Origin of the sequence: Microcoleus sp. MON1_C5, assembly GCF_036701875.1 — a bacterium.
Lineage (GTDB): Bacteria > Cyanobacteriota > Cyanobacteriia > Cyanobacteriales > Microcoleaceae > Microcoleus.
The window spans coordinates 1-50,255 of the sequence record NZ_JAUBRN010000055.1 but is presented as its reverse complement, the minus strand read 5'-3'; the positions used below and the strand labels follow the sequence as shown (position 1 = coordinate 50,255).

The window sequence follows — 50,255 nt, the reverse complement described above, 5'->3', positions numbered from 1 at the left end:
GACATTTTCGGGTTCTATATTTTTTACTTCGTTCAAGTCAGTTACATGATACCTCATCTTTCTGATAAAGGCTATATGACGCTGCCAATTTTATTAAGTTTCGCAGTTGGGCTGCCCAAAGTAAGTGCGTAGGCTTTGCAATCTACTACTGTTTTGTTTAGCTATTAAACTGGTTTCACCCAGCCCGCGTCAAGGTGCGATCGATCGGCTTTACGTCATCCTATCGGTTGCCGATCGATAATAAACAAAATTTATCGTCTCGCGCGGTTGAAAAAAATCCGAGCGAGTTCGTGGCCGCAACGAAATTTCAAGCCTTAGTCCGCCTTCTTCACCACGTTGACAGGGCACACTGGTTTCACCCCAACTAATAAAGCGAGTTCCCGCCACTTCCAATAACAGTCTGCATCGGTAAAACCAATTTCTCTAAACCAGCGCAATTGCGTTTCGACATCCAGCAATTTATTAGACGGATCGTCTGGGGAATCGCTAATACCGATCGCCTCTCGAAATTTCTCGTGTAAAGCGGGAGTTGCGGACGCTACGTGTTCCAAATTGCAAAAGATGCCTCCGGGTTCCAAAAGCTCGAAAATCTCCCCGTAAAGCGAACGTTTGCGATCGTCTGCTACATGATGAATCGCAAAACTAGAAACAACCGCATCAAACTTGCCCAAATCCGGCAGCGATTCGTCAAAATTGTGCTCGATTACCGTGACATTCTGGTCATCCGCAAAGCGAATTCTGGCTTTTTCCAGCATTGTCGGCGAAAAGTCGATCGCCACACATTCAACATTTGGTCGAGCGCACTTCAGCAAACCCAGCAACCGCCCGTCTCCCGTGCCCACATCCAGAATTCGCTTAACATTTTTCGGCACTTCCTCCAACAAAACCGCTTCACCTTCAGTGCGGTGAGGAATTCCATCAGCTTTAGCAAGATACCACAAAGCGTGTTCCGCCGAAGTCCAAAGATTCACTTGACTCATAAATTTTCAACTCTCATAAACCTCGCCATTTTTGCGAGTAAAAATCCAACTATTTCCGTTACCTTTCGCCATTAGATCGTCATCGGGATATTCGGCACTATCTCCCAGAGTGCGATCGCCAATTTCCAAATAAACAACATCTCCCTTCGAGCGGTTGACTAAATGGTGTCCGTCTGCATCCCCCGCCGGAAAACCCGCCGCCATACCCGGTTTCAGCACTTGCTCTCCCGAATTTGTAATCAGAGTAACTTCCCCTTCCAGAACATAGATTAACTCATCTTGCCGGGTGTGCCAATGCCTGAGAGCAGAACAACTTCCCGGCGCAAGTCTCACCAAATTTACCCCAAAATTCTGCAATCCGGCAGCATCGCCCAAGCGTTTTTTAACTCTCCCCGCAACAGCCGATTGGAATTGCTGAGGGTACTTGGAACCCGTAATTTCCGGCACATTTTTAGGATCGATAATCATAAAACATTCCTTTCACCAATTGCCCACTCTTATCCAAAAAATTTCAGCTATTCTAACGGTTTCAAAGTAGTAGGATTTTCCCGAATCGGTTTAATAAAACTGCTATTAGCCCGCACAAAACAATTACCCTTATCCGTTGAAATCGGCAGCCAAGGTTTGCCCTGAGAGTCAGCAATCATAATTTGATTGGCATTATTTCCTGTCACCGCTTGCAAGCGTTCCCCCCGTCTAAACGTAGCCACGACAGGCCACTGCGAAACATTGTGTTTATTTCTTTCAAACAACTCAGCAGGCGCATCCAAACCGTCTACAGAAATTGAGCGAAATCTCTGAGCCATCCGGCAATTCAACCCTTTAGAATCCGAGTCCACAACCAACCAATTTACCTGCCTGTTGCCCCGCTGTCCCGCAGGTGGCACCGGATAATCACCTTGCTTGTTAGCAACAGGTATTGCTGAGGCTAAATTAGCCCCCATTCCTAAAATCCAAGCCGCTGCGAGAAAGACAACTATAATTTCTGCTTTCATTGCTACCAAAAATCCTTTAATTCGAGCTCATCATAATTTTATATTACCTGCCACTTTCCCGTCACTTTCGCATCCCACCTGCGACAGTTCCCGGAACTCATTAAGAATGTGTTATAAATATTGAGATTCATTAAGAAATATTGCTCAAATGCTCGTTTCCCCCTCCGGCGTAAGCAAACTCAAAGAATCTTTAAAAGAAAAAGTATTCTTTGGGAATGAGCCAACCCCCGAACTCATAGCCATCTTAGTGATTTACTTCGTCCAAGGCATTCTCGGACTATCCCGCTTAGCCGTCAGCTTCTTCCTGAAAGACGAACTCGGCATGAGTCCGGCAGAAGTCTCGGCAATGCTGGGCGTCGTCGCCCTGCCTTGGATTATCAAACCCGTGTTCGGCTTCCTGTCGGACGGCTTGCCGATATTCGGCTACCGCAGACGCCCTTACATCGTCCTCTCCGGGCTGCTGGGCACCTTAGCATGGGTGAGCCTCGCAACAATTGTACACACACCGCTTGCAGCTACAGGCGCGATCGCCCTGAGTTCTCTCTCCCTCGCCGTCAGCGACGTAATCGCCGACTCCCTGGTAGTCGAAAGGGCCAGAAAAGAATCCGTTACCGACGCCGGTTCCCTGCAATCCTTGTCTTGGGGCGCTGCAGCCCTGGGCGGACTAATTACCGCCTACCTCAGCGGTTCCCTGCTGCAACACTTCAGCACCCACACAATATTTTTAATCACCGCATCTTTCCCGCTAATTGTATCAGCAACAGCTTGGTTAATTGCCGAAGAAAAAACCGACAAAAGAAGCGACTTTGAAACGGTCAAAGACCAAGTAAAACAACTGCGGCAAGCTGTTACCCAAAAAACAATTTGGCTGCCCACCGCCTTTCTCTTCCTCTTGCAAGCCACCCCAAGCTCTGACTCCGCCTTCTTCTTTTTCACCACCAACGAATTAGGCTTTCCACCAGAATTTCTCGGCCGAGTGCGCTTCGTTACCAGCATTGCCGCCCTCGCCGGCGTCTGGGTGTTTCAGCGCTTCCTCAAAACAGTTCCATTTCGAGTAATTTTTGGCTGGTCAACCGTCCTTGCGACTGCTTTGGGCATGACTACTTTATTATTAGTAACTCATGCGAACCGAGCTTTAGGAATTGACGATCAATGGTTCAGCATCGGAGACAGCCTGATCCTGACAGTAATCGGACAAATTGCTTATATGCCGGTGCTGGTACTCTCCGCCCGCTTGTGTCCCCCAGGCGTCGAAGCAACTTTATTTGCACTGTTGATGTCAATCACCAATTTAGCAGGACTTTTGTCCCACGAAGGCGGTGCACTTTTAACCCACTTGCTAGGAATTACCGATCGCAATTTCGATAACCTCTGGCTGCTAGTGATAATCACAAACCTCTCCACACTTCTGCCCCTACCGTTCTTAAATTGGCTGCCCGCCGAGAGTACAGAAAGCGGCGATCCAAACTATCAAAAGTCTCTTCCCGTATTAGAACCCGAACTGGGCAGTTCCAAACCAGGCGGACAGCATTTCATGCCCGAATACTTTCCCGACTTAGTACCGACAGTAAGGTCACAAAGCCGCACGGCAGATAGCAAATAAAGGAAGTTCGGCAACGGATTTTGTAACGGAGGTAAGGGAGTGAAAGAAGGAAGAAGGAAGACAGCAGAAAGATATTGAACTTGTAGATATTAGAACTACAATTCACTGCGAAAATCTCCCTAGTTTTATTTCCTCTTCTTTCGCCTCCTTTCTTTCTCTCTGCGCCCTCTGCGCCCTCTGCGGTTAAATCAATAAAAGCTTATTCTACACAATGCAAAACATAGAAACTCCTCCAGCCAAAACAGCCGCCCAAAACCTATCATACGATCGCACAGACTGGCAGCGCGGCTACGAATCCCAACCCAACGAATCAGACTACTGGATTGACGACATAGAAGGCGAAATCCCCCCCGGCTTGCAAGGCACATTCTTTCGCAACGGGCCCGGATTATTGGATGTCAACGGCCAGCGCATCCACCACCCGTTTGACGGCGACGGGATGGTTTGTGCGATCGCAATATCCGAAGGCCGCGCCCATTTCCGCAACCGATTCATACACACAGAAGGCTATCTCGCCGAACAAAAAGCCGGAAAAATCCTCCACCGAGGCGTTTTCGGCACACAGAAGCCAGGGGGCTGGCTAGCCAACATCTTTGATGTCAAAATCAAAAACATTGCCAACACCAACATCATTTATTGGGGCGACAAACTCCTAGCACTTTGGGAAGCCGCACAGCCCTACAGACTCGACCCCCGCACCCTAGAAACACTCGGTTTAGATACTCTAGACGGCATCTTGGAACCCGGTGAAGCCTTCGCCGCCCACCCCAGAATTGAAAAAGGGAAAAATGGCAAAGGAGACAGATTAGTAAACTTTTCGGTCAAGCCGGGTTTGTCGAGTACCATCACGATTTACGAACTCGACGAAAGCGGTAAACTTTTGCAGCGCCACGCCCATGCAATACCGGGTTTTGCCTTCCTGCACGACATGGTAATTACCCCGAATTACTGCATATTCTTCCAAAATCCCGTCAGCTTCAATCCGCTGCTTTTCGTGTTAGGATTTCGGAGTGCCTCCCAGTGCATTAATTTTTCGCCAAACAAGCCAACGCAAGCAATTTTAATTCCCCGCAACGGCACTGACGAGGTGAAGATATTAGAAACTGAACCTTGTTTTGTCTTCCACCACTGCAACGCATGGGAAGAAGGAGACGAAGTTTTTGTTGACTCAGTTTGTTACGAATCATTTCCCACTGTAGAGGCGGACGGCGATTTTCGCGAGATTGATTTTGACAGCGTTCCAGCGGGCGAATTGTGGCGGTTTAAGTTAAATTTGCAAGACAAAACTGTGCAGCATCAAGTTGTTGAAACTAGGTGCTGCGAGTTTCCAACTTTGCATCCGAATAATGTCGGACAACCTTACCGATATCTTTACATCGGTGCTGCTGATGCTCCCACGGGAAATGCTCCTTTGCAAGCTATCCTCAAAATGGATTTCGTGACTGGTGAAAGGCAAATTTGGAGTGCGGCACCACGCGGTTTTGCGGGGGAACCGGTGTTTGTTCTCCGTCCCGATGCTGTTGCTGAGGATGACGGCTGGCTGCTGCTTTTAATGTATGATGCAGCTCATCATCGATCGACCTTAGTGATTTTAGATGCTCGCGACATCACCAAAGGGCCCCTAGCGCGCTTGCATTTAAAACAGCACATTCCCTACGGTTTGCACGGAAGTTTCACACCAAATGTACTGCTTCCTATCGGTTCGTAGTTGCCCGTTGATTCGCCTGGTTCTTGCGCCGATGAGCGCCACAGCCCGCCGGGGGTTGAAAACCCCCGGCTCACAGCGAAAGCCTCTAAAAGAGGACTAAAACCAACATTTATGATCGATCGAGTTTCTTTAGTCGGTTTCAACCGACTTTAGCTATGAGCCAGGGGTTTAAACCCCTGGCGGACTGCGGGGAGTGCTAACAACTATTCAAGATGAAAAATATCATAATAGATGCAAACTATCAACACATTTAATTTCAAAAAAATACTTATTTTAATTGGCACTTTCCTCGCAATTTTCGCAATTATCTTATCTATTTACTCTCACAATGCTAACGCCCAAGAGCCTTACAATCCCTCTCCAGAAAGCGCTGTAGCGTCCAAAGGCTTGGTTGAGGTCAAAATGACAGTAATTGGAGTTGATCCTATTAAGAACGAATTAGAAACCCGCTTGCAGTTTGAACTCAAAGGTATCTATAAAAAAGGGCCAACTTACCCGGCTCAAGACTTGTTAATGACAGTTAACGGCGCAAATGTACAGGATTCGGAAATTACCTTTAAAGAAGGCAAACCGATGATTGTTCCTGCATTGAAGTTTAACTTAGTCAAAGGAAAAATTAACAATTACCCGTTTGATAGGCACATTGCTAAAGTTGCTATTTCGCTCGACCCGCTGCCTTCAATTGGTAAAAAGTTTGCTCCATTTGAACTGAATCCCGTGCCACTTAAATTTAATTTTAATGCCGACGTTCCCGGTTTCGACATTAGTTATAAGCCGATGGAGGAGAATTCCTCTATCTTTATTTATATTGATGTTTCTGCAACTCGATCGCTCCCGGTCAAATTCTTTGCCTTAGTGATTATTGTGATCATGTGGGTGTTGTCAATTATGGCATTTTTGCTAGCATTAAAAGTGATGAAATCGGGCAAGTTGCCGGAAGTGGGAATGCTGAGCTGGACTGCTGTGATGCTGTTTGCTTTTCCCGCGATTCGCAACGCTCAACCGGGAGTGCCGCCGGTGGGAACTGCAAGTGATTTTATGTCGTTTTTTTGGACGGAAATTATTGTTGTGGTGGCGTTGGTGATTATCGGTAGTTGTTGGTTGAAGCGGTATCATCCGCCAATTGAATGATTTGAGATTTGAGATTTGAGATTTGAAGAATTTAGCCCCGAGATAAATCTGGGGGGTTTTACCCTGGAGACTTTCAATTAACAGTCAACAGTCAACCGTCAACCGTCAACTAAATTCAAAGATTCAATTTTTGACTTCCAAATTCTCAATATCCTTTGCGGGTACGCCCAAACCGCGCAAGATAGTAAAAGCAATAATTCGATATCCCGACGGATTGGGATGAACTCCATCTGCGGCTAACAAATTCAGAGTCTTGCCCGCGTGCTTTTGATACGTGCCGATAACTTCCCGAAAAGGCGCATTCAAATCAATAAACAAGCACTGATTCTCAGACGCAATTTCTCGCATCGCGGCAACATACTGTTGCAACCTGCGATTTTTTGGGCCGTCGATACTTTCCCCTATCAGAGTAGGAGAAAGCAGTACAACTCGAATTCCTGCGGCTTTTGCTGCCAGCACCATTTGAGTTATTTTCTCCCGATATTCTGCCACTTGCACTCCCGCGGACCAGTTGCCTTCCGGATAAAACTGATTGTTTGGGAAGTCGAAGAAAGCGTTCCAAACGTCGTTGACTCCGACATTAATCATCACTAAACCTGGCTTTTGGTCGATCGCATCTTTCTGGAAGCGCGCTTGCATATCAGTCGATTTGTTACCGCCGATCCCCGCGTTGACGATTTCGATTTGGCGATCGGGATAAAGGGCATCCAGATAGCGTTGCAGCAGCCAAACGTAACCTCCGGGGTATTTCCCTGCCTCGGTGATGCTGTCGCCCACTGTGACAATTTTGCGCTTGCCGGCGAGCACGTTTTGGATTTCTGGTGGTGGCGTTGCTTCGGATACGGATTCTTTAAACACGGGAATTAAGGAGTGAGGAATGTTGAAGGCGATAATAGCAGCAATTACGGCGATGGCAAGTCTAATTAAAGCTTGCCTCAGCCGGGGTTTGGGACGGGGCGATCGCGCATTTGCAGACATTATGCGGTTTTTTACTCAAAGTCTAACTATTTATGGCTTCAATAATATTATCGATTTTTGTTTTTTTTGTCACTTATTTCAATAACTCAGTCCTAAGACTAACAAAAACCTGGTTTGGACGCCAAATCCGCAGTTATAAGCGTTAAGCCATAAACCTAGCTGTTGACCCCGCCTGCGTAAATTGTACACGTGAAATTACTGAGGTTTTTGTCTTCCTCATCTGTCGGTGTAATTGCCATCACAAAAAAATTCGCCCAATGTCACATGATTTCTGCTACTTACAGCACAACTTTAGCAGGTGATCGCGGTTTATAATATTATTGATTAGTTCAGGAAACAAGTTTTCATGCGAGGTTAAAGCAATGGTAGCAAATTCAAATTTTTTATATCCTCAAAATCGCTATTACGGTGAAGTAAAGCCAGAGAATTTGGTATTTAATGCGAATTTACAAGAGTTTTCTCAGCGAGTGGGTTACATAAGTTCCTTGACATCTAACGGTAAAATCTCTGTGGAACAGGCATTTACTCAGATCCAAACACTGTGGGAACAGGTAGAAAAGTCAAAAAAGCAGTTGGGAATTGGCGAAAATCCATTTTCCGCTTGAATAATTAGCGGTTGGCTTTGACGTTGATTTAGGCACCATTGGTGGCGATCGATTAATCCACAGCTTAAGATGAAAAATGAAAAAGTAGCTAGTGGCGATCGACCTTTTTGCCTATGAGTTCCGACCTAGTTCCTCTCCTTCCCAAAGTATCCGTCGGCCGCCGCGCCGCGGCCCTCTGCATCGACGGAATAGCAGTTTGGCTGCCCAGTTTGCTTCTGGGCACTAATGCCATCGTCCAAACCATATTTTTTGTTTTGCTGTGGCTGATCCTGCGCGTACCTATCGTCAGGAAAAACCAAGGTCAAAGTCTCGGGCGCTGGGCCTTGGACATGAAAATTGCCGATACCAGATTCCAACGGACTCCTGGAGTACAAGAACTGTGCAAGCGCGAGGCATTGCTGGGCCTGTGCGTGGCTTTAGCCTTCGCAGGTATAGCTGGGATCACATCTACCAACGCCGCCGTCTTGCTGCTGATCCTGCCCCTGGCGATCGACTGTAGCGTTGCCCTCACCTCCGCCGAAAGGTTTCCCCAAGCTTTCCACGATCGCATCGGCGGGACGATCGTCGTCGGAGCCCGCCGTGGCTACTCGCTCGACATCAAAGTTAGAAGATTGCTTGACCAAGTGCAGAGCAATGTGAGAAGATAATAAATTGTGTTTAAATTAGTCGAAATTTATTTAGAATTATGGCTAAAGGCGTCCGCATCATAATTACTCTAGAGTGTACTGAGTGCCGTACAAACGTAAGCAAACGCTCGAAAGGCGTGTCTCGGTACACCACGACCAAGAACCGTCGCAACACGACGGCGCGGCTGGAACTCAAGAAGTTCTGCCCCCATTGCAACAGCCACACTGCCCACAAAGAGATCAAGTAGTGATTAGTCATTAGTCCTTAGTCATCAGTCATCAGTTGTTGGCAATTGATATTGACGCGCGAAAAGCAGATAACTAACCAATGCTTTCCTGACGGCTAGCAACTAACGGCTAATAACTAAAAACTAACAGTCAACAGTCCAAGAACAACAGTAAACAAACAACAAACCATGACTTACTTTCGCCGGCGCGTTTCGCCAATCAAACCAGGAGACCCGATCGACTACAAAGATGTTGATTTGCTCAAAAAATACGTCACAGAACGCGGTAAGATTTTGCCCCGCCGGATTACCGGTTTGACGGCAAAACAGCAGCGAGACCTGACCAGAAGCATCAAAAGAGCAAGAATTGTAGCTTTGATGCCCTTCGTAAACCAAGAAGGTTAACAGGATTTGGGATTTTGGGTTTTAGATTTTGGACTGGGAATAAGACTTGCGCGAAAAGAACGTCTTTCTGTCATTAAGAGTGCAGCAAGAATGCAGCGAAATAATCGCGAAATAGGGTTAAGAGTCGTTGCAGCGCAAGTCTTAATCACAAGTCAAAAGTTAAAAAAAAGCAAGAAGAAAGAACAACTTTTTAGATTTTAACTTTCACAATTGACCAGAAAAATTGCCAATATCCAAAATCTAAAATCGCAAGCTCGAAACTCGATAAGTGGCCACGGTAAAAATCCAAAATCTCAAATATAAAGCTGGCAAGTGGAGAAGGGAACGTTAGTAGAATTTAGAGTGCACGGCGACCGCCGTCTGGCAGTTGCCGATCGCCCCGACGGCAAGAAAAACTGGGTTGTGGTAGACGAAAACGGTCAACCGCACAGCATACCGCCCAAACAAATCACCTACGAAGTAGTCGGAGAAACTTACAAACCCTCCGATATTCCCAAATTTCTCAAAGAAGTAGAAGCATACTCAGATCCGTCGAGTTTAGAAGTCGCTTGGGAACTTTTAGTCGGTGACGCAGAAACAGCAGATCCCGAATCCCTGGCAATGCTGCTATTTTCCGAGCGCAGTCCGGCCCAGTGTTACGCGGCTTACTGTTTGCTATCAACAGACAAACTGTATTTCAAACAAAAGGGCGATCGCTACGAACCGCGACCGGTCGCCCAAGTAGCCGAAATCAAACACCAGCAAGAAGTAGAACAGCAGCGACACCAAGAATCCCAAGGATTTTGGGATAGAGTCAAACAGCGGCTGGCAGGGGAAAATGTAGATTGGGAACACAGCGATCGAACTCGCCTCGACGCCTTAGAACGCTTTGCCACCCTCGGAGAAGAAGCAACGCACCGCACCCCGGCCTTAGAAACTTTAGCCAGCTTAGAACGGTCCGAAAACCCCGAAGCAGCATTTCAACTCCTAGTCGATCTCGGCCTGTGGAGTAGCCACGAAAACCTGTTTTTGCGGCGCAGCCAAATTCCCCTACAATTCTCCGCAAAGGTATTAGAAGTGGCCCAACGCTGCCTAGAAAATCCCCCAGCCGACTCCGACACAAATCGTCTCGATTTAACTCACCTCAAGGTTTACACGATCGACGACGAAAGCACCACCGAAATCGACGACGGCCTCAGCTTAGAATTCCTCGAAAACGGTCAGCAGCGCCTGTGGATACACATCGCAGATCCTACCCGCTTGCTTTCCCCTGGAGACGAACTCGACCTCGAAGCCAGAAAGCGCACCACTACGGTTTACCTGCCAACGGGAATGATCCCCATGTTTCCCCCAGCTTTGGCAACCGGGCCGATGAGTTTAATTCAAGGCAAAGAGTGCAGCGCGCTCAGCTTCAGTGTCACCTTAGACGAAATCGGCGCGGCTCAAGATTACAGCATCCACATCAGCACCATAAAACCCACCTACCGCTTGACCTACGATGACGTAGACGAAATGCTGGAGTTGGGAATCGAAGCAGAACCGGAAATAGCAGCGATCGCGTCTGCAGCCAAACTGCGGCAAAAATGGCGGGAAGCCCAAGGCGCAATCAGCATTTTCATGCCCGAATCAGTCATCAAAGTCAACGGCGACGACATCAAAATCCACGTCATCGACGACTCCACAGCCCGGATGCTAGTAGCCGAAATGATGATTTTAGCCGGCGAACTAGCCGCCCGCTACGGTCAAGCTCACAGCCTGCCAATACCCTACCGCTATCAGCCGCAGCCCGAACTCCCTCCCGATGAAGAACTGCTGGCCGTACCTGCAGGCCCCGCCCGCGCTTGCGCCGTGCGTCGGTGTATGCCCCGCAGCGAAATGGGCCTCACCCCCGGACGCCACGCCGGCTTGGGTTTGGAATTATACACTCAAGTTACTTCCCCGATCCGCCGCTATACCGACTTGCTGACTCACTTCCAAATCAAAGCCCACCTGCGGGGCGAACCACTGCCTTTTTCCGCTGAAGAAATACAGGACATTGTGATGTGTCTCGGCACCGCAGTTAAAGAAGCATCCACAGTCGAACGCCAAACTAACCGCTATTGGGGATTGGAATATTTGCGGCGCAACCCAGACGAAGTTTGGGAAGCTTTAATGCTGCGCTGGCTGAGAGAAGACAGCAATCTCGGATTGATTTTATTGGAAGAGTTGGGTTTAGAATTGGCAATGCGATTTGGTCGATCGGTCGCAATAGGCGATCGGCTAGAAGTCAAAGTCACCCACTGCGATCCGCGATCGGATGTCATTAACTTCCAGGAAATGATATTTGAAGCCGCACAATAGGATTTTAGATTTTAGACTTTAGATTTTGGATTGCAAAAATCTGTGTTGAAGGCTCAAACTGAGGAGAAATCTCGTTTTTAGTCGAGTTTCTGACCCCCTCGCATCCCCCTTGTCAAGGGCAGGGGGGTAAAAAAGATGATGGGTTCATATCTAGTCCTGTAAAATAATCGTAATTCTTGTCAGGGCTAGTTCACCCCCGATCTGTAATATCAGCCAAAAATCCCGTAAACCTGCCCCGACCAAAATATTGGGGTCGATCGACTGGACATGATATTCAATCCAAGACGGGTAATACTTTTGACATTAAATTGACACGCTTTGCTATCTCCTCTCTTCCTCCGTGTCCTCTGTGTCCTCTGCGGTTAATAAAAAAAACTTCAGCATCATAAAAATTGGAAAATTTTACCGCAGCCTAGTAATCTAAAATCTAAAATCTAAAATTTAAAATCGCAAAATGCCCAATTCAATTAGCCAAGTTCAGCCGCCGCTGGAATTCATACCCCCAGCCTACAACCCTCTAGTGATGCAAGGTTGTAAGCAAATATTCCCCTGGTGGCTGCGATTTCGGACGAGTATCAGCCAGGTTCAAGCCGAAAACGTCGAAACCCTCGCCGAACTATTCCACCAATTTCAAAATCAGAAAGTTCGCTTCTTGCTAGCCTTCCGCCACCCCAACTCAGACGATCCCTACTGTTTGGGACAACTAATTTGGAAACTCGTTCCCCAGGCAGCGCGCGCCAAAGGCATTCCCCTGCAATTCCCGGTACATTCCCACTTTATCTACGATCGCGGTATTCCCCTGTGGGCCGGTGCGGGAGTCGGCTGGTTGTATTCCCAACTCGGTGGCACTCCGATTGTTCGCGGTAAAATCGATCGCGCCGGATTGCGATCGGCCCGCGATTTATTTGCCAACAGCCAATTCCCGATCGCCGCCGCCCCAGAGGGCGCTACCAACGGTCACAATGAAATAGTCAGTCCCCTCGAACCGGGAATTGCTCAAATGGGTTTCTGGTGCGTTGAAGATTTGCTGAAAGCCGGACGCACTGAAAAAGTGTTAATTGTGCCGATCGGCATTCAATACCGCTATGTCAACCCACCCTGGCAACCCCTAGAAAAACTTTTAACTCAATTAGAAATTGATTGCGGACTGCCACCCTTAGAACGCACCGAGATGCCTAATTTAGAGACGGCAAATCCCGATTCCGAAAACCACAATCACAAATTCCAATATCTGCGCCTGATTCGACTGGGCAGCCATTTACTAGCCGTAATGGAAGAGTTTTACAGCCGTTTTTATCATAAAAATTTACAGCCTGAAACATCTATTTTAACATCATTATCGCTCCCAGGAAAAACTGGAAATGATTCGGGAAATGAAGTAATGATGGCTCGACTGAAAGCCCTGTTAGACGTGGGTTTGCAAGTAGCAGAAGAATATTTTAACTTAAAGCCCAAAGGCAGTTTAATAGACCGCTGCCGCCGTGTGGAACAAGCAGGATGGGAGTATATTTATCGAGAAGATATCAAAGATATTGCAGCACTTTCTCCCTTAGAAAGAGGATTAGCCGATCGCCTCGCTGAAGAAGCAAGTCTTCGGATGTGGCACATGAGACTTGTAGAAAGTTTCGTGTCCGTCACGGGCAGGTACGTCGCAGAACAACTGACAGCAGAACGTTTGGCAGAAACAACTTTACTGCTGTGGGACGTACTGGCTCGCATCAAAGGGGGAAATCCTTTCGGCAGACCGAAGTTGGGCAAACAGCAGGTACAAATGACCGTGGGCGAACCCATATCAGTGAGCGATCGTTGGGAGCGATATCAAACCAGCCGCAGGTTAGCAGTTGCCGAACTCACTCAAGACTTGCAATCAGCTTTAGAAGCAATGATTAAATCTTAATTAGTCAGATAAGGAAGAGCTTCTAGGGAAGAAGGAATATATATTTTTCTTCACTACGTTTTTTTCTGGTGAATTATAAACAGATTGTTATAGACTTTTGGAATAGGTCTAATGAACCGCAAACGCTCGCTCGACAATGAACCAATAAAAATTAGCGATGACTAACAAACCTATCGATTTGTCTACTAACTCAATTAAAATAAAACTGCTAAATAATTTAGCGCAGGAATTGCTCACACCGCTCACTTCTGTCCTCGGCATGGCAAGCGTGTTGAAACAAGAAATTTATGGCCCCTTAACGAGCAAGCAAAAAGAATATATTGACGTGATCCAAGACAGCAGCCGCTCTTTGCGATCGCTAGTTGAAGAAATTTTGGAACTGGCAGAACTAGATGATTCCGCTTTCACCTTGAAGCGAACCGCAGTCGATATAGAAACTTTGTGCCAGCAGGTTGTGACAATCCTGTCGTCGGCGGCAAGTAGACGAGAGCAAGAAATTAATTTGTCGATGGGGCCCGGGTCGCGCATCTGGCTGGTAGATAAAGATAAGGTTCAGCAAATGCTGCACCACTTAATTTTTAGCATTATTCAATCTGCTGGGGCAGGCAGCGTGATTCGAGTCCACGTTTCTCGGAAAGAAGACGGTATCAACATCGGAGTTTGGGTTTTTCATCCTTGGTTAGGGGAAAGTTTGCCCCATGCTAAACTCTACACCGACTACTTGTTGAAGGCCGGATCTGGTAGCGGTTCGCCATCGCACTCCGAAACCGACTCCCTCGGACTCGAAGCGCAACTCCCGACACAGGGTTCGCAGCGATTAACGCTGGCGTTTTCTGAGTTGGCGGCTTTGGTGGCCCAGAATGCCGAGGATACCGCACCGGTGTTAGCTGGTTACGGGGCGCGGGAACGCTTGGGGCTGCTGCTTTGCTGCCAGTTGGTGGAAATTCAAGGCGGTCAACTCTCAATTCAAGGAACCCCGGAATCTGGATATCGCTACGTGCTCTGGCTGCCCTGCACAAATGCTACGGAATTGTTGGAAGGGTAAAGAAGGAAGAAGGAAGAAGGAAGAGGGAAGAAGGAAGAGGGAAGAAGCAGTGTACAGGACGTAACTGCTGAAAGAAAAAAGAAAAATAACTCAACTTTTTTCAATTATCAATTCCCAATTACCAATTCCCGATTAGCGATTAGCGATTCCCAATTCCCAATTACCAATTACCGATTACAAAGTACAAATCTAAAATAGCAATGAATTCAGTTTGGCAACAGTTAACTCTGGCAAATTTGCCGCTATCTCAGTGGCAAAGTAGAAGTTATTTATTCAATTTGGCGATCGGCTCTTTACGCAGTTGGCGACAAAGTAGCTGGCTGATGCAGTGGGCAGAACCCTTGGGTTTTGTTTTGCTGGCCTTGACTTTCGGTTTTGCGCCGTTTGTAAACAATGCCTTGGTGGGGGTATTGATGGCGGCTAGCGCTGCATTTTGGGTGCTGCTGACTGTTTCGGACGATCGCGACATCCCCTTCACACCGATTCATTTGCTGGTTCTGCTGTACTGGGGCATTGCCACCGTAGCAACCGCCATGTCGCCGGTGAAAGTCGCCGCTGCTACTGGTTGGAGCAAGCTAACGCTGTATTTGCTGTTTTTTGCGCTGATGGCTCGGATATTGCGATCGCCCCGTTGGCGATCGTGGTTAATTGCCGTATTTTTGAACGTCTCTTTAATTGTCAGTTTCTACGGCGTGCGGCAGTGGATTGATAAAGTGCCACCACTAGCTACTTGGAACGATCCGACTTCTACTCAAGCCAATGTCACGCGAGTTTATAGTTTTCTGGGAAATCCTAACTTGCTTGGTTCCTATTTACTGCCGGCCATTGCATTGAGCGCCGCCGCACTTTTTGTGTGGAAAGGATGGGGAACAAAAATTTTAGCGCTGACGATGCTGGTGGTGAATTGCGCGTGTTTGCGCTACACGGACAGCCGGGGTGCTTGGATCGGTTTTGTGGCTCTACTGGTGGTATTTTTAGTGCTGCTGTGGTACTGGTACAGCCCTTTGATGCCTCGGTTCTGGCGAACTTGGGCGCTGCCGTTAGGGTTAGGAGGTTTGGCGGGAGCCTTAATTTTGGGAGTGGCTTTAGTGGACCCTCTGCGCGATCGAGTTTCGAGTATGTTTATCGGCAGAGGTGACAGCAGCAACAATTTTCGGATTAATGTTTGGACGGCGGTGGTTGACATGATTCGCGATCGACCAATTCTCGGAATTGGGCCGGGAAACACTGCTTTTAATAAAGTTTATCCGCTTTATATGAAGCCGAAATTCACTGCTTTGAGCGCTTATTCCGTGCTGCTGGAAATTGCGGTGGAAACCGGTTTTATCGGTTTAATGTGTTTCCTTTGGCTGATGACTGTCACCGTCAATCAAGGTTTGTTGCAGATAAAACATCTGCGGGATTCACAATTTAAGGTCTCTAGTTTAGAGGAAGAATCCCAAAATCCCCAATCTCAAATCCAAAATCTCAAATCGAATCAGGGGTTTTGGTTGATTGGGGCGATCGCAACTTTAGCCGGCATGATGGCCCACGGTTTTGTCGATACAGTTTGGTACCGCCCGGAAGTTAATATGCTTTGGTGGTTGATGGTGGCGATTATTGCTAGTTTTTACAGCAACTCGCATCAGCAGCAGCAAGATTCAGCTTTGACGGAGGGCGAGTAGAGAGAATTGCTGGCGGGGCTTTTCTCCCCGCCCGGTGCGGATTCCAGCAATAGCCGATACAGCAATGATTAAGAGTTATATCAGTGCAAAAAAAGAATGCAGCTTTATGCAAGCTGCAAACCATTATAGCCATAAGTTATTTCCAATTCTTCAATTCTTAATCTCAAATCTCAAATGGTATAAGGTGCGGACGGCGCACCCTGCATACTACTACTACATACTACATACCTGTTGCTGTAAAGTGGTGATGGTACACTCTACAAAATTTATTGAAAATAAGCCTTATTCTTCGCTCTCCGGAGGCATGATGAATCTCGGACACGCATATTTTCCACCATTTTTATCTTTGCACTGTCGCATCGACTGACTCGAGTTGAACAGCATCTCGACTGATTCATTAACGGTAGATTTAACAGTCCGAGGAGTTGGCACTGCTTTTGAGGCTTGACTTAGCTCCAGTACCGTTATAATTGCCAGTATGGTTGATGAAAGCAAAACTGTGCGTTTCATTTATTTGTTTTTTCCTCGTTTAATCGTTGACGTGCCATCCCTATCCATATATCCTCATCGAATTCTTGAGAATCCGCATACTTTAGACAAATTTTCCACTGCGGTAGCGCTTCCTTAGTATTTTTCATCTTTTCTAGGACTTGCGCTTTTAAGCAGTAAGTTGCTGGTCCTTCACTATCAAGTTTAATCGCTGCATCCAGATGTTGCAATGCCTCTGAATATCGACCCTGTTCCAGCCGAGCCCATCCCAAGTTTTTGAGTAAAGAATATTTTACTCGATCGTCCTCCGCTAATTTCAAACCTTGCCACAGGAAGTGAACGGCAGCCGGATAGTTTTTTTGGTCGACGATATATAATCGAGCCAGATTGCTGTAAGCAGCAGGCAGACCGAGTTTTGCAGCTTGCAGATATTTTCCTCGGGCGCATTGTAAATCTTGCACCTCTTCGCAAAGCCATCCTAAATTGTAAAGAGCTGTTCGGCTTTTTGGATCTACCCAGAGGGCTAACTCATATGCTTTTTGAGTATCCGCCAATCGATTGGCTTTGTAGTTTTCAAACGCAATATTATTAAAAAAAGATGCCAGTTCCGGCAACCCAATTTGCCAGCCGCCAAAGCCTACTGCTAGCATCAGAAAGAAGGCTCCCCACTTGGAGTTCTGATGCTTTTTTGCTGGCTCTTTCATGGCATTGAAAATGTTAGCTAATGGTGTCATTTTTAGCATTTTTTAACTTGAGAGTTGGGCGATATTTTGTTTGCCAGATTTAATTGCCACCCTAAGGGCATCAGAATCTTACGAAATGACTCAGGTTTGAGCTTATTTCTCATAAGAGTTTGTCAGTCCACAGCCAAATGCTTGGGTAATGCCCCACTACCCAGATGTATTCGAGCATAGGTTAATCATTCATGACGCTCCACAAGCTATCCGGATATTTTCAGAAAAAAGGAAGCGGGAAGCAGGAAGAAGGTAGAACTGTTGCCTTGCCTAAGTAATAATACTTAGTCAGCGGTCAGTCGATCGACAGTATGCGACTCTATAAGGAGATACAGCGTATTCCAGGTTTATGAAGTGTAGGGACTTACCCTAGGCCGTTTCCCTACGGGGATGGAACGAGCTGGGGTTTAGTTAATCAACATAGAATCTGCTGTAAGATGGGCTCCGGTGAAATAACTCTAACTAAGTTTGTAGTGACGATAGAAGTCCTCAAAATCCTCCAGGGAGGATTTTGAAAAATATTATGATGAGTAATTAACCGAACTCGATTTAAAATAGCCAATCATTAATGAGCAATCACCAATCATGAATCATTAAGGACTCCTGACTAATAAACATCTCCATAACTTAACTTTCAACCTTCGAGTAGCAAAGGTTGTAGTTTCTTTTTCGGAGATGTTTAATGACTAATGACTAATGACTAATATTGCTTCATCGCTCTTTCCATATCCCGCTTGTCTTCGCGTTTCTTCAAATCTTCGCGCTTGTCGTACAGTTTTTTCCCTTTACCCAAACCGATATCGAGTTTTACCCAGCCGCCTTTCAAATACATTTTTAACGGCACTAAAGTCAAACCTTTTTCTTCGACTTTGCCGATTAATTTGCGAATTTCCTGCTTGTGCATCAGCAATTTCCGAGTGCGGCGGGGTTCGTGATTAAAATAGTCGCTAGCACTTCTCCAGGGCGAAATGTGAACGTTGATAAGCCACAATTCCCCGTTCCGAACTAAACCATATCCGTCCCGCAAATTGGCTTTTCCTTCCCGAATTGATTTGACTTCGGTTCCCTTCAACTCGATGCCCACTTGGTATGTCTCTATAATTTCATAGAGATGGCGCGCTTGTCGGTTATCGCTAACAATTTTGTATCCTGGGCTTTTTTCGCTCATTTTTACCTCCGCTAAAATTAATTATTATAACGCTAGCTTCTCTGTAGAGAAAATCGAAGCTTGACAAAACTTAAATAATCGGTCTAGACATTACCAATTTGGCTGAGCTAAGATGTCACCAACGTGAATGTCAAGCAGTATCATGCAGCGCACCAATATCACTGATTCTGCAATTCCAGATTCTGTTACTCCTCATCCTGCGGTTAATTGGGTTTGGCTGGCTCCTTTTTTACTGGCGCTTGCTTGGTTTTGGGCTAATATCTCGGCTGTTAAGTGGCTGTTATCCTCATTTGTTGAGATACCCACACTGTACAAGATAGTAATTGGCTTTCTGATTGTAGCATTAGTAGTGCGATCGATTGGGAACTCCGTTAGCGTAGCCCTCGAAGAGGATCGCCCGCCGGGATTTTCGCCAAATTTCGTTTTGAGGCGATATCCGCTGCTGTTGATGTTGGGTGCGGGTATTTGCTCGATCGCCCTTCAGTACATAATTGATATCAAACAAGTTACTGTCCTGCTATTTATCCTCGGAACTTACGGGCTGTGCGGCTTATTCGTGGAGCAGAACTTTTGGCAAAAAAACTTGCCTGTGGCGGGCTTGCTGGCTTGTATTTTACCATTCAACAGTCAGTTTAATAGCGGCTTAGGTTTGCCGGCGCGAGTGCTGACTGCTCAGGTAGTAGAACAGTTGCTCTCAATGCTGCACGTGGGCGCTATTTCTTCTTACGATATTATCGTTTTGGAAAACGGCATCGCTCACGTTGACGTGCCTTGTAGTGGCATTAAAACCCTCTTAGTCGGAACGCTATTTTTCCTATCTGCTACCTGGCTGGAAGGGCGTAAATTGAGGTTAAAATGGCTAGCAGTCGGCGCTGCTAATCTCTTAATGTTGGTGTCTGCTAACGCTGCGCGGGTTGCCGTGTTAGTCCTGGTTTCAGAAGTGTTTAAGCAGCCAAACATAGCAGAAATTATTCACGTTCCTCTGGGAATTGTCGGTTTAGTATGTGCTTCTTTTGTGACCTGGTTAATGCTGCAACGAGTACCGAAATTTCAGCCAGAAAAAACCCGCGGTATTTCTGCAAAACCCAAATCAGAAATTCTCGAAAATCACCCTTTAGCCAAACCAGGAATAATTGCAGCAGTCACAGTTTTGGCAGTCATGGCTCAACTGTCTCATGTAGAAACGTCAAAAATGGCGATCGCACCTTTAAGATTGCCTGAATATATTAAATCAGAGTCAATTCCCCTGAATGCTAGCGAACAAAAATTCTTTGGCAACTATCCGGACACGCAAACACAAAAAATCAGATTTGTCGCCGGCAACTTGCGCGGTTCCATGCTCACAGTAGCCAGCACATCCTGGCAAACTTATCACGCCCCCGAGTTGTGTTTTGTAGCGAGCGGAATTCCCGTAAATCGCATAGAAAAAAAACAACTAACTCCTTCAGTAACAGCGCGCTGGCTGTCTCTCAAAAACAACCAATTCTCAGCAGCATACTGGCTGCAATCTGCACAGCTAACTACAGATAACTTCATGTCCCGTATCGGCAGCGATCTCACTCACAAAAATCACAATTGGGTGCTAGTTTCCATTTTATTTAACAGTTCGTTACCCGCAGAAAATCCTGAAGTAAAAGAGTTTGCTGGTAACGTCTACGCTAGCGTTAAACAAAGCTTACAAGGAGAAATGAATGAAAATAAAACAGGTATTTGAGGGAATTTTAAAAAGAATTTTTTGGTTCTGGAATTTGAGTTTTTTATCGCTTGTTTACTTGGGAATTTTGCCGATTATAGGAGTGCCATTAATTATGGCGACAATCGATGGCATCATCCCGCTAGAGTTTACTTTGACGATGGCAGCTACGATCGCTGTACCCACGGTATGTACAGTAATAGGGTATAGGCGTTTTAGCGAGCAACCCCTAGAGCTAATGCGTTGGTTTTACGGCGTAGAAGCACCGCTATTTTTGCTGTGTTTGCTCCGCTTGTTCCTGCTGCGAGAACTCACCCCAGCTAGTTATCAAATCATCGCTACTATTGCTTTGTGCATTGCAGCATTTTCAGTGGAAATGCTGTACGGATATCTGGGTAAAAGAGAAAATGTTCAAAATATCTCAGATTTTCAAACTTCCCCTAATAAACAGCCTCTTTTTTTAAGATTGAGCGGAGAAAAACGAAGTGCGTGGCTGCAATTAGGATGTCACAGTTTAATGCTAGTAGTTGGCATTTGGGCGGCAACATTGCTGATGTATTACGCTGTACCTGTGGGATTAGTGACAGTTGCTGGATTCTTCAGTGCAGTGATTGAATTCTTCAAGTTTACATGGGTATTACCATTTTGGGATATGTTTAGATACGGGGCGTGGGTATGGGGTTTAATTTCGGGTTTAACTTGGATAGCGCTATTCTTGATATTCTTTGGTTTAACCTGTAGCTTATTCGTTGTCATGCCTTCGCTGTACGGCTTTCTCTACATTCATTCCGGGCGGAAAATATGGCAGAGTTTTGCTGCACAATACGGGAAAAATAAAGCGATAATTGGAAGTTTGGGAGTCATAGCAGCTTGGCTGGCTATTTTCTCCGCTTTGCAGCAGCAGCCACAAGTTGCAGCACTGAAAATGCTGGCGACTCCGCCGGCAAATGACACGGTTCGCCAAACTTTATTAGCCAAGTCTGATATGATTCGATCGGGCTTAGTTAACGCTTATTTGTCGCCTTACCGCTACCTGAGCACTGTAGGAGAAAACAACCACATTTATGAGCTCTACAAAAATACTTTGAATTTGCCTGACGGAGCAGCTCAAACGGTGCAGAACAGCTATAATTTTTTAATGTCGCCGTTTTTGTATCAAGGCTCTAGTGCTGATGTGGAAAAAGCAGAAAAACTCTACGGCGAATTCTTCGATACAGAACTGCAAAAAGGCGACACAGAAGCAGTAAAACACGCGGTGCAGTCAACATCAAACCGCGAAGAAGCTAAAGCTGGTTTGCTGAATGTCAGTGAGGAAAAAGTATGGTTGCAGTCGCAAGAAGTGACAGTCAAAGAAAACGGCGATTGGGCTGACGTTCAACTCTACGAAGTTTACAAAAATCAAACGCCGAACTTGCAAGAAGTATTTTACTACTTTTCCCTGCCTGAAAGCGCCGCAGTTACAGGAGTTTGGCTAGGAGATACTGGGGATTTAAACAAACGTTTTGTATTTACGGTATCGCCTCGCGGTGCCGCACAGCAAGTCTACAATCAACAGGTAGTAGAAAGAGTCGATCCGGCTTTGCTAGAACAAATTGGCCCCAAACAATACCGCTTGCGGGCTTTTCCAATCCCGGCTAAACGAGAATTCACCCAAACTGACGGGCCAACCGAAATGCACCTGTGGCTGACTTACAAAGTCATGCGGCAGCCACAGGGTTGGGCGATGCCTGTTTTGGCTGAAAAACGCAACATTTTTTGGGACCAAAATACTCGCCGCACGATCGCCGGAAAAGAGGTAAAATACAGCGGGAAAGAAGCAAGAGAAACTTGGCTACCACCCTTTTGGCCCGCAGTCGCACAGCAACCTCTAACAGCGCAGCAGGCGATTCTACCGGGAGGAAATATCATTTCTGCTAAGCCGCTGGCTGATGCAAATTACTCCCTACCGCAAGGCAAGAAATTTGCAGTTATTCTCGATACTTCCCGCAGCATGGCGGCTGAAAGTAAGGAAGTAAAAGAGACTTTTGAATGGTTGAAAGCTAATGCAGCCGGAAAAAATGCTGTTGATTTGTATGTCGCCAGCGCTGCGGGAATGCCACCTAAGTTTGTGGAAGATGTACGCAATTTCGATGCCGCAAAGGTGACATTTTACGGTACGCTCCAGCTCAAAGATATGCTGCAACAGTTTGCACAGTTGCGGGGCGATAAAAGTTACGATACTGTATTTGTGGTGAGTGATCGCCACAGTTACGAATTGTCGGACGATCGCAAACTTAAACTTTCCATCTCTGCACCCCTATGGACAGTGCATTTGGGAGGTTTGCCCCCCGGCTACGACGACGCAACTTTAAAGGTGATTCAAGATAGCGGCGGCGGAGTTTCTACAGATATGAAAGAGGCGATGCAGCGAGTAGCAACGACAGCAGCTTCGGGCAAATCTACAGTTAGCATTGTGGATGGCTATGTTTGGAGTTATGCCAAAACGCCACAGTCGGGAAAAACCGCAAAATCGGCGCCAGTTGCAGAGTCCAAAAATGCCGGAAATGAAGGCTTTAAACCGATAGCTGCGCGGCAGTTGATAACTGCACTTAGCAAGCAGAAAAGTTCAAATCAACTGACGCAACTGGATGCAATGCACGCAGTAGCTAAAAATTTCAAAGTGGTGACGCCTTATTCTTCGATGATTGTGTTAGTTAATGACGCGCAAAGAGAGCAGCTAAAAGCAGCGGAAGCTAAGAGCGATCGATTTGACAGAGAGGTAGAATCTGGTAAGGAACAGTTGAGTAAGCCGAATAATCCTCTGAATGTTTCGGGGGTTCCTGAACCGGAAGAATGGCTGCTTTTGGCGGTAGGTGCGATCGGGCTTTTGGCGATTTTCTTCCGTCAGCGGCGCGCGAAAATGGTAGGTTGAAAGTAAATCCGGGTTGGCTACTCCCTCGATGGTTCGGCGGTTTCAACCGCTCTTGATCAAACCAAGTCTGCCTCCGCAGACTAAGAGAGTGACGGAGTATTTAAGCCGGACTTGATATCAAATATTAATCTAAAGTCGTCTAAAGACGACTTTAGCTATGAGACAGGGGTTTAAACCCCTGTCTCATAGCTAATAACGAATAACTAATCTATGTCTACAAAAACGCGATCGCTCTCAATCTTTACCGGATAAGATTCCAGGGCATCGCTGGGTGCATTCAAACATTTACCAGTATCTAATTTGTACTGATACTTATGAAACGGACAGGTAATGATACCGCTGCTTACCTTACCCATGTCGATCGGATATTCTAAATGAGTGCAAGCATTGCGGTAACAAGTGACATTCAGACCTTGACGATTCAAAATCACTGAAGTACCCTCAACTTTTACCTTCAACACACCCCATTCGGGAACTTGATTGAGCCCTGTTATCTCTACCCACATATAATCTTTCTCGCTTTAAATAAATGATTGCAAACTAATAGGCGATCGCCCTTGAATGCAGGACAATGAGAGGTGCGAGACTCTTCACACCTCAGAAATTAACCGTTTTCCTCGCCATCTCCCAGGTACAACCTGACGAATTCATTAGCAGCCTCTCGATTGAATGTTTGCAACGCTTGCTTAATGGCAAATACCGCCTCAGCCGACGGGTCTCGTTCTTCACTTACCCAACGGCTAACGTTTGAGCGATCGATTTCCATCTTTGCTGCCAATTGATATTGACTGATATCGTATGCCTCTAATATTTTTTTGAGGGCTTTACCTGCTCTTGCCATGCTCCCGATTGTGTCAGAGAGTCACGCTCCTGTAAACGTTGCTGATTGTCATCTAAGGCCCTACACAGCCGATTGTTGACAATTAGCACCAATCGGATCGACGAGATCGAGCGCAATGACTCAAACACAGCTTTTTGTTGCCACAGATATCAACGAAATCCAGACATCGCCGACCTCGCAGCCACATCCTGTGCCTGCTGAAACAGACCGGGAACCTCTGCCGATCCTAGTGATTGGCGAGCAGTTGGGAATCGATAAAATGGTTAGCGCACTTTACTTGCGTCGCTTTGCAGCAGTTCTGGAATGGTCGCAGATTTTACCCGCCCCGACTATCGGCAAGCTCGTGCGGAGTTTGATTCGCTATGTTTCTTTAAATTAAATTGGGCAAAAATGGTCTTTTACATCAGCCGCAGTGCTATGCAAAACTCAATGGGACGATCGCATTTTGAATTAAGTGCGCTCGTTTCTTCTTTCTCAAATTAATTGTAAGGCCGGTCAAATACCAGAGTCGGGCTGGTGCGATCGCCTGAATATTTGACGATCGGCCTCAAACATACTATTCAGCTTTTCCCTACGGATGAATCTGACTTAAAATCACCCTCAACCTGTCATAATCATCCTTCAGCAAAACACTCAAACTCCTCCCCGCTTCTACCAACCAAGATCGATCGCGCATCCGCAACTGATAAATCTCCCGAATCGCCGCCGCCGTCAGCGCATCCACCGGCGCATTAGCCACCCCCAGCAGCGTCCTCAAAAAATCCAATTGCACGGTAAAATCAATCACCTCATCCGGTTCGCAGCGATAAACCGCCTGGTGAATTTGCGGCGGGCGCGGCGGCAAATACTGATAAATTTTACCCCTCGATGGGCCGTGACCGTTGAACCTTTCCGGCGCAGCCTCAAACCCCACAATCGCCACTCGAAACTCGGTTTTGAGCATCGCAAAAATCTGCGGTTGTTCTTCCCGCAACTCTTCCAGCGACAAACCCAAAGCGCGAGCTCTGTGCACCGAGTCGATCGGGCTAGTCGTAGCGTAATAAACCACGCCGTAGATTTGATTTTTCGACTCTTCATCCTCGGCCTTCACCCAACTCCCAAAAGGTGGCATCACGGGAAAACTTAAGTCTTCTGGTTCCAAACATTGAGCCAAAAATTCCGAAGTTGCCGTCTCGATTACCTCAGCAATGCGATCGGGATGGCGCTCTTTTGTAGCAAATTGGGGTAAAGGTAAACGCATATTAGTCCGTTGGCAGTTGGTTGTTGGTTGTTGGCTGTTGGCGGTTGGCTGTTGGTTGTTGGCTGTTGGTTGTTATTTATTATTATTTGTAAGTGGGTACTAATAAACAATAACTGACAACTGACAACTGACAACTGACAACTGTCAACTGTCAACTGTCAACTGTCAACTGACTATTTCGCCCGACCAGCCGTAGCATCGACAAGTTCCAATTGCGACAGCCGGAACGTGATCAGCTTGTCCCAATTGCCACCTTCAAACAGTACCGCGACCTTCCCATCGCTAACTCGCTGAACTTGTCCTTGAAAGGCGTAGTAAATCTCACCCTTATCTTTAACTCGAACTGCCGAACCTGGAAAAATCATAATTCTGTGAATGTTAAGTTGGCTCTTTATAGCTTACCTTTTCTCGTTTCTAGTTCCCAAGCAGAGCCTGAGAACTAGGCAAATCTTCGTTTACAGGAAGACGCGAGGCAAAGCCCAGAAACGAGAGTTTGTTAGGCTAAGGCTGCTACGGAAACTTTACCGGCAATGCGGCCCGCGATCGCCCGCAACTCCCTAGCTGAAGCAGAACCCGGTTGCCCCACCACGATCGGCACCCCCGAATCCCCACCTTCCCGCAACGGAATTTCCAGCGGAATGCGGCCTAACAGCGGCACTCCCAACTCAGCAGCAGTCTTTTCCCCGCCACCGGAACCGAAAATATCGTATTGCTTGTCGGGCATATCCGGCGGCACAAAATAGCTCATGTTTTCCACAATTCCCAACACCGACACTCCCAACTGCTGGAACATCTTTAAACCCTTGCGGGAGTCCAACAATGCCACAGTCTGCGGCGTCGTCACGATCACCACACCAGCCATCGGCACCGCTTGCGCCATTGTCAACTGCGCGTCTCCCGTACCCGGAGGCATATCGACAATCAGATAGTCTAAATCGCCCCAATTCACCTGATAGAGGAACTGTCGAATGATCCCGTTCAACATCGGGCCGCGCCAAATGACGGGCTGGTCTTTGTCAATTAAAAATGCCATCGACACTAATTTGACGCCGTAGTTGAAGGCGGGTTCGAGGCTTTCCCCGCTTTTCCCGTCCCTAACCATCACTTTCGCGTCCCCCAGACCCAACATTGTCGGGTCATTGGGCCCATAGATATCCGCATCCAGCAAACCCACCTTAGCGCCAGTTTGCGCCAGCGCTACTGCCACATTTACCGCCACTGTGCTTTTGCCGACGCCGCCTTTGCCGCTGGAAATTGCGATAATATTTTTCACTCCTTCAATGCCTTGGCGATCGACCACACCCTTTTGCTGGGGCGTCTCGGCTGTCACCTCCACCGCCACTTTTTCGACTCCTGGCAACTGTTTGACCGCTTTTTGGCAATCTTCGACAATAAATTCTCGCAGCGGGCAAGCAGGCGTTGTCAGCACTAAAGTAAAACTGACGACACCGCCGTCAATTTTTATGTTACGAATCATGTTCAATTCCACCAAACTCTTTTGCAGTTCGGGATCTTGCACGGGTCGCAGGATTTCTAAGACTGAACTAACATCGAGTGTATTGGGCATTGTGTTCTCCACCATAGCTCTGCAATTGGGTTAGCGAATTTTCGATCGCAGGTTTAAGTATATTTTTATTGCTATTTTTTAATGTAACTTCATAGCGATCATTTGCCGACCTGCGGTGGCATAATTACATGACGACTGGATTTGGGATTCATCGCCCATCTAAGACTCAAATCTGACAACAGAAAATTTTATGACAGTTTCTACAACACTTAAAACCGCCACTTCCCCGTTTTTGCCGCCCGCTGACTCTAGAGCTAGAGTCAGCCAATTTATGAAAAGCCTACAAGACGAAATTTGTCAATCCCTCGAACAGCTCGATGGTCTGGGCAAATTTAAGGAGGACTCTTGGGAACGCTCCGAAGGCGGCGGCGGACGTTCTCGCGTCATGCGCGAAGGCGATGTTTTTGAACAAGGGGGAGTCAATTTCTCCCAAGTGTGGGGCGAAAGTTTGCCGGCTTTGATTCTGGCAAAGCACCCAGAAGCTGCCGGTCACGATTTCTATGCAACGGGTACTTCGATGGTGCTGCACCCCCGCAATCCCTACTTGCCTACGGTTCACCTGAATTACCGCTATTTTGAGGCTGGGCCGATTTGGTGGTTTGGCGGCGGTGTAGATTTGACTCCTTATTACCCGTTGGCTGAGGATGCAGCTCATTTTCACAAAACTCTGAAAGCAACTTGCGATCGCCACCATCCCGGATATTATCCGACCTTTAAACTCTGGTGCGACGAATATTTCTACCTCCCCCACCGCCAAGAAACCCGCGGCGTGGGCGGCCTGTTTTTTGACTACCAAAGCGCTCAAGGCGCGCTTTACCGCGACCATCATGTCAAAGGTAAAGCCGCTGAGTGCAGCAACAACATCGGCGTGCCGGAACCTAGGACTTGGGAGTCGCTGTTCGCCTTCGTACAGGATTGCGGCCAGGCATTTTTGCCGGCTTACACCCCTATTATTGAAAAGCACCGATCGAAAGAATACGGCGAGCGCGAGCGTAATTTCCAACTTTACCGCCGCGGCCGTTACGTTGAATTTAACTTGGTGTACGATCGAGGCACGACCTTTGGCTTGCAGACCAACGGACGCACCGAATCGATTCTAATGTCCCTGCCACCTTTGGTACGCTGGGAATACTGTTACGAACCAGAACCCAACTCTCCCGAAGCCGAACTCTACTCGAAGTTCTTAAAACCGCAAGATTGGGCGAATTGGATGCCTCAGCAGTCACCGACCTGAGTTAAACTACTGGGACAGTAACCACCGCGATAGATAATAAATTTGAGGGAAGGGTCAGTGATTCATATTGATCAAAAAACCCACACGCTTCAAGACGGTACAACAGTTATCGTCTTAGCACCGACAGGACGGTTGGACATCACTACAGCTTGGCAATTCCGCCTCAAGTTGCAAGAGTGTATTTCCAAACTCAGCCGCCATGTCGTAGTGAATCTTGGTCAGGTTAACTTTATCGATAGTTCTGGCCTGACCTCACTTGTAGCAGGTATGCGGGATGCGGATAAAGTTAAGGGAAGTTTCCGCATTTGCAATGTTCATCCCGAAGCCAAACTGGTGTTTGAAGTCACCATGATGGATTCTGTGTTTGAAATCTTTGAAACGGAAGAAGAAGCTCTAGAGGGGGTGCCACGCGCAAGTTGAGCACTCCTGCTGGCATCTATTGCAGTGTCGCGGGTAATTTAAGCTTGAGGCTCACAAAATGCGCCGGAACCCTGCACAAGAATAGGAAGCAGGTAAACTCTTGCCAGCTTCCTTATGCTTTCTTCCTTTCTTGAGAGGTTGAGAGGTTCACCAAAACACTAAAGTAGAAGAATAGGTCAAGGTAAAGTCTTGCCTTCTATCCTAGATAGCTAAATCTTTCTTCCTTGTTTATTGTTGCTTCTTGCTTCAAACCAATATCTCAGCAGCAAAATCCTGACGCTTGACAAATCTAAAAGGGCCCATTAAAGCTCCCCAGATAGCCTTGCCTGTCGTGGGGCTTATTCCTTTGTCGTAGCTGAGAAATTCCTCGCCTGCGGCTTCAAATCCCAAGTCTACTTGGTAATTTTGCCCCCCGTAGGCAAAGCCGCAGCGAGTTCCCTCCGGCAAAGATGCCCGAAAGCGATAGCTGTTTGAGCCTAAATTTTGCACTGCAACCGACAGGGTGCAGCCGGGGAGGAGTTGGATTTGCTCCTTCGTTAGCTTTCCAAGCAAGTCGGGGTTGCAACCGGCTCCTTTGACGGCTGTAATGTCGTGGAACATATAATACTGAGCTTCAATCAGTCCCGGCGCTATCTGTGAGTGCCTCAGTTGCACGATGCGGGGGCGGTATGGCTTGTCTAATTCCAGAATGTTGGCTTGTTCGGCAAACAGGGCAATGCTGGGTTCGGAAAATAAACGAACCGGCAGGGGTCTTTGCCACAAACGAAGGTGGACGTACCACGTCGGCTCTGCTAGCGCTTGTTCCCGGTTGTCAAATTCGCCCGCCATGTACTGGGCTAAAGCTATTAATTCAGGAGAAATTGTCATGTTTGTTTGATTTTTTACCATTAGGGGTTGACAAAAAAAAGTTATTGTGATATGCAAGACCATATCTAGGCTGGGCAAGTCAGAAGATTAGATTTATGAGCGATCCCAGCTAAGCTATGATTGTAAAGATACTGGGGTTTTTCCCTCCTATTGCGACATATTAATTGTTGCTGCCGATCGCGCGTAAAATTTTTTTGATAAAATTTTGTCTCGCAAGGAGGCGGCAACGCTTAAAAAACTGGCACTTTTTGTCAGACCGATCGCAGAATTGACTCCCCCGACTTTACTCACGCCGCGCTGGCACGCCCGCTACGGCAAAATTATTTATCTATAAGACTCAGGTGAACAATAACCGTACTGTTTCAGATACTAAGCGAAGTTTCTATACGATTCACACTCGACCGATCAATTCAATTTACCGTCGAGTGGTGGAAGAGTTGATGGTAGAAATGCACTTGCTTTCGGCGAATGCCGATTTTCAATACGACCCGATTTATGCTTTGGGTGTAGTGACAGCTTTCGATCGATTCATGCTTGGGTACGCCCCAGAAGCAGACAGAGTTTCGATTTTTAACGCTTTGTGCAAGTCCCTAGAAGACGATCCAGATCGCTACAAGCAAGACGCTCAGCGATTGGAAAGCTTGGCAGATAGACTTTCCGGGCCAGAGTTGCTCTCGTGGCTCGATCGTTCGACCAGCTTTGAAGATACAGCGGAGTTACAAGCGTCTTTAGGGGCGATCGCCAGCAACCCTCAATTTAAGTACAGCCGGTTGTTCGCGATCGGTTTGTTCTCGCTGTTAGAAAAAGCTGACCCTAACTTAGTAAAAGACCAAGAAACGCGAAACAACGCGATCGCTAAAGTCAGTGCGGCCTTGCACCTGCCAGAAGACAAAGTTAGCAAAGATTTAGATTTGTACCGCAGCAATTTGGAAAAAATGGCTCAAGCGCGAATAGTGCTTCAAGATGTCATCCAAGCGGAACGGAAAAAACGCGAAAAGCGAGAAACAAAAGTTACCGCTGGCCCCTCGGCAGACTCTTCTGACAGCAACAATTAATCGTTTGAGGGAAGAAGGAAGAAGGAAGAGGGAAGGAGGAAGAGGGAATTTTTTATTTGATGTAACAAATAAAGAAAACTCTTAAATTTTAATTTTTTTTCTTTAATTCTGGCTTCGGTCTTGTGCCTTCTGGCTTCGGTCTTCAGATGAATCTTGCTGACTCAGAAACTAAAAATCCCGCTTTCTGAATTGAGCGGGATAGACTTAACTGAAATAGAGCTGTTGGGGTGGTACTAAGGCTGCGGCTCAAAATTAGTGGCGTTAGCTTGCAGCCAAGTGCTTAGCTGTGAAAGAACCTCGTTTCCAGAAGACTTGCCCAAAGCTGTGGGGTTTGGGGTGTCAGGCCGATCCAAGTTGCGGGAGATCGCTGCGTTGACTTCTTTGGAAATCAAATCGTGAAGTTGCTCTTTAGCCCTAGCCCTTTGAAAGTGAGCGCCCTCTTCCGTCGTAGCGTACAGAGGTGGCAGCCTATTTAAAGCATAAGCTGCAATATCTCCCACATCTAGACTCAGGTCGCTCGTCGCCTCAATTTCGGCCACCCTAGCGATCGCATCGCTCAGGACCAACTCTTCCATCACGTTGATGAACTGTTTGCGTGGCAGTACCACAACTTCCCCAGTCAACAAAGATCCCATCAGACGATCGAGAGCCATGTACTCTTCGATCGACAATTCCGAAGCCGTATTGCAGATCCGTCCCACCTCAGCTTCCATAGACGGCGTTAAATAACCATCCTGCAAAGCCTGTTCAACAATTTTTTCAATACTCATATATGCGTCCCCGCTCAACGGCATCATTAATAAAGTTTTGTGAAGACGCGATTGTTAGCGTCTTGAGATTCGAGTTGTGAGGGTTGAGGTGAGAAATTTTATACAAATCCTAACTCAATACAGATAACCCATAACAGTTATCTGCACACCCCAGCCACAAACTTACCCCATAATTGACTGATAAATCCCTCAAAACCTGTAAAAAATCCTACTCAACTCCCTGAAGCCGCCAAGGTACAGGATCGACGGACTGCCCGTGCACGTAAAGTCCCCAGTGCAGGTGAGGGCCTGTAGAAGCCCCCGTTGACCCCAGAGCACCAATTACTTGACCGGCTTTCACGACATCGCCTTCCTTGACATCAATCCGGCTGAGGTGCATCAAAATACTTGCTACCCCCTGACCGTGGTCGATACCAACCACGTTCCCGTGGATTTTGAAGCCTTGCGATTCGCGTCCCACTAGAGACACCCGACCTGCGGCCGGTGCCACTACAGGGGAACCGTAAGCACCTGCGTAATCGACGCCGCGGTGGTAGTAGTCTTGAGCAAATACCCCATTATAATAACGTCGCACCCCGTAAATAGTAGTAATTTCGCCGGAGTTGGGGCGCAACAATTTGCCGTCCCAAAATTTTTCGGGTGTCACCAGTGCTTTAAATGCGTCTACGCGATCGAATTCAGCATCTGTACCTTCCTCGTCTTTCCCAGGCGGTAGCCAGATGGATTGAGTGGGAAAATCTCGACCGCGCACTTGCACGCTCAACTTCTGCACTTGTCCATCACCTGTGACTTGGATTTGGCGGGCACCGGGTTTCTCTAACGGCGTCGTCGGCAGCAGGGCCCGAAAGCGCCCGTTGCCGATGGGAAACGCGGGGTAGTTTTTTTGCTGTAGAGAAACTTTGGGAGTTTCCCCGCCGTTACCGTCAACCTGAATCATTACTGACAGCGTATCTCCCAGTTCGGGATTTGTCGGCGTCACCACTACCTGCAAAGCTTGCACCGGCAGGGCAAAACTTAGAAGGCCAGCAACAATTCCCCCGATCGAACTGGCGGTTAGCTTGTTTGCTTTGAACTGCCGCCACGGCAAAATCAAACCCCTAACTATCTCCGCACTTAGCCCGCAGTTGTCTCGATTCACAGTCATTACCATCACTCGCTGTCCTTAACCTTTCTCTCGCTGATATATTTTTAACTATCTAGACTAACTATACCAATCCGCAATGATTCGAGAGAAACAGCCGTAGGTAAAAAGCTCGGTCACAGATTTGGATATGAGAGACTAATTTTAATAAATACTTAACTTGGGGTGATAACCATAATAAAAATTCCCGTAGTCCGGGGAGGAAAGCCCGTTTGAGCCAGACGCTCACACTACCCTTTCCACCACAAATCAAGGAGAGTCCAAGTTTCAACAGAAACACTCTTCCTCTCTAAGCGGATAGGATTGGATTATATTTTATCTGTCCTAGCTACTGTTGCATAACCTTTAACAATTGGTATTAGTTATAGTTCACGGCGCTACAACCGAATTATTTTTAACTCAAGAGCTGTTAAATCAATTCTTTCTTTGCCGTTTACTTTCCGACAACCTTCTTCAAACTCTCTAGTTATTGTAGCCTGTTTTTGGCATAATAGTATTGATTCCCAATTTTAAAATCTCACCTCTAAAATGGTATGAGATAAAAATTGAGACTTGCTATAATGTTATCACCTAGAATTATAGGGATTCAAAGGTAGCAGTGAAACCATCTAATGTTAAGCATTCTTCCATAAATTCCTCTACATCATTGACATTCTCAAGCTGATATTCCATGATGCGTTGACCGTCGCCTTTCATCTTTTTGGAAGAGGAAGGCGTAGCCGGATATTTGGCCGCGATGGCTTTGAAAGCTTTGGAATGGGTCTCCCAGCTTTCAGCAGAACATTTTATGATTAAAAGCCACATGATTAAATTCCTCCTTGGGTTTGGTTTACTAATAGTCTGACACGAGTAAAACTTAGATCGATAGTGCCGAAAAATCAAGGGATTCGGTGGTTTGGAAAAAAGCTAAAAGCCGAGCTACTATGTGAGCGACACCACCCTTAACATTCGACTCAACATTCAAAGGCATCACCGGATCGTGGAGTGATAAGCGTAACAGAAACCAGCCGGATTCGCTAGCTGACGTGCAGGAAATTCGCAAACCTTCGTAGTTATTGGGAACTATTTTCCAGTCTGCTTGGGTAGAGACAAATTCTTGCAGTTGTTCAATAACGCGCTCGCCGTGAGCCTTGAAATCATCTACACCTAGCTTAATCCTAAATTCTGCACTTTCTTCGGGTTCTTTTAAATTCGCAATTAAATCTGGCAAAGATTGATTTGCTAGCTTTGACTTAGCCAATTCAATTAATAATTTGCTGACTAAATAAGCGCCATCATCCAGAAAGTAATTTTCTTTCAAAGCTCCATGTCCCGATGTTTCAATCGCCAGCCATGATTCCTGTCCGGCTTCATTGAGGCGTATCGACTCGTCAATCACATTTTTGTAGCCACGTTTAAAGCGATGGTGAATCCCTTTTAGATCCTGTTCGATGAATTGTGTCAAGCCATCAGAGGTGATAGAATCGGTAACAATGGTAGAGCCTGGGTGTTCTTTTAATACGATCGCAGAAATCAACGCAATTAAGCGATTGCGATTGAGTTCCTTGCCAACTTGATCGACAGCCGCACTCCGATCGACATCGGTATCAAAAATAATCCCAAAATCCGCTTGATGTTCAATTACCGCTTGACAAATTGACTGCATTGCCTGTTTATCTTCGGGATTTGGCACATGATTGGGGAAAGTACCATCGGGTTCTAAAAACTGACTGCCCGTAGTGTCTGCACCTAAAGGTTTTAAGACTTTATCAACATAAAAACCGCCAGCACCATTGCCCGCATCCACAACAATTTTTAGTCCTGTTAGTGGTTCCTCAAAATTATGGGGATGATTGACTGATTCCCTAATTTTTGTGACAAATTGGTTAGCATAAACTGAGATAAAATCATGCTTTGTAATCTTACCGGGCGATGAGGCTGGCTCAAAGTAATTGCTTTGGGCTAGTGTTAAGATATCTGTAATATCCTGCTTTTGTAACCCACCTTTGGCAGTGAAAAACTTTAAGCCGTTGCGATTAAATGGCAAATGGCTAGCAGTGAGCATAATCGCGCCGTCGCAATCAAAACCAGGGGTAATGGTACTCATAAACATGGCGGGGGTTGAGGCCATTTCAAAGTCGTACACGGTTGCACCAACTGAGGCAATTCCCTCCATGACTGCTTGCATTAGGCTTGGCCCTGATAGGCGACTGTCACGCCCGATCGCGATCGTTAATTCTGCCGCTGGTTTATTGACTTTTTGCACCAGCCAACTGACAAAGGATTTACCTAAGATTGTCGCAATTTCGGGCGTTAGGTTGACTGTTTCATTGGGAACGCCTTCGAGGGCGATACCGCGAATGTCTGATCCATTTTGAAGTTTTGTCCAGTTGAAGATTTGCATAATAATTGATGGTAAGTAAAAAGATCGGAGTCGGCGGTTGAAACCGATCGTACAAACTTTCGTCGGTGGCTAGACGGTTCGAGTCCGATTAGCCGAACGTCGTTCGCGGACTAAGAAATAAACAGGGGAGAAATTTTAGATTTGGTATTATTAGTCATTAGGGTGACAGAGTGTTTCAATTCAATCAGCTAATCGGCATTTAAGTTGTATTTAAAGAAACAATCCCAGTCTTGTGCGTGGGATTTCAGCAACGCCCAAAATATCCAATCGAAATGTTGAACCGCTTACTGGGAATTTTGACCCCATCACCGCTAAGATTAAGTTCTAATTACTTAGTCGCGTTCAACGCTGTAAATTGCCTGCAAGCGGAACTCACCATGAGCGGGAACTTCCACAATATCTGTAGCTGCATTGGTCGTTTCTACACAGAGTAAACGCTGATAATCTGCATCATCAAGGTCGGCCATATTTGCAGAAATTGTCACCCAAGGATTCCACACTACGACGGATTTACTACCAGATGATTTAATGCGAATCCGGCGATTGAGGGCGCTATCGTCAATGACTAATTCATTGGTGACATCGAGATAAATGCGATCAACTTCACCTGTTACTACCACTGCACCCGCTTGAGTTTTTTCCACACCACCATCCGCTTTATCAAGATACTGGCTATTTTCTAAACCTAAAACCTGCACGCGGTTGATATCGCCGACTTGGAAATAGGTGTGCAAAGCTTGGGTGAGGGGAAATGCTTTGTCGCCTAAATTGCGGGTGATTAATTCTACAGTGAGGCTGGTGCCGATCGTAATCACGATCGCCAGTTCAAAGGCTTGCGGCCAAATTGCTCTAGTTTCATCGGTATCCTTGAGCCCGAGAGTGACTTTGGTTGCGCCGTCTGGGGTTGTGGCGGTTTCTAGCACATTCCAGAGGCGATTCCGCACAAACCCATGACTCGGACGCCCCAAGGCTTCGGGATCGGGGCCAAACCAGGGCCAGCAGATGGGTATACCGCCTTTGATGGCTTTCCCTTCGGCATAGTAGGCTTTTTCGCTGACGAACATCAAGTCTGTGGTTTCGGCGGCGGGTTGAAAAGAAAGCACTTGACCGGAATACACAGAAATTAAGGCTTTGGCTTGACCGTTGTCGATGTGAATCATCGGGAAACCACCGTTTCCGGTGGCGAAGGTGAGGTTCCCGGCAATGCCGTAGTCTGTGTTTAACTGGTCAATACTCATGCTGTTGGCTTGGTGAATTGCTTTACAATTATCCGATATTATGGTTGCTAGATTGATTAGATTGTTGGGTTGGACGGGGGAAGGTGCGATCGACACAACCATGCCCTCCGACAAACAGATTGGAAGTGCCAACCGATCGCGAGGGGATGTGCGATCGAACCCACCGACAAACTTTGCTGATTTCTCCGTAAGCAAGCCGATCGCGTTTAGCAGCGAGCTCGTTGAGGATGGGATGCCCCGATCGCCCGCTTCCCGCCAGACTATGAATCAGCAGCAACGGCTTACCTGTGCAACCTCGAATGTAGTGCATTTCACCAGCCATTCGGTCTCCCGTTGAGCCATTGGGTTAAATTCAGTTGAGTCGATCGACTTTCATGCGCCCCACTTCACAACTCCTGACGAGTCGGACGAATGATCATTTCGTTGACATCCACATCACCGGGCTGCTCGATGGCATAGGCAATCGCCCGGGCGATCGCATCGGCATCAATGGCGACTGAATACAACTGATTCACCCCTGATGCGGTATCACCATGAGTGATGGTACTGGTCAACTCAGTCGCAACCGCACCGGGTGAAATGTTGGTAGAACGAATTTCACCGTTTGACTCCAGCCGCAACCCTTCGGAAATCGCTCGCACTGCATACTTGGTAGCACAGTAAACTGCCCCCGCCGGAAATACTTTATGTCCTGCAACAGACGACAAGTTGATTACGTGCCCAGACTTCTGTTGGCGCATAGTCGGCAGCACTGCTGCGATGCCGTAAAGTACGCCTTTAATGTTGACATCAATCATTTGATCCCACTCATCCACCTTAATTTGGTCAAGCGGAGACAGTGGCATTAAACCCGCATTGTTGACCAGCACATCAATGCGTCCATAGGTTTCCAACGTTGCGTCAGCCAATGCTTGCACCTGGGCGCGATCGGCAATATCGGTGACTCGATAGGCAACTGTGCCACCTGTTTTTTCGATTGCAGCCACCAAGTCCTTGAGTCTATCTTCGCGGCGGGCAGCAAGCATGAGTTTGGCTCCGCTGGCGGCTAGACGATGAGCGGTGGCTTCACCTAAACCGCTACTTGCTCCTGTAATGATGACAACCTTGTTTTGAATCTCAGACATATTCACTCCTGTTAGTTGATTAAATCGACTCGCGTCACGGCGATGAGAACGTGCCTTGTACTTGAAGGGATCGCAGAATCAAAAAAGCTTTTATTGAGCGACTGGTTTACAGAAACACTAAAAAAGGGATTCCTAGTGGATTTGTGTAAAATTGATCGCAAATCCGCTTAATTACCAAGCGCGAGCGTATTGAATTGGAGCAGGCACTGATTGACGTAGTTGCTTCGCAGCCCGCATCGGCCAATAAGGATCGCGCAGCATTTCTCTGGCAAGTAATACCATATCTGCTTGACCTGTACGGATGATGTGGTCGGCCTGCGCGGCTGCAGTAATCATACCAACGGCTCCGGTGGCGATGTTGGCTTCGCGTCGAATGCGATCGGCAAAGGTAGTTTGATAACCTGCACCCGTCGGAATCTTTTCACCCGGTACAATTGCGCCTGAGGAACAATCGATTAAATCAACGCCCAGTGACTTTAATTTATCGCTGAGTGCAATACTTTGTTCAATGTCCCAACCATTTGGAACCCAATCGGTTGCAGAAATGCGAACCCAAAGCGGTGTTCGATCGGGCAAAACATTTCGCACCGCTTGTACGACTTCACATAAAAACCGGATGCGATGCTCAAAACTGCCACCATAGTCATCTGTTCGTTGATTGCTCAAGGGAGACAGAAATTCATGCAGTAGGTAGCCGTGAGCGGCATGAATCTCGATTACGTCAAATCCGGCTGCGAGAGCGCGTTGGGCTGCGTTCACAAAGAGTGTCGTCTGCTTCTGAATGTCTTCGATACTCAGAGCGATCGGGGCGGGGCTATCGGGTTCAAATGGAATGGCGCTAGGGGCGAGCGAAGTCCATCCTCCTTGAGATTCCGAAAGCACATCGCCGCCATCCCACGGAAGTGCTGTACTGGCTTTTCGACCTGCATGAGCAAGTTGAATTCCCGCAACTGCACCGTTGCGGTGAATTAACTCGACGATTCGCGCCCACATTTCAATGTGAGGATCTTGCCACATTCCCAAATCTTGCGGCGTAATTCGTCCTTCAGGCTCGACTGCTGCTGCTTCAGTCATCACCAGCCCTGCCCCTCCTACGGCTCGACTGACGAGATGAACCAGATGCCAATCATTCGCGAATCCATCAACGCTTGAATATTGACACATGGGAGAAACTGCAATGCGGTTGCGGAATGTAACACCGCGTTGATCCAATGGCTCAAATAAATGCGACATGGTTGTAAACCCGTGAGTTATAAAGTGCACAGATGTCAAGCACAGACTTTCTTCACACTGGGAAGTTGACTGACCTCATTCCACCAAGTCCGCAGCTTTGAAGTTCGCGCGATCGTTGCTTCGTACTCTGGGGTCTGCGATAGGTCGGTGAAGACGGGAATTAAGTAGAAATCGGCAATGCTCAGTTCGTGACCGAGCAAATACGGGTGTCCTGCAGTTAGGGACTCGATCGCCTCTAGCGCAGTTTTTACAGGTGCGACGGCAGCTTTGTCCTACCTACATCCCGAATGGACAAGTCATTTTGAGGTATCAAGAGCAACGACCAAATTACTTGTCTAAAACCTAAATCTTTATTGTGAGCAAAACCGGGGATTGCTAGAAAAAGAGACAAAAGTGCCTGAGTAATTATCCAGTATATCGGGTAAATCCGCAACCAGGGCTTGAATAAATAAAAACGATTTTAACTAATCCTTTTTACCTAGCGCAGATCGGTGAACGTACACCGTGATAAAACCGCTCAATACAAAAAAGTAATCAACACCACTTTATTCGATCTGAAATGGATTAAAAAAAGTAACTTGATTTAATCTCACCGCGCCCATCTCGTTGAGGTGAAACATTACCCTCAATCAAGGCGCAATGCCTCGCTCTACTTGCAAGAGGTTAAGCTTTTTTTGAGGAGTGAAACTATTTGGTCTCAGAAAATACCTGGTTCTATAGTTGCAGTTGCCCTGGCTCCCCAACTACAGTCAACCCCCTAAACATAATCAACACATTAGACACTATAATATAACTTTATACTTTTTTCATAAAGTTGTGCAAGAAGACTTCCGACTGATCGTTGACTTAGTTCTAGTTCTCGCTGCTGCCGCAGCAGGAGGACTCTTTGCATCGCTGTTGCGACAGCCGGTAATTCTCGGCTACCTGCTGGGAGGGATCGTAGTTGGGCCGGCCGGTTTGGGGCTGATTAAAGAATTAATTCAGGTAGACACCCTGGCTGAATTTGGGGTGGCCTTTCTGTTATTTGCCTTGGGAGTGGAATTTTCCTTCGCCGAACTCCAAAAAGTTAAAACCATTAGTTTGGGCGGGGGGGGCTTGCAAATTGTGCTGACGATCGCCATTACTACTGGAATTTCCTTGGCTGTAGGCTGGGTAGAATCGCCCGCTCAAGGGGTGTTTTTAGGAGCGATTCTGTCGCTTTCTTCGACAGCAGTTGTACTCAAGTGCTTGATGGAGCGCAATGAAGGCGGTACTTCCCACGGTCAAGTCATGCTGGGAATATTAGTAGTTCAAGATTTGGCTTTGGGGCTAATGCTAGCAGTTTTGCCGGCACTCAACCAGCCAGCAGAAGCGATCGGCATGACGGTAGCGTGGGCCCTGCTGCGGATCGGGTTATTTGCTGTCGGTGCTGTAGTCGCCGGCATTTGGATGGTACCGCAGTTGCTGCGATACCTCGCGAAAACAGAAAGTCGAGAACTGTTTTTGCTGGGAGTTGTGGTTTTGGCTTTAGGGATTGCGCTGCTTACAGAATATTTGGGTTTTTCGATCGAGATGGGCGCATTTGTGGCGGGTTTAATGATTTCGGAGGTGGAATATGCCGACCAAACTCTAACTTATGTCGAGCCTTTGCGAGATATTTTTGCATCCTTATTTTTTGTCACCATCGGGATGTTAATTGACCCGGTGTTTCTGTGGAACCATCTAGAAGTAATTCTGGGACTGGTATTTATAGTATTTGTCGGCAAATTCTTGATTATAACGCCGATCGTCCGACTATTTGGCTATCCGCTAAAAACAGCATTGATCGCAGGTTTGGGCTTAGCTCAAATAGGAGAATTCTCCTTTGTACTCGCTAGTTCCGGTCAAGCTATGGGGCTGGTTTCGCGAGACGTTTACCTGTTAATTTTAGGAACGACGGCAGTCACCCTCGTGCTGACTCCCTTTGTATTGAGAAGCGTGCCGCAGTTATTGAAATGGGCGGAAAATTTCGGGCCTTTGCAGCGCTATTTTGACGAAACATCCCAACCTGTGGAAATAGCTGAAACTTTGCCGGAACAAAATTATGTTGTGGTTTGCGGCTACGGGCGAGTCGGCAGAATTTTAGTCAAAATGCTGCAAAGCCGCAACTGTTCAGTTGTGGTGATCGACGAGTCAGAAAGTAGAATTCAAGAGTGCAGAGTCCAAGGAATTCCTTACATTTACGGGAATGCTGCCAGCTTGCACGTATTGGAAGCCGCCCGGGTGGAACGGGCAAAAGCAATGGCGATCGCCCTTCCCGATCCCATGAGCACTCGCTTGTGTCTGAAGCGGGCTTTAGAGTTAGTCCCGGATTTGGATATTGTGGTGCGCGCCAACCAAGATAAAGACATCGAACTGCTTTACCAACTGGGGGCCTGGGAAGTCGTGCAGCCGGAGTTTGAGGCGAGTTTAGAACTGTCTGCCCACTTGTTGGCTAGTATTGGGATCTCGGCAATGGCGATCGGGCGGGAAGTGCAGCAAATTCGCAGCAGCCGCTATCTGGAATTGCGGCCACCGCGCGAACCTTTGGCGATTTCGCGGGATTTGAAAGTGGCGGTTCGAGATATGAACAGCGAGTGGTACAGCTTGCCGTCGGGTTCTCCCATCGCCAGCATGACTCTGGAAGAAACTAACTTGCGACAGTTGACAGGCGTCAGCGTGATGGCGATCGTCCGCGAGAATGGCGAGGAAATTGATTATCCTAACGGGAAGACAGCTTTGCACTCGGGCGATCGACTTTTTGTAGTGGGAGAACCGGAAGAACTCATCAGTTTTGAGTTACTGGCGAAGGGGGAAGTTGCAGTACCGCAGGGCGACAGTTCTTGCCAGTGGCTGAGACTGCCAGCAAAGAGCCCTTGGGCGGGCAAAAAACTGTCAGAGGTAGAATTGCTGACCCAGTACGGGGTGCAGGTGCGGGCGATCCGCCGGGAAGGGAAATTTACTCGCTGGCCCGACGGAACTACGAATTTGCAAGAAGGCGATCGTTTGCTGTTGTGCGGCGGCTTCTACGAGCTCGGCTTGATGCAGCGGACGGCCTCACCACCGGTGCCGCAACCTGCTTTAAAGCTGCCTTTGGTCAAGGTTCAAGTCAGCGAAAAGCTGTTTAGCGATTAGGGAAGGAAGAAGGAAGAAGGAAGAAGGAAGAGGGAAGAGGGAAGAAGGAAGAGGGAAGAGCGAAGAGGGAAGAGCGAAGAGGGAAGAGGGAAGAAGGAAGATTTGTTCGACTGTCTCCCTCTCCCAATCTCTCCGTCTCCATTCTCCCACTGTCCCCCTCTCCCACTCTCCCCGTCTCCTCAGCCGTTGGGTTTGAGATAAGCAATTGCTGGCCGCGAGATCAGAATTTGTGTTTCTGAGGCATCGAGGAGGCAAATGCAGCTATGATCCTGCCAAAAAATTCTGCCCTCTAGCAAGTCGCCGGTAACGAGTTTGAGCTGCACCTGTTCTTTGTCTTTGATGTAGCTTTGTATTAAGCGAACGCTGGGCAATCCGGTTTCAAATTCAGACATAGTTCAGAAAAATATAGTCAAATATTACCTTAAACCATATTCTTCTGTTTATACCGTTTAACCCTTACTGCCGCAATTACAAGCGCCTCTCCCCAATGAGAGAGAAACCCCTTGGTGGCTAATTTTCGACCGATATTCATTGAGCCATTGACATCAGCATTAATTAGATATCCCTGTGGAGTTATAAAAATTATATTTGTTTATATTTTACTAGAAAGGACTAGAAATTGCATAAAGTTTTATAATACTGGGAAATGGGTAATTTGGCCATCAAATTATCTAATCAGTTTTAACCAAAAGAGGTTTGTTTTTATGCCGATCGAGTTTGCGAAGTATCAGGGACTGGGAAATGATTTTATTCTGATTGACAACCGCCACTCGTCAGAACCGGCGATCGCGCCAGAACAAGCTGTGGATTTGTGCGATCGACATTTCGGGATTGGCGCAGACGGTGTGATATTTGCTCTTCCGGGTCAAAACGACACGGACTATACGATGCGGATTTTTAACTCCGACGGTTCGGAACCGGAAATGTGCGGCAACGGGATTCGCTGTTTGGCTAAGTTTATCGCCGATTTGGAATCGAAAGAAATTCACCCCCCCCAACCCCCCCTTGCTAAGGGGGGGAGTGAATCGGAAGAAATTGACCCCTCCCTTGCTAAGGGGGGGAGTGAATCGGAAGAAATTGACCCCTCCCTTGCTAAGGGGGGGAGTGAATCTAAGACTGAGTACCGGATTCACACCGGTGCGGGCGTTATTATCACCGAATTGCGATCGGACGGTCAGGTGAAGGTGGATATGGGGGTTCCCCGGCTGCTGGCGGCGGAAATTCCGACAACTTTGGCTGCTGCGGATGCCAAAGCTATAGATGTGCCGATCGAAGTTGCTGATAAATCTTGGTCTGTTACCTGTGTCAGCATGGGTAATCCTCACTGCATTACTTTTGTAGAGGATGTTGCGGCTATTGCTTTAGAAACTGTCGGGCCTCAATTCGAGCACAACAAAGCATTCCCGCAGCGTACCAATACGGAATTTATTGAAGTGGTACGTTCAGACTATGTAAAAATGCGGGTGTGGGAAAGAGGCGCGGGTGTTACTCTAGCTTGTGGGACTGGTGCTTGTGCTGCTGTGGTAGCTGGGGTGTTGGTAGGGAAGTGCGATCGGGCAACTGCTGTTGAGCTCCCTGGCGGCGTTTTGGAAATCGAATGGGCAGAAGTTTCTGGGCGGATTTACATGACCGGGCCAGCACAGCGAGTATTTACTGGTTGTATTAGTGATTAGTGATTAGTCATCAGTCATCAGTCATCAGTCAGAAGGTTTTTTTGGTGGAATTCACAAACAATAAAAATTATTGAATTCAAAATTTTTATTGAATTCTGACCAATGCCTTGGGCCTTCACAAGTTATTGGCTGCGGACTGAAGACTGAAGACTAATAACTAAGCCTGAAATCTAAAATCTAAAATCTAAAATCTAAAATCTAAAATTAAGTAGGTGGGCTTGCATGGCTGGAGGTATTTATCTGATTCAGGACGACGATAGGCTGGTAGAAATGATGGAACAGCCCTACGACTCGGAAGACCAGTTACAAGACTTGCTAGTAACTTATCCTAATTTGATCGCAGGAGACCAAATCGATCGGGCGACGGCGCGCAGGTGGCTGTTAATTTCGCGGGAAGCAGCAGTGGCCAGCGATGAGGAAACAGCGGTGCAGTGGTCGCTGGATCATTTGTTTCTCGACCAAAATGCAGTTCCTACTTTGGTGGATGTCCGGCGAACTCCTAATGCCGAACTGCGGCAAAAAGTTTTGGGTCAGTCGATGGACTATGCTGCTAATGCGTTGTTTTACTGGCCCATCGATTCAATTATTGCTCTGTTTGAAGCTAATTGTCGCGATCGGGGTCGCGATCCCGAACAGATTTTTGAAGAGTTTCTCGGTGCAGATGCTAATGAAGATTTATTTTGGCAGAAGGTTAAAACTAATTTGCAAGCGGGTAAAGTTCGCTTAGTGTTTGTAGCTGACGAGATTTCTGCTGAAATGCGCCGAGTGGTGGAATTTCTCAACGAACAAATGGACCCGGTTGAAGTTTTGGCGCTGGAAATTAAGCAGTATGTAAGTGAAGACGGTTTAAAAACGCTGGTTCCCAGAGTGATCGGTCAGACAGCCGAAGCACAGCAGAAAAAATCCAGCGCAACGCGCGAAAGAAGGCGTTGGGATGAATCTTCATTTTTTGCGGAAATAAAAGCTAGACGAGGCGCGGACGAGGCGCATATGGCAAAAGCAATTTACCTTTGGGCAAAAAGTCAAGAACCCGAAGTTCAAATCCAGTGGGGAACGGGGGACGCCTACGGCGGTTTCGCCGCCCAATTGCCTCAAAAGGGCAGAAAACCCTATCAGTTATTCACTGTAGATATTGCTGGCAGAATGGAGATTTCTGCTGACAATTACGGTTCCGGGCCGCCTTTTAATGCGGAACCACATTGGCTGGAATTGAGAAGTAAGCTGAGTTCGATCGGTCTGTCGCTACCTACAGAACCTGGGGAGAGAAGGTCGCCGAGTCTGGCTTTGTTTACTTTGCAAGACGAATCTGCCCTCAAGCAAGTTATGGAAACTTTTGATTGGGTGATTGAGCAAATTAAAAGGTTATAGTTATCAGTCATTTGTAGGGTGATATTTGGCGCAACTTACCCCTATTTTTAGGGTGCGCCGAATATCACTGAAGAACGATCGGGAAGCCCCTGGTTTTAGCACCTTACCCTTATTAGGTGATTTTATTTGTCCTGAATCTCGATTAAATAGTTATTAGTTGTTAGCTGGTAACTACTAACTAATAACCAATGACTAATGACTAATAATCATGACTATTGATAGCGAATGTTTGCTTGTTTCATGCGCTGCAGGGCTTCTCCCAGTCGATCGCAATCTGCAATCAAACTAATTCTCACATATCCTTCGCCGCCGGGCCCAAAAGCATTGCCAGGAGTCACCACAACACCCGTTTGCTGCAAAACATTCAGGGCAAAATCAGTCGAAGTCATGCCGCGAGTGCAGGGGACCCAAAGATACATTGCAGCCAGAGGTTTAGGAATATTCCATCCTAACTCTGCCAATCCTTCAACCATAAAATCCCGGCGAGTCCTGTAACGATTCTGCACTTCGTCCAAGTAACTATCGGGCAATTGCAGTGCTGTTTCTGCTGCTGTTTGCAATGCGGAAAATATACCGTAATCTAGGTTAGTTTTTAATGTCCGCAAACCTTGAATAATTTTGCTATTTCCTACTACAAAACCGACGCGCCAGCCGGCCATATTGTAGGTTTTGGACATGGTGTGAAATTCGACGCCGATTTCTTTACCGCCGGGAATTTCTAATAAACTTGTCGGTTGATAGCCGTCAAAGGCTAATTCCGCATAGCACAAATCGTGAACCAGCAAGATTTGATGTTTGTGTGCGAAAGCCACAATATCTTTGTAAAATTCGCGGGGTGCAGTTGCTCCAGTCGGATTACTGGGATAATTGAAATAAAGTATTTTGGCTTGTTCGGCTACGCTGTCGGGAATGTCGGCTAAGTCAATTACCCAGTCGTTTTCTGGTTTGAGGATGATGTTGTGAACTTTTGCACCCGCGATAATCGGCCCGCGAAATAATACCGGATAAGCGGGACTTGGTACTAATATTACGTCCCCTGGATTGATATAGGCGATCGCAAAATGTGCTAAACCTTCTTTAGAACCCAATAAAGGCAATGCTTCGCTTTCTGGATCGAGTTCAACGTTGTAGCGGTGGCTGTACCATTTAGTAATAGTACGGCGAAAACTGGCAGTTCCTTCAAAGGGTGGATAGCCGTGATTGGCAGAATTTTGGATGGCTGCGACTGCGGCTTCTACTACTGGTTGAGGAGTGGCACCGTCGGGGTTTCCCATTCCTAAGTCTATTAAATCGAGTCCTTGTTCGCGGGCGCGGGCTTTGAGTTCGTCGAGACGGGCAAATACGTAGGGCGGTAGTTTTTGCAACCTGTCAGCAGGGCTAATCCAATCCAAGGTCATTTATTTTGTGTCAGTTGTCAGTTTTCCTGGTTTGTAGTAAGGACTTTCGTCCTTGCTAGCACAGCCTTTTCAGGACTTTAGTCCTTACTACAAACTGTTTTAATTCTTAATCTTTAATTCTCCCACAGGTGCGGTGGTAGAAACCATCGCTGCCATTAATTGTTGGGGAACAACTTTAAAAGGCAGTCGGTGAATGTCGGAATTGGGATTGCAGGCGATATCGGCGGCGCGCTGCAATTCTGCTATGGTAATGTCTCCGAGTCCGAGGTTGTCTAAAGTTTGGGGTAATCCAATCTCGCTGTAGAATTTTAGCAGTTGCTGTCTGGCGCTAGCGGCGAGTTGATTGTTTTGCAGCATTTCTTCTAGTCGCAGTTGTACTAAAATGCCGTAGGCAACTTTTTCGCCGTGCAATGTGCCGTGACTTGCTAATAGATGAGTGAGGCCGTTGTGGACGGCGTGGGCGGCGACAGTGCGGCATTGGGCGCCGCCAATTCCGCCGATTACTCCTGCTAGCAATACGGCTGCATCTGTGACTTCTTGCCAGGTTTCGCTACCGGGTTCTTTGAGGGCGGCGGCTGATTTTTGGAATAATATATCGCGCAGTATTCTAGCTTGTTGAACGGCCGAAATAATCAGGGTTTGTTCGGAGTGTCCGCTGCTGACTGATGCTTCGTACCATTTGGCGATCGCATCTCCAATTCCTGCTACTAATGTCCGCTGCGGTGCGGTTTGAATTAAGCTGTAGTCGAGTATTAATAAGTCGGGGCATCTGGCTAATGTGACATCGTATTGGAATGCACCTTGGTCTGAATAAATGTTAGAAAGGGCTGTCCAAGCGGCACAGGTGGCTGCAGATGTGGGTATGGTGACGATCGGGATTTTGCACTGATAAGCGACGAGTTTGGCGGCGTCTAAGGCTTTGCCGCCGCCGACACCGATGATGAAGTCGGCTTGATGGGTTTGGGCTGCTGCGCGGAGGGTTTCGAGGCTGGTTTCGCTGCAATCTTTGCCGTAGGCTGTTTCAGCGGATTGTAACTGCTGCTGTTCGAGGATTGGTTGCAGGTAGGGTTGGGCGGCGGCGAGGGAGTTGCTGCCGCCGACGATTAGCGGCCGCTTTCCGAAACGGGCGATCGCATCTCCGGCTTGTGCGATCGCCGATCGACCCCGCAATACACAGGCGGGAGCAATTGTCAAGGAATAAATTGCTGGTGCGGTGGCGGTTTTGGTGCTTTGGGTTTGAGTCATCGAAACTGGATAAGTGACGAGAATGTTGACGCTTTGCAGGATTGCTGGATTTTCTAGGATAACTCTAACCCATGTTGGGCGATCGGGTAAGTTTTGTAAAGTTTTTATTAAGTATTGTGCGGGGCTGGGGGATGGGAGGGGGGAGTTGAGGGGAGTTGGGGAGTTAAGGGCGATCGCGAGTATTCAGCCAATTGTAGACTTCCAATTCGATCGTTTTAATGATTTATGTTGCATAGTCCTGAAAGGACAGATGCTTTGTTTCAGCATAACAATTGTCGATCAAAGCGCTTTACAGTGTTTGATAGGTTCTTTGTCGATCGCTGTTGTCAGAGAAGGAGCTAGTGACGATATGCTCTGCTTTTATACCCGCAACAGGAGATTCCGACGGGAGTAAGAAGAAATTGACATACATGAGCAATTTGCGGTATTTTATAGCTATATAGCGAAAAGAGCTAAGCGTGCACAGTAGCTGCTGCGGTTGAGCTAGACTGTTATGCAACTCAAAGGAGTTTGTGATGTCAATGAAAGTGTTTTTTCACACTAGAAGCCCGCAGGAACGGAGTTGGTCTAACAACGAAAAACCAGAGTTGGCCCGCATTCCCATTTTGGGGGAGTAGGTCGCAACTGCGATCTACAGTCCTTGGTTTTGTGTTCAGCTAGTGGTTCACACGCATTTTGATTGTGAATTTGACGCGGAGGTGTACGCAGTTGCTGCGGAGCACAACGAAGTTCTAGAGATTGCTCAGGCAAATTAAGCGATGACTAAGAAAGTCTCAATTGATTACAATGATATAGCTGCAATTGCCTTTAAATCTGTTTTTCCTCATGGTTGGAGAAGCCTTATCCCTGGTTATGACATATGGAAACTATTGATTGAACCACTAGCTCAGAAGGTTATTGATGCAGCTACTTTAAGTCAGGGGAATGATCTTGAAAATATCAAGGAAATAATTAGATCTGGCAAAGAAAACGGGGTCGATGAGTTAGAGATAAAAATTGCCAAAGAAGCAGGTATAAATATTGGTACTAACCTAAATGAAATAGGTATTCCTTGTAATGTGAATTTTAGAGTTGGGTCACAAGGGGAGACTGTTATTAACATAAAGTACAAGTAGAGAGATACAAGTACGAGCATTGCTGAAACTGTAAGTTGTTTGATTTTATCTTAGTAATTAATATATGAGACGAAAAAGAGAAGTTGTAGAAGCACTATTAGAAAGTCTTTCTATCCTGGAAAGAGCGCGCGCAGTTAAACTAAATCCTTAGACCGCGAAACTGATAACTAATCAATAATAGAGATTATTTTTCTATATGACACCACAATTGCTTGAACAACTTGTGCAGAAAATTTACGAACTTCAGACACTTATGGTGACAGTTGCAACAGGTGAAGCACGTATTCAGGAAAAAGATGATGAGTATAAGCAGCTATATATGGAAGTGAATTTGAAGCTGGAATCTTTACAAAATGAAGGCTTAAACGTTGACAATCCAAATTCTTTTAGATCCCTGTGGGATTGGCATAGTTTCTGGTCCGATGATTTGCGTAGTTATGGTGTACCTCATCAGTTGGTTCGGGAACTTTACGAAAATGTTCTAACACCATTTGAAAATACTCTCTACAAGCATCGCGCAAATTCGATGTCGAGTGAAGAACTAATTGACGACTTGCAGCGCAGGTTAGGTCAGATGATACCTGAACCCCAGACTAGCTTCAAATTCACAATCAATTCTCTGCACCCAAAAATTATTCAGCGATGCCAGCAACAGTTTGAATTGAGACAGTATGATGATGCAATATTCAATGCGATGAAAACTGTCGAAGAAGAAATTCGAGCTCGTGCATCAGCAGCACCAACTGATGTAGGAGTTGCTCTGGTTTCAAAGGTTATGAATCCTAATCAACAACCAAAGCTCATTTTTAGTTCAGTAAATGCAGAACAGGAGGCAGCACACTCTATGTACCGAGGCGCAATCGGTAGTTTTAAAAATCCACTCAGCCATCGTTTCTTGGATACCTCTGATCCAATAAAAACTTTTGAGATTCTAGGTTTTGCAAGTTTATTAATGCGTATGCTAGATGATGCAACTGTAACACCATCTAGCTCAAATGGTGTCTAACAACGCCTATGCACATCGGCCGCAGAGAGTTGATCGGTTATGATGCAGAGGTTACTAGCGTCGAGTGAGTGCGAACGTTACATTTTTTACCGACAGGTGAAACCCGATCGCTCGCCCCTTTCCCATATCCTAGAAAAACACAGGCACGGCCAAGGCTCAAATCAGCTCGGGATCGATCGCCTTCTCTGTGTGATCGCGCAGGAAACCATCCCTAGTTGATGATGGCTGTAACAGAATTTGTGGGATTATGATTTCTGTGCAATTAGCCTTCTTGCCTTCATGCCAACGAATGATTCTGACCTACAAATCCAAGCGCGAAGAATTCTAGACGCGATTGCTTTCATTCCTTTTGAGCAATGTCAACCCTTGACCCGTGGGTTTGAGAGCATTCCTGCGCGTCCTGGCATTTATGCAATCAGGCACAGAACTGATGGATTGCTCTACATCGGTAAAACCAAGAGCTTACGAGGTCGCTTCAGTGGTGGGCACAAAGCTTTTTTGTGGGCATGGCTCGATAAATATAGCGATGAAGACATACGGATTGCAGTACAGACAATTTCTCACTGGGAGAACCCTGCGTTACTATTGGAGCTAGAAGCCATCATTCTAAGAGCTGCTGAACCCCCTTACAACGTCCAAATTCCAACTGAGATGTAAAGCCATGCAAGCCAAACTTCAAGAGCAACTTTCCCTCGCTGATGCCGAAGTTATTTTAGGACGTTTTCCTGAACGAATTCGTGCTGCCCTAATTGCTCGGGCTGCTGAAATTGAATATCCCATCGAAGCAGTCATTGAGATGGCGATCGCTAGTTTCCTTGACACAGAGGCATTAGGTTTTGCAGATTGCAAACCAGGACGCGGACAATAACAGCGTCAAGTGGCGATCTCCGCGATCTAACAACCCGGTTGGAGCGGACTACCGAAAGATATTGGTGGTGATGCAAAAGTTATTCTGACGGGGTGACAACCCAGTCAAAAGCATTGCCAGTAGCGGATTGAGACAACTTAAGGTAAAAAAAGATGGGGTC

General features: G+C 46.9%; 49 protein-coding genes and 1 pseudogene. 25 read left to right on the top strand and 25 right to left on the bottom strand.

Annotated features, from left to right (window positions below):
• Window positions 1-314: 314 nt before the first annotated feature.
• Genes QUA71_RS22740 through QUA71_RS22730 form a run of 3 tightly spaced genes read right to left on the bottom strand, consistent with a single transcriptional unit; the run spans window position 315 to window position 1,975 of the window.
• Window positions 315-980 (bottom strand): class I SAM-dependent methyltransferase, encoded by a 666-nt coding sequence (locus QUA71_RS22740; RefSeq protein WP_333288488.1) that lies wholly within the window; start codon window positions 978-980, stop codon window positions 315-317.
• 6 nt (window positions 981-986) lie between these two features.
• Window positions 987-1,448 carry a cupin domain-containing protein gene (locus QUA71_RS22735; RefSeq protein WP_333288486.1) on the bottom strand — a complete coding sequence of 154 codons (462 nt, stop codon included), beginning with the start codon at window positions 1,446-1,448 and terminating at the stop codon, window positions 987-989.
• A gap of 47 nt (window positions 1,449-1,495) precedes the next feature.
• Window positions 1,496-1,975, bottom strand: coding sequence for a hypothetical protein (locus tag QUA71_RS22730; RefSeq protein WP_333288484.1), 480 nt, complete (start codon window positions 1,973-1,975; stop codon window positions 1,496-1,498).
• A 148-nt stretch (window positions 1,976-2,123) separates the two neighbouring features.
• Between QUA71_RS22730 and QUA71_RS22725 the strand changes: the two genes are divergently transcribed.
• From QUA71_RS22725 to QUA71_RS22715, 3 genes are all read left to right on the top strand, one after another.
• Entirely contained in the window at window positions 2,124-3,578 is a 1,455-nt protein-coding gene (locus QUA71_RS22725) for a folate/biopterin family MFS transporter (RefSeq protein ID WP_333288482.1), read from the top strand.
• 211 nt (window positions 3,579-3,789) lie between these two features.
• Window positions 3,790-5,286 (top strand): carotenoid oxygenase family protein, encoded by a 1,497-nt coding sequence (locus QUA71_RS22720; protein WP_333288481.1) that lies wholly within the window; start codon window positions 3,790-3,792, stop codon window positions 5,284-5,286.
• A gap of 231 nt (window positions 5,287-5,517) precedes the next feature.
• Window positions 5,518-6,417, top strand: coding sequence for a DUF4436 family protein (locus tag QUA71_RS22715; protein WP_333288479.1), 900 nt, complete (start codon window positions 5,518-5,520; stop codon window positions 6,415-6,417).
• Window positions 6,418-6,540: 123 nt separating this feature from the next.
• On the opposite strand, the gene QUA71_RS22710 is transcribed toward QUA71_RS22715, so the two are convergent.
• Window positions 6,541-7,395: an SGNH/GDSL hydrolase family protein gene (locus QUA71_RS22710; RefSeq protein ID WP_333288476.1), complete on the bottom strand. Its 855-nt coding sequence runs from the start codon at window positions 7,393-7,395 to the stop codon at window positions 6,541-6,543.
• A 362-nt stretch (window positions 7,396-7,757) separates the two neighbouring features.
• Here QUA71_RS22710 and QUA71_RS22705 point away from each other — a divergent pair, with 362 nt between their 5' ends.
• The 8 genes from QUA71_RS22705 to QUA71_RS22670 all read left to right on the top strand — a co-directional run bounded on the left by QUA71_RS22705 (window position 7,758) and on the right by QUA71_RS22670 (window position 16,183).
• A complete protein-coding gene (locus QUA71_RS22705) occupies window positions 7,758-8,000 on the top strand; it encodes a DUF7219 family protein (protein WP_190658612.1) in 243 nt (80 codons plus the stop codon).
• Window positions 8,001-8,113: 113 nt separating this feature from the next.
• The gene (locus tag QUA71_RS22700) at window positions 8,114-8,647 is read left to right on the top strand and encodes an RDD family protein (RefSeq protein ID WP_333288474.1); all 534 of its coding nucleotides are present in this window, start codon (window positions 8,114-8,116) and stop codon (window positions 8,645-8,647) included.
• Window positions 8,648-8,685: 38 nt separating this feature from the next.
• Complete coding sequence (gene rpmG, locus QUA71_RS22695) at window positions 8,686-8,874, top strand: 50S ribosomal protein L33 (RefSeq protein WP_006631376.1); 189 nt, start codon at window positions 8,686-8,688, stop codon at window positions 8,872-8,874.
• 168 nt (window positions 8,875-9,042) lie between these two features.
• The gene (gene rpsR / locus QUA71_RS22690; protein ID WP_006631377.1) at window positions 9,043-9,258 is read left to right on the top strand and encodes a 30S ribosomal protein S18; all 216 of its coding nucleotides are present in this window, start codon (window positions 9,043-9,045) and stop codon (window positions 9,256-9,258) included.
• Window positions 9,259-9,570: 312 nt separating this feature from the next.
• Window positions 9,571-11,577, top strand: a complete 2,007-nt coding sequence (locus QUA71_RS22685; RefSeq protein WP_333288472.1) for a ribonuclease R family protein — start codon at window positions 9,571-9,573, stop codon at window positions 11,575-11,577.
• Window positions 11,578-12,031: 454 nt separating this feature from the next.
• Window positions 12,032-13,474: a 1-acyl-sn-glycerol-3-phosphate acyltransferase gene (locus QUA71_RS22680; RefSeq protein ID WP_333288470.1), complete on the top strand. Its 1,443-nt coding sequence runs from the start codon at window positions 12,032-12,034 to the stop codon at window positions 13,472-13,474.
• A gap of 157 nt (window positions 13,475-13,631) precedes the next feature.
• Window positions 13,632-14,519: a histidine kinase dimerization/phospho-acceptor domain-containing protein gene (locus tag QUA71_RS22675; protein ID WP_333288468.1), complete on the top strand. Its 888-nt coding sequence runs from the start codon at window positions 13,632-13,634 to the stop codon at window positions 14,517-14,519.
• 200 nt (window positions 14,520-14,719) lie between these two features.
• Window positions 14,720-16,183 carry an IctB family putative bicarbonate transporter gene (locus QUA71_RS22670; protein WP_333288466.1) on the top strand — a complete coding sequence of 488 codons (1,464 nt, stop codon included), beginning with the start codon at window positions 14,720-14,722 and terminating at the stop codon, window positions 16,181-16,183.
• 282 nt (window positions 16,184-16,465) lie between these two features.
• On the opposite strand, the gene QUA71_RS22665 is transcribed toward QUA71_RS22670, so the two are convergent.
• The 3 genes from QUA71_RS22665 to smpB form a co-directional block, all read right to left on the bottom strand.
• The gene (locus QUA71_RS22665; RefSeq protein ID WP_333219279.1) at window positions 16,466-16,693 is read right to left on the bottom strand and encodes an Osc7112_2153 family protein; all 228 of its coding nucleotides are present in this window, start codon (window positions 16,691-16,693) and stop codon (window positions 16,466-16,468) included.
• Window positions 16,690-17,406 carry a tetratricopeptide repeat protein gene (locus tag QUA71_RS22660; protein ID WP_333288465.1) on the bottom strand — a complete coding sequence of 239 codons (717 nt, stop codon included), beginning with the start codon at window positions 17,404-17,406 and terminating at the stop codon, window positions 16,690-16,692. The genes QUA71_RS22665 and QUA71_RS22660 overlap by 4 nt, the downstream gene beginning before the upstream one ends.
• Window positions 17,407-18,106: 700 nt before the next feature.
• Window positions 18,107-18,574 (bottom strand): SsrA-binding protein SmpB, encoded by a 468-nt coding sequence (gene smpB, locus QUA71_RS22655; protein ID WP_190658630.1) that lies wholly within the window; start codon window positions 18,572-18,574, stop codon window positions 18,107-18,109.
• Between the two features lie 127 nt (window positions 18,575-18,701).
• Between smpB and xrtO the strand changes: the two genes are divergently transcribed.
• Window positions 18,702-20,288, top strand: coding sequence for an exosortase O (gene xrtO, locus QUA71_RS22650; RefSeq protein ID WP_333288462.1), 1,587 nt, complete (start codon window positions 18,702-18,704; stop codon window positions 20,286-20,288).
• Window positions 20,266-23,178, top strand: a complete 2,913-nt coding sequence (locus QUA71_RS22645; protein ID WP_333288460.1) for a TIGR02921 family PEP-CTERM protein — start codon at window positions 20,266-20,268, stop codon at window positions 23,176-23,178. The genes xrtO and QUA71_RS22645 overlap by 23 nt, the downstream gene beginning before the upstream one ends.
• Before the next feature lie 203 nt (window positions 23,179-23,381).
• Here QUA71_RS22645 and QUA71_RS22640 read toward each other — a convergent pair whose 3' ends face one another.
• Complete coding sequence (locus QUA71_RS22640; protein WP_333288458.1) at window positions 23,382-23,684, bottom strand: Rieske (2Fe-2S) protein; 303 nt, start codon at window positions 23,682-23,684, stop codon at window positions 23,382-23,384.
• Window positions 23,685-23,782: 98 nt separating this feature from the next.
• The gene (locus QUA71_RS22635; protein ID WP_333288456.1) at window positions 23,783-24,019 is read right to left on the bottom strand and encodes a helix-turn-helix transcriptional regulator; all 237 of its coding nucleotides are present in this window, start codon (window positions 24,017-24,019) and stop codon (window positions 23,783-23,785) included.
• A gap of 115 nt (window positions 24,020-24,134) precedes the next feature.
• Here QUA71_RS22635 and QUA71_RS22630 point away from each other — a divergent pair, with 115 nt between their 5' ends.
• Window positions 24,135-24,398 carry a peptide ABC transporter substrate-binding protein gene (locus tag QUA71_RS22630; protein WP_333288454.1) on the top strand — a complete coding sequence of 88 codons (264 nt, stop codon included), beginning with the start codon at window positions 24,135-24,137 and terminating at the stop codon, window positions 24,396-24,398.
• A gap of 192 nt (window positions 24,399-24,590) precedes the next feature.
• Here the strand turns inward: QUA71_RS22630 and QUA71_RS22625 are convergent, their stop codons facing one another.
• From QUA71_RS22625 to QUA71_RS22615, 3 genes are all read right to left on the bottom strand, one after another.
• On the bottom strand, window positions 24,591-25,259 hold the full coding sequence (locus tag QUA71_RS22625; protein ID WP_333100500.1) for an HAS-barrel domain-containing protein: 669 nt from the start codon (window positions 25,257-25,259) through the stop codon (window positions 24,591-24,593).
• Window positions 25,260-25,432: 173 nt separating this feature from the next.
• The gene (locus QUA71_RS22620) at window positions 25,433-25,624 is read right to left on the bottom strand and encodes an NAD(P)H dehydrogenase subunit NdhS (protein ID WP_015175937.1); all 192 of its coding nucleotides are present in this window, start codon (window positions 25,622-25,624) and stop codon (window positions 25,433-25,435) included.
• Window positions 25,625-25,755: 131 nt separating this feature from the next.
• A complete protein-coding gene (locus QUA71_RS22615) occupies window positions 25,756-26,826 on the bottom strand; it encodes an Mrp/NBP35 family ATP-binding protein (RefSeq protein WP_006631390.1) in 1,071 nt (356 codons plus the stop codon).
• 190 nt (window positions 26,827-27,016) lie between these two features.
• Here QUA71_RS22615 and hemF point away from each other — a divergent pair, with 190 nt between their 5' ends.
• On the top strand, window positions 27,017-28,060 hold the full coding sequence (hemF, locus tag QUA71_RS22610; protein WP_333288451.1) for an oxygen-dependent coproporphyrinogen oxidase: 1,044 nt from the start codon (window positions 27,017-27,019) through the stop codon (window positions 28,058-28,060).
• 57 nt (window positions 28,061-28,117) lie between these two features.
• Window positions 28,118-28,480, top strand: a complete 363-nt coding sequence (locus QUA71_RS22605; RefSeq protein WP_006631392.1) for an STAS domain-containing protein — start codon at window positions 28,118-28,120, stop codon at window positions 28,478-28,480.
• Window positions 28,481-28,726: 246 nt separating this feature from the next.
• Here the strand turns inward: QUA71_RS22605 and QUA71_RS22600 are convergent, their stop codons facing one another.
• The gene (locus tag QUA71_RS22600; RefSeq protein ID WP_190658644.1) at window positions 28,727-29,347 is read right to left on the bottom strand and encodes a chromophore lyase CpcT/CpeT; all 621 of its coding nucleotides are present in this window, start codon (window positions 29,345-29,347) and stop codon (window positions 28,727-28,729) included.
• 205 nt (window positions 29,348-29,552) lie between these two features.
• Between QUA71_RS22600 and QUA71_RS22595 the strand changes: the two genes are divergently transcribed.
• Window positions 29,553-29,681 (top strand): hypothetical protein, encoded by a 129-nt coding sequence (locus tag QUA71_RS22595; RefSeq protein WP_278187355.1) that lies wholly within the window; start codon window positions 29,553-29,555, stop codon window positions 29,679-29,681.
• Window positions 29,682-29,688: 7 nt separating this feature from the next.
• Window positions 29,689-30,402, top strand: coding sequence for a photosystem II biogenesis protein Psp29 (psb29, locus tag QUA71_RS22590; RefSeq protein WP_190736638.1), 714 nt, complete (start codon window positions 29,689-29,691; stop codon window positions 30,400-30,402).
• A 233-nt stretch (window positions 30,403-30,635) separates the two neighbouring features.
• Here psb29 and QUA71_RS22585 read toward each other — a convergent pair whose 3' ends face one another.
• The 9 genes and pseudogenes from QUA71_RS22585 to QUA71_RS22545 all read right to left on the bottom strand — a co-directional run.
• Window positions 30,636-31,172, bottom strand: coding sequence for a late competence development ComFB family protein (locus QUA71_RS22585; RefSeq protein WP_190658647.1), 537 nt, complete (start codon window positions 31,170-31,172; stop codon window positions 30,636-30,638).
• Between the two features lie 208 nt (window positions 31,173-31,380).
• A complete protein-coding gene (locus tag QUA71_RS22580; RefSeq protein ID WP_333288490.1) occupies window positions 31,381-32,322 on the bottom strand; it encodes a M23 family metallopeptidase in 942 nt (313 codons plus the stop codon).
• A gap of 567 nt (window positions 32,323-32,889) precedes the next feature.
• The gene (locus QUA71_RS22575; RefSeq protein WP_190658651.1) at window positions 32,890-33,117 is read right to left on the bottom strand and encodes a hypothetical protein; all 228 of its coding nucleotides are present in this window, start codon (window positions 33,115-33,117) and stop codon (window positions 32,890-32,892) included.
• A 52-nt stretch (window positions 33,118-33,169) separates the two neighbouring features.
• Window positions 33,170-34,696, bottom strand: coding sequence for a phosphomannomutase/phosphoglucomutase (locus QUA71_RS22570; protein ID WP_333288447.1), 1,527 nt, complete (start codon window positions 34,694-34,696; stop codon window positions 33,170-33,172).
• A gap of 332 nt (window positions 34,697-35,028) precedes the next feature.
• Window positions 35,029-35,934 (bottom strand): D-hexose-6-phosphate mutarotase, encoded by a 906-nt coding sequence (locus QUA71_RS22565; RefSeq protein WP_333288445.1) that lies wholly within the window; start codon window positions 35,932-35,934, stop codon window positions 35,029-35,031.
• Between the two features lie 28 nt (window positions 35,935-35,962).
• Window positions 35,963-36,256, bottom strand: coding sequence for a hypothetical protein (locus QUA71_RS22560; protein ID WP_333288444.1), 294 nt, complete (start codon window positions 36,254-36,256; stop codon window positions 35,963-35,965).
• 64 nt (window positions 36,257-36,320) lie between these two features.
• Window positions 36,321-37,058, bottom strand: a complete 738-nt coding sequence (locus QUA71_RS22555) for an SDR family oxidoreductase (RefSeq protein WP_333288442.1) — start codon at window positions 37,056-37,058, stop codon at window positions 36,321-36,323.
• Between the two features lie 171 nt (window positions 37,059-37,229).
• Window positions 37,230-38,291, bottom strand: a complete 1,062-nt coding sequence (locus QUA71_RS22550; RefSeq protein ID WP_333288440.1) for an NADH:flavin oxidoreductase/NADH oxidase — start codon at window positions 38,289-38,291, stop codon at window positions 37,230-37,232.
• 35 nt (window positions 38,292-38,326) lie between these two features.
• Window positions 38,327-38,542, bottom strand: a pseudogene (locus QUA71_RS22545) (glutathione S-transferase family protein); the annotation flags it as partial.
• Between the two features lie 565 nt (window positions 38,543-39,107).
• On the opposite strand from QUA71_RS22545, the gene QUA71_RS22540 reads away from it, so the two are divergent.
• Window positions 39,108-41,423, top strand: coding sequence for a cation:proton antiporter domain-containing protein (locus QUA71_RS22540; protein WP_333288437.1), 2,316 nt, complete (start codon window positions 39,108-39,110; stop codon window positions 41,421-41,423).
• Window positions 41,424-41,602: 179 nt separating this feature from the next.
• On the opposite strand, the gene QUA71_RS22535 is transcribed toward QUA71_RS22540, so the two are convergent.
• Window positions 41,603-41,815: an Hfq-related RNA-binding protein gene (locus QUA71_RS22535; RefSeq protein WP_333218843.1), complete on the bottom strand. Its 213-nt coding sequence runs from the start codon at window positions 41,813-41,815 to the stop codon at window positions 41,603-41,605.
• A 312-nt stretch (window positions 41,816-42,127) separates the two neighbouring features.
• Between QUA71_RS22535 and dapF the strand changes: the two genes are divergently transcribed.
• Window positions 42,128-43,096 carry a diaminopimelate epimerase gene (gene dapF, locus QUA71_RS22530; protein ID WP_333288435.1) on the top strand — a complete coding sequence of 323 codons (969 nt, stop codon included), beginning with the start codon at window positions 42,128-42,130 and terminating at the stop codon, window positions 43,094-43,096.
• A gap of 222 nt (window positions 43,097-43,318) precedes the next feature.
• A complete protein-coding gene (locus tag QUA71_RS22525) occupies window positions 43,319-44,464 on the top strand; it encodes a hypothetical protein (protein WP_333288433.1) in 1,146 nt (381 codons plus the stop codon).
• Window positions 44,465-44,676: 212 nt separating this feature from the next.
• Here QUA71_RS22525 and QUA71_RS22520 read toward each other — a convergent pair whose 3' ends face one another.
• Window positions 44,677-45,861, bottom strand: coding sequence for an aspartate aminotransferase (locus tag QUA71_RS22520; RefSeq protein WP_333288431.1), 1,185 nt, complete (start codon window positions 45,859-45,861; stop codon window positions 44,677-44,679).
• 99 nt (window positions 45,862-45,960) lie between these two features.
• Entirely contained in the window at window positions 45,961-47,106 is a 1,146-nt protein-coding gene (locus tag QUA71_RS22515) for an iron-containing alcohol dehydrogenase family protein (RefSeq protein ID WP_333288429.1), read from the bottom strand.
• Between the two features lie 758 nt (window positions 47,107-47,864).
• Here QUA71_RS22515 and QUA71_RS22510 point away from each other — a divergent pair.
• From QUA71_RS22510 to QUA71_RS22495, 4 genes are all read left to right on the top strand, one after another.
• On the top strand, window positions 47,865-48,221 hold the full coding sequence (locus QUA71_RS22510) for a hypothetical protein (RefSeq protein WP_333288428.1): 357 nt from the start codon (window positions 47,865-47,867) through the stop codon (window positions 48,219-48,221).
• 196 nt (window positions 48,222-48,417) lie between these two features.
• Window positions 48,418-49,227: a TIGR02391 family protein gene (locus QUA71_RS22505; protein WP_333288426.1), complete on the top strand. Its 810-nt coding sequence runs from the start codon at window positions 48,418-48,420 to the stop codon at window positions 49,225-49,227.
• Between the two features lie 237 nt (window positions 49,228-49,464).
• On the top strand, window positions 49,465-49,884 hold the full coding sequence (locus tag QUA71_RS22500) for a GIY-YIG nuclease family protein (protein WP_333288424.1): 420 nt from the start codon (window positions 49,465-49,467) through the stop codon (window positions 49,882-49,884).
• Window positions 49,885-49,888: 4 nt separating this feature from the next.
• Window positions 49,889-50,095, top strand: a complete 207-nt coding sequence (locus QUA71_RS22495; RefSeq protein ID WP_006631417.1) for a hypothetical protein — start codon at window positions 49,889-49,891, stop codon at window positions 50,093-50,095.
• Window positions 50,096-50,255: the final 160 nt, after the last annotated feature.

What these genes read in the sequence shown, in the direction of transcription:
- QUA71_RS22720 (WP_333288481.1), top strand. Translation starts at nt 3,790, where the DNA reads ATGCAAAACATAGAAACTCCTCCAGCCAAAACAGCCGCCCAAAACCTA.
- dapF (WP_333288435.1), top strand. Translation starts at nt 42,128, where the DNA reads ATGCCGATCGAGTTTGCGAAGTATCAGGGACTGGGAAATGATTTTATT.
- QUA71_RS22580 (WP_333288490.1), bottom strand. Translation starts at nt 32,322, where the DNA reads ATGGTAATGACTGTGAATCGAGACAACTGCGGGCTAAGTGCGGAGATA.
- QUA71_RS22515 (WP_333288429.1), bottom strand. Translation starts at nt 47,106, where the DNA reads ATGACTCAAACCCAAAGCACCAAAACCGCCACCGCACCAGCAATTTAT.
- QUA71_RS22665 (WP_333219279.1), bottom strand. Translation starts at nt 16,693, where the DNA reads ATGAAACGCACAGTTTTGCTTTCATCAACCATACTGGCAATTATAACG.
- QUA71_RS22560 (WP_333288444.1), bottom strand. Translation starts at nt 36,256, where the DNA reads ATGGCTGGTGAAATGCACTACATTCGAGGTTGCACAGGTAAGCCGTTG.
- QUA71_RS22550 (WP_333288440.1), bottom strand. Translation starts at nt 38,291, where the DNA reads ATGTCGCATTTATTTGAGCCATTGGATCAACGCGGTGTTACATTCCGC.
- QUA71_RS22640 (WP_333288458.1), bottom strand. Translation starts at nt 23,684, where the DNA reads ATGTGGGTAGAGATAACAGGGCTCAATCAAGTTCCCGAATGGGGTGTG.
- QUA71_RS22625 (WP_333100500.1), bottom strand. Translation starts at nt 25,259, where the DNA reads ATGCGTTTACCTTTACCCCAATTTGCTACAAAAGAGCGCCATCCCGAT.
- QUA71_RS22585 (WP_190658647.1), bottom strand. Translation starts at nt 31,172, where the DNA reads ATGAGTATTGAAAAAATTGTTGAACAGGCTTTGCAGGATGGTTATTTA.
- hemF (WP_333288451.1), top strand. Translation starts at nt 27,017, where the DNA reads ATGACAGTTTCTACAACACTTAAAACCGCCACTTCCCCGTTTTTGCCG.
- xrtO (WP_333288462.1), top strand. Translation starts at nt 18,702, where the DNA reads ATGTCAAGCAGTATCATGCAGCGCACCAATATCACTGATTCTGCAATT.
- QUA71_RS22525 (WP_333288433.1), top strand. Translation starts at nt 43,319, where the DNA reads ATGGCTGGAGGTATTTATCTGATTCAGGACGACGATAGGCTGGTAGAA.
- QUA71_RS22510 (WP_333288428.1), top strand. Translation starts at nt 47,865, where the DNA reads ATGACTAAGAAAGTCTCAATTGATTACAATGATATAGCTGCAATTGCC.
- QUA71_RS22645 (WP_333288460.1), top strand. Translation starts at nt 20,266, where the DNA reads ATGAAAATAAAACAGGTATTTGAGGGAATTTTAAAAAGAATTTTTTGG.
- QUA71_RS22565 (WP_333288445.1), bottom strand. Translation starts at nt 35,934, where the DNA reads ATGAGTATTGACCAGTTAAACACAGACTACGGCATTGCCGGGAACCTC.
- QUA71_RS22715 (WP_333288479.1), top strand. Translation starts at nt 5,518, where the DNA reads ATGCAAACTATCAACACATTTAATTTCAAAAAAATACTTATTTTAATT.
- QUA71_RS22570 (WP_333288447.1), bottom strand. Translation starts at nt 34,696, where the DNA reads ATGCAAATCTTCAACTGGACAAAACTTCAAAATGGATCAGACATTCGC.
- QUA71_RS22700 (WP_333288474.1), top strand. Translation starts at nt 8,114, where the DNA reads ATGAGTTCCGACCTAGTTCCTCTCCTTCCCAAAGTATCCGTCGGCCGC.
- QUA71_RS22620 (WP_015175937.1), bottom strand. Translation starts at nt 25,624, where the DNA reads ATGATTTTTCCAGGTTCGGCAGTTCGAGTTAAAGATAAGGGTGAGATT.
- rpsR (WP_006631377.1), top strand. Translation starts at nt 9,043, where the DNA reads ATGACTTACTTTCGCCGGCGCGTTTCGCCAATCAAACCAGGAGACCCG.
- QUA71_RS22675 (WP_333288468.1), top strand. Translation starts at nt 13,632, where the DNA reads ATGACTAACAAACCTATCGATTTGTCTACTAACTCAATTAAAATAAAA.
- QUA71_RS22705 (WP_190658612.1), top strand. Translation starts at nt 7,758, where the DNA reads ATGGTAGCAAATTCAAATTTTTTATATCCTCAAAATCGCTATTACGGT.
- QUA71_RS22520 (WP_333288431.1), bottom strand. Translation starts at nt 45,861, where the DNA reads ATGACCTTGGATTGGATTAGCCCTGCTGACAGGTTGCAAAAACTACCG.
- QUA71_RS22725 (WP_333288482.1), top strand. Translation starts at nt 2,124, where the DNA reads ATGCTCGTTTCCCCCTCCGGCGTAAGCAAACTCAAAGAATCTTTAAAA.
- QUA71_RS22535 (WP_333218843.1), bottom strand. Translation starts at nt 41,815, where the DNA reads ATGTCTGAATTTGAAACCGGATTGCCCAGCGTTCGCTTAATACAAAGC.
- QUA71_RS22600 (WP_190658644.1), bottom strand. Translation starts at nt 29,347, where the DNA reads ATGACAATTTCTCCTGAATTAATAGCTTTAGCCCAGTACATGGCGGGC.
- QUA71_RS22740 (WP_333288488.1), bottom strand. Translation starts at nt 980, where the DNA reads ATGAGTCAAGTGAATCTTTGGACTTCGGCGGAACACGCTTTGTGGTAT.
- QUA71_RS22630 (WP_333288454.1), top strand. Translation starts at nt 24,135, where the DNA reads ATGACTCAAACACAGCTTTTTGTTGCCACAGATATCAACGAAATCCAG.
- QUA71_RS22615 (WP_006631390.1), bottom strand. Translation starts at nt 26,826, where the DNA reads ATGCCCAATACACTCGATGTTAGTTCAGTCTTAGAAATCCTGCGACCC.
- QUA71_RS22575 (WP_190658651.1), bottom strand. Translation starts at nt 33,117, where the DNA reads ATGTGGCTTTTAATCATAAAATGTTCTGCTGAAAGCTGGGAGACCCAT.
- QUA71_RS22555 (WP_333288442.1), bottom strand. Translation starts at nt 37,058, where the DNA reads ATGTCTGAGATTCAAAACAAGGTTGTCATCATTACAGGAGCAAGTAGC.
- QUA71_RS22735 (WP_333288486.1), bottom strand. Translation starts at nt 1,448, where the DNA reads ATGATTATCGATCCTAAAAATGTGCCGGAAATTACGGGTTCCAAGTAC.
- QUA71_RS22730 (WP_333288484.1), bottom strand. Translation starts at nt 1,975, where the DNA reads ATGAAAGCAGAAATTATAGTTGTCTTTCTCGCAGCGGCTTGGATTTTA.
- QUA71_RS22670 (WP_333288466.1), top strand. Translation starts at nt 14,720, where the DNA reads ATGAATTCAGTTTGGCAACAGTTAACTCTGGCAAATTTGCCGCTATCT.
- rpmG (WP_006631376.1), top strand. Translation starts at nt 8,686, where the DNA reads ATGGCTAAAGGCGTCCGCATCATAATTACTCTAGAGTGTACTGAGTGC.
- QUA71_RS22635 (WP_333288456.1), bottom strand. Translation starts at nt 24,019, where the DNA reads ATGGCAAGAGCAGGTAAAGCCCTCAAAAAAATATTAGAGGCATACGAT.
- QUA71_RS22680 (WP_333288470.1), top strand. Translation starts at nt 12,032, where the DNA reads ATGCCCAATTCAATTAGCCAAGTTCAGCCGCCGCTGGAATTCATACCC.
- smpB (WP_190658630.1), bottom strand. Translation starts at nt 18,574, where the DNA reads ATGAGCGAAAAAAGCCCAGGATACAAAATTGTTAGCGATAACCGACAA.
- QUA71_RS22660 (WP_333288465.1), bottom strand. Translation starts at nt 17,406, where the DNA reads ATGACACCATTAGCTAACATTTTCAATGCCATGAAAGAGCCAGCAAAA.
- QUA71_RS22710 (WP_333288476.1), bottom strand. Translation starts at nt 7,395, where the DNA reads ATGTCTGCAAATGCGCGATCGCCCCGTCCCAAACCCCGGCTGAGGCAA.
- QUA71_RS22495 (WP_006631417.1), top strand. Translation starts at nt 49,889, where the DNA reads ATGCAAGCCAAACTTCAAGAGCAACTTTCCCTCGCTGATGCCGAAGTT.
- QUA71_RS22505 (WP_333288426.1), top strand. Translation starts at nt 48,418, where the DNA reads ATGACACCACAATTGCTTGAACAACTTGTGCAGAAAATTTACGAACTT.